36 protein-coding genes and 1 pseudogene (1 of these 37 only partly in view) are annotated in these 48,787 nt (G+C 39.5%); 36 read left to right on the forward strand and 1 reads right to left on the reverse strand.

Annotated elements, in window-relative coordinates; translation table 11 throughout:
• From BMY66_RS06285 to BMY66_RS06390, 22 genes are all read left to right on the forward strand, one after another.
• Positions 1-2,349, forward strand: partial view of an insulinase family protein gene (locus BMY66_RS06285; RefSeq protein WP_330387074.1) — the 3' portion only. The gene continues 561 nt to the left of window position 1, outside the view; the window shows 2,349 of its 2,910 coding nt (coding positions 562-2,910); the start codon falls outside the window, past its left edge; it ends in the stop codon at positions 2,347-2,349.
• A 16-nt stretch (positions 2,350-2,365) separates the two neighbouring features.
• On the forward strand, positions 2,366-3,280 hold the full coding sequence (gene era, locus BMY66_RS06290) for a GTPase Era (protein WP_090394557.1): 915 nt from the start codon (positions 2,366-2,368) through the stop codon (positions 3,278-3,280).
• Complete coding sequence (gene recO, locus BMY66_RS06295) at positions 3,281-4,006, forward strand: DNA repair protein RecO (RefSeq protein WP_074788857.1); 726 nt, start codon at positions 3,281-3,283, stop codon at positions 4,004-4,006. It abuts the gene before it with no gap.
• Positions 4,003-4,782, forward strand: a complete 780-nt coding sequence (locus BMY66_RS06300) for a hypothetical protein (protein WP_044933692.1) — start codon at positions 4,003-4,005, stop codon at positions 4,780-4,782. Before recO ends, BMY66_RS06300 begins: the two co-directional genes overlap by 4 nt.
• Before the next feature lie 20 nt (positions 4,783-4,802).
• A complete protein-coding gene (locus BMY66_RS06305; RefSeq protein WP_090394558.1) occupies positions 4,803-6,200 on the forward strand; it encodes a glycine--tRNA ligase in 1,398 nt (465 codons plus the stop codon).
• A 17-nt stretch (positions 6,201-6,217) separates the two neighbouring features.
• Positions 6,218-6,856 carry a coiled-coil domain-containing protein gene (locus tag BMY66_RS06310; RefSeq protein ID WP_090394559.1) on the forward strand — a complete coding sequence of 213 codons (639 nt, stop codon included), beginning with the start codon at positions 6,218-6,220 and terminating at the stop codon, positions 6,854-6,856.
• Positions 6,857-6,877: 21 nt separating this feature from the next.
• Positions 6,878-8,521 carry a putative manganese-dependent inorganic diphosphatase gene (locus BMY66_RS06315; RefSeq protein WP_090394560.1) on the forward strand — a complete coding sequence of 548 codons (1,644 nt, stop codon included), beginning with the start codon at positions 6,878-6,880 and terminating at the stop codon, positions 8,519-8,521.
• A gap of 32 nt (positions 8,522-8,553) precedes the next feature.
• A complete protein-coding gene (locus BMY66_RS06320; RefSeq protein ID WP_049960213.1) occupies positions 8,554-10,500 on the forward strand; it encodes an EAL domain-containing protein in 1,947 nt (648 codons plus the stop codon).
• A gap of 118 nt (positions 10,501-10,618) precedes the next feature.
• Positions 10,619-12,037, forward strand: a complete 1,419-nt coding sequence (gene rho, locus BMY66_RS06325) for a transcription termination factor Rho (protein WP_033153785.1) — start codon at positions 10,619-10,621, stop codon at positions 12,035-12,037.
• A gap of 27 nt (positions 12,038-12,064) precedes the next feature.
• Positions 12,065-13,216 carry an NAD(P)-dependent malic enzyme gene (locus BMY66_RS06330; RefSeq protein WP_090394561.1) on the forward strand — a complete coding sequence of 384 codons (1,152 nt, stop codon included), beginning with the start codon at positions 12,065-12,067 and terminating at the stop codon, positions 13,214-13,216.
• A 35-nt stretch (positions 13,217-13,251) separates the two neighbouring features.
• Positions 13,252-13,767 (forward strand): DUF4364 family protein, encoded by a 516-nt coding sequence (locus BMY66_RS06335; protein ID WP_033153787.1) that lies wholly within the window; start codon positions 13,252-13,254, stop codon positions 13,765-13,767.
• A gap of 3 nt (positions 13,768-13,770) precedes the next feature.
• Positions 13,771-15,753: an ATP-binding protein gene (locus BMY66_RS06340; protein WP_090394562.1), complete on the forward strand. Its 1,983-nt coding sequence runs from the start codon at positions 13,771-13,773 to the stop codon at positions 15,751-15,753.
• Positions 15,753-16,601 (forward strand): response regulator, encoded by an 849-nt coding sequence (locus BMY66_RS06345; protein ID WP_090394563.1) that lies wholly within the window; start codon positions 15,753-15,755, stop codon positions 16,599-16,601. The genes BMY66_RS06340 and BMY66_RS06345 overlap by 1 nt, the downstream gene beginning before the upstream one ends.
• Before the next feature lie 136 nt (positions 16,602-16,737).
• Positions 16,738-16,944: a 50S ribosomal protein L31 gene (rpmE, locus tag BMY66_RS06350; protein WP_015550865.1), complete on the forward strand. Its 207-nt coding sequence runs from the start codon at positions 16,738-16,740 to the stop codon at positions 16,942-16,944.
• Positions 16,945-17,010: 66 nt separating this feature from the next.
• The gene (locus BMY66_RS06355) at positions 17,011-17,940 is read left to right on the forward strand and encodes a DUF1385 domain-containing protein (RefSeq protein ID WP_044933705.1); all 930 of its coding nucleotides are present in this window, start codon (positions 17,011-17,013) and stop codon (positions 17,938-17,940) included.
• A 2-nt stretch (positions 17,941-17,942) separates the two neighbouring features.
• The gene (prmC, locus tag BMY66_RS06360; protein ID WP_044933707.1) at positions 17,943-18,773 is read left to right on the forward strand and encodes a peptide chain release factor N(5)-glutamine methyltransferase; all 831 of its coding nucleotides are present in this window, start codon (positions 17,943-17,945) and stop codon (positions 18,771-18,773) included.
• Positions 18,774-18,829: 56 nt separating this feature from the next.
• The gene (prfA, locus tag BMY66_RS06365) at positions 18,830-19,903 is read left to right on the forward strand and encodes a peptide chain release factor 1 (RefSeq protein ID WP_044933709.1); all 1,074 of its coding nucleotides are present in this window, start codon (positions 18,830-18,832) and stop codon (positions 19,901-19,903) included.
• Between the two features lie 79 nt (positions 19,904-19,982).
• Complete coding sequence (locus tag BMY66_RS06370; protein WP_090394596.1) at positions 19,983-20,687, forward strand: LytR/AlgR family response regulator transcription factor; 705 nt, start codon at positions 19,983-19,985, stop codon at positions 20,685-20,687.
• A 161-nt stretch (positions 20,688-20,848) separates the two neighbouring features.
• A complete protein-coding gene (locus BMY66_RS06375; RefSeq protein ID WP_177175596.1) occupies positions 20,849-22,045 on the forward strand; it encodes an ATP-binding protein in 1,197 nt (398 codons plus the stop codon).
• Positions 22,046-22,140: 95 nt separating this feature from the next.
• Positions 22,141-24,501 carry a glycoside hydrolase family 3 C-terminal domain-containing protein gene (locus BMY66_RS06380; protein ID WP_090394565.1) on the forward strand — a complete coding sequence of 787 codons (2,361 nt, stop codon included), beginning with the start codon at positions 22,141-22,143 and terminating at the stop codon, positions 24,499-24,501.
• Between the two features lie 12 nt (positions 24,502-24,513).
• Positions 24,514-25,065, forward strand: coding sequence for a GtrA family protein (locus tag BMY66_RS06385; RefSeq protein ID WP_090394566.1), 552 nt, complete (start codon positions 24,514-24,516; stop codon positions 25,063-25,065).
• A gap of 43 nt (positions 25,066-25,108) precedes the next feature.
• A complete protein-coding gene (locus BMY66_RS06390; RefSeq protein WP_090394567.1) occupies positions 25,109-28,054 on the forward strand; it encodes a glycoside hydrolase family 3 protein in 2,946 nt (981 codons plus the stop codon).
• Positions 28,055-28,114: 60 nt separating this feature from the next.
• Here the strand turns inward: BMY66_RS06390 and BMY66_RS06395 are convergent, their stop codons facing one another.
• On the reverse strand, positions 28,115-29,185 hold the full coding sequence (locus tag BMY66_RS06395; protein ID WP_049960215.1) for an HD-GYP domain-containing protein: 1,071 nt from the start codon (positions 29,183-29,185) through the stop codon (positions 28,115-28,117).
• A 242-nt stretch (positions 29,186-29,427) separates the two neighbouring features.
• Here BMY66_RS06395 and BMY66_RS06400 point away from each other — a divergent pair, with 242 nt between their 5' ends.
• From BMY66_RS06400 to BMY66_RS13735, 14 genes and pseudogenes are all read left to right on the forward strand, one after another.
• Complete coding sequence (locus tag BMY66_RS06400; protein ID WP_033153796.1) at positions 29,428-30,444, forward strand: glycosyltransferase family 2 protein; 1,017 nt, start codon at positions 29,428-29,430, stop codon at positions 30,442-30,444.
• A gap of 778 nt (positions 30,445-31,222) precedes the next feature.
• Positions 31,223-32,035 (forward strand): PDDEXK family nuclease, encoded by an 813-nt coding sequence (locus BMY66_RS06410; protein ID WP_143064512.1) that lies wholly within the window; start codon positions 31,223-31,225, stop codon positions 32,033-32,035.
• 244 nt (positions 32,036-32,279) lie between these two features.
• Positions 32,280-35,930, forward strand: a complete 3,651-nt coding sequence (locus BMY66_RS06415) for a SpaA isopeptide-forming pilin-related protein (protein WP_090394570.1) — start codon at positions 32,280-32,282, stop codon at positions 35,928-35,930.
• A gap of 22 nt (positions 35,931-35,952) precedes the next feature.
• Positions 35,953-37,311 (forward strand): SpaA isopeptide-forming pilin-related protein, encoded by a 1,359-nt coding sequence (locus BMY66_RS06420; RefSeq protein WP_090394571.1) that lies wholly within the window; start codon positions 35,953-35,955, stop codon positions 37,309-37,311.
• A 98-nt stretch (positions 37,312-37,409) separates the two neighbouring features.
• Complete coding sequence (locus BMY66_RS06425) at positions 37,410-38,303, forward strand: class C sortase (RefSeq protein WP_044933727.1); 894 nt, start codon at positions 37,410-37,412, stop codon at positions 38,301-38,303.
• Positions 38,284-39,165, forward strand: coding sequence for a class C sortase (locus BMY66_RS06430; protein WP_044933730.1), 882 nt, complete (start codon positions 38,284-38,286; stop codon positions 39,163-39,165). Before BMY66_RS06425 ends, BMY66_RS06430 begins: the two co-directional genes overlap by 20 nt.
• A gap of 17 nt (positions 39,166-39,182) precedes the next feature.
• The gene (locus BMY66_RS06435; protein ID WP_090394572.1) at positions 39,183-40,256 is read left to right on the forward strand and encodes a DUF5979 domain-containing protein; all 1,074 of its coding nucleotides are present in this window, start codon (positions 39,183-39,185) and stop codon (positions 40,254-40,256) included.
• A 13-nt stretch (positions 40,257-40,269) separates the two neighbouring features.
• Positions 40,270-40,848, forward strand: a complete 579-nt coding sequence (locus BMY66_RS06440) for a hypothetical protein (RefSeq protein WP_090394573.1) — start codon at positions 40,270-40,272, stop codon at positions 40,846-40,848.
• On the forward strand, positions 40,848-41,618 hold the full coding sequence (locus tag BMY66_RS06445; RefSeq protein WP_090394574.1) for a hypothetical protein: 771 nt from the start codon (positions 40,848-40,850) through the stop codon (positions 41,616-41,618). Before BMY66_RS06440 ends, BMY66_RS06445 begins: the two co-directional genes overlap by 1 nt.
• 12 nt (positions 41,619-41,630) lie before the next feature.
• Positions 41,631-42,485, forward strand: a complete 855-nt coding sequence (locus BMY66_RS06450; RefSeq protein WP_090394575.1) for a hypothetical protein — start codon at positions 41,631-41,633, stop codon at positions 42,483-42,485.
• Between the two features lies 1 nt (position 42,486).
• On the forward strand, positions 42,487-43,686 hold the full coding sequence (locus BMY66_RS06455) for a hypothetical protein (RefSeq protein ID WP_090394576.1): 1,200 nt from the start codon (positions 42,487-42,489) through the stop codon (positions 43,684-43,686).
• A 124-nt stretch (positions 43,687-43,810) separates the two neighbouring features.
• Complete coding sequence (locus BMY66_RS06460) at positions 43,811-44,164, forward strand: hypothetical protein (protein WP_090394577.1); 354 nt, start codon at positions 43,811-43,813, stop codon at positions 44,162-44,164.
• A gap of 4 nt (positions 44,165-44,168) precedes the next feature.
• The gene (gene srtB / locus BMY66_RS06465; RefSeq protein WP_090394578.1) at positions 44,169-45,413 is read left to right on the forward strand and encodes a class B sortase; all 1,245 of its coding nucleotides are present in this window, start codon (positions 44,169-44,171) and stop codon (positions 45,411-45,413) included.
• Positions 45,414-45,568: 155 nt separating this feature from the next.
• A pseudogene (locus tag BMY66_RS13735) lies at positions 45,569-48,787 on the forward strand (hypothetical protein); the annotation flags it as partial.

Genomic DNA, 48,787 nt, shown 5'->3' on the forward strand with positions numbered 1-48,787 from the left:
ATTGAATCAGGCGGTGACCCAAAGGTTATTCCTAGTCTTACATACGAGGATTTCCTTGCCTTCCACAGCAAGTATTATCATCCAAGCAATTCATACATCTATGTTTATGGTGATGTGGATATCGATGATTTACTTGAGTATTTGGATACAAAATATCTTCGCCACTACGATTACCTGGAGGTAGATTCAGAGATAAACATGCAGCCTGCCTTTGATAAGCCTGTAGAGGTTACAGTAGATTATCCAATCGGGGCAGACCAGGATACAAAGAACAATGCTTATCTTTCTTACAATGTTTGTATAGGCGATGTTCTTGATCCAAACATGTATCGAGCCTTCGATATATTAAATTATGCTCTTGTTTCTGCACCGGGTGCTCCTTTATATAAAGCACTTATTGATGCGAATATTGCAGAGGATGTTGAGTGCTCATTTGAATCGTCTCAGCGTCAGATGTATTTTTCAGTAGTAGCACGTGGAGCAAACGAAGAGGACAGAGACCGCTTTGTAGATATTATCGAGACTACACTTCAAGAGGAAATCAAAAAGGGTATTGATAAAAAGACTCTTTTTGCTGCAATAAATGGCGAACAGTTTAGAGCTAGAGAGCTTGACTTTGGTAGTGCACCAAAGGGACTTATCATTGGACTTCAGCTTCTTGATAGCTGGTTATACGATAAGAATCAGCCGTTCCTTCATCTACATGCTGTCGAAGTATTAGATAAAATTAAAACCAGAGTTAATAACGGGCTTTTTGATTATATTGCCGATGTTTATTTGCTTTCAAACAATCATAAATCTGTCGTTACTCTTAGACCAAAGCAGGGACTTACAGCAGCAGATGACAATGAATTAAAGGAAAAGCTTGCTGCTAAAAAGGCTAGTCTTTCAAAGGAAGAAATTAAGCAGATTGTTGAACATACAGCTCATCTAAAGGAATACCAGGAGACTCCTAGTTCAAAGGAGGATTTGGCAAAGATACCTATGCTTTCCAGATTCGACCTTACAAGAGAAGCGCGTCCTATTGATTTGGCGGTATATGATGAGGATGGAACAACAATTCTTCATCACAAGGTTAGTACAAATGGAATCCATTATTTCAATATGGTTTTCGATATTAGCGATATTACATTATCAGATATTCCATATGTATCATTGCTGGAACGATTCATCGGATTGATGGATACAAAGCATTATACATACGCCGATTACACTAATGAAATGTATCTTCATACTGGTGGCATCACCACCACTACAGCAGTTCATGAAGTGTTTGGTGAGCATGATAAATATCGCATCACCTTTGAGGTTCGTTCGAAATTCATTTATGAAGAAGCGGATGTGGCCAAAGATCTTGCAATGGAAATGATATGCAATACCTTATTCTCGGATGAAAAGAGATTAAAGGAGCTTATCGTAGCAGAGAAATCCCACATGGAATCAATCCTCAATTCAAGAGGCAATCAGGTGGCTGCTACAAGAGCAAGATGCGGTTTCTCAAAGAAGGCCAATATTTCAGATTTAGCAAATGGAGTTCGATTCTACAGATTCCTGGTAGATCTTGAAGAAAACTTCGACGATAGAAAAGATGAAATTATATCTAAACTTAATAAAATGTGCAAAACAATATTTGCAAAGGATAGATTGATAATATCATCTACTGGTAAGACAGAGGTACTGAATCAGGCAAGAAGGCTTGTCAATGATATAAGACCATTACTTTCTCAGGAAAAGCTTTCTTTCGAGGGAGATAATGAGTTTGAGGTTCATCCAGTAAAGGAGGCCCTTAAGGATGCTTCTCAGATTCAATATGTAGCAATGGCTGGCGATTTTGTTAAATCAGGATATAAATATAATGGAAGCTATAAGCTTCTCAATACAATCCTTGGTTATGACTATTTCTGGATTAAGGTTCGTGTTCAGGGTGGTGCATATGGTTGCAATATGAATTCAAGTCGCCAGGGTGATATGGTGTTTGTTTCATATCGTGATCCAAACCTAGCTGAGACTCTTAAGGTATTCGAAGAGACAGGTGATTATCTTAGAAACTTCGATGCTGACGATAGAGATATGACAAAGTACATTATAGGTACTATAAGTGGTATGGATACACCACTTACACCTTCGCAGCGTGGCCTTCGTGGATTGAATTGCTACATATCAGGCATTAGCTACGAGGATTTGCAACGCACTAGAGACGAAGTCTTAGACGCAACAGTAGAGGATATCAGAGCCTTGGCTGAGCCAGTAGACGCTGCTATGTCACAACGCTACATCTGTGTCGTAGGCAATGAATCGGTGGTGGAAGCGAATGCGAAGCTATTTACCGTAGTAGAGAATTTATATTAGTTAAGAGGAATTTAGAATGAGTGATAATTTTAAATCGGGTTTCGTTACTATAGTTGGTCGACCAAATGTTGGTAAGAGCACTTTGATGAACCATATCATAGGGCAGAAGATTGCTATTACAAGTAACAAGCCACAGACAACAAGAAACAGAATCCAAACTGTTTATACAGATGAGGAAGTTGGTCAAATCGTATTCTTGGATACACCAGGTATGCACGAAGCTAAGAATAAGCTTGGCGAATACATGATGTCTGCAGCTAAAAGCACAATCAACGATGTTGATTTGATTCTTTGGCTTGTAGAGCCTGATACAAAGGTTGGCGCCGGAGATAAGAAAATTGCCGAGCTTTTATCCACAGTAGATGCTCCAGTAATGTTAGTTATCAACAAGATTGACATGGCTGATGGTGTAAAAGTGGGAGAGACAATTTCAGCCTTCAAGGATTTATGTGATTTTGTTGAGGTTGTTCCAGTTTCTGCTTTACATGGAGAAGGCTGTGAAGATCTTCTTTCTACTATATTTAAATATTTACCAGAAGGACCTGCCTTCTATGACCCTGAGACTGTTACAAATCAGACTCTCAGAGAAATTACAGCAGAGATTATCCGTGAAAAATCTCTTCATGCTTTAAATGACGAAGTTCCACACGGAATAGGAATTCTTATTGATTCCATGAAGGAACGCCCTGGTAAGCGTCCAATGTGGGATATCGAAGCAACAATTGTCTGCGAGAAAAACTCACACAAGGGAATCATTATTGGTAAGGGCGGTGCCATGATCAAAAAAATCGGTACAAATGCTCGTTACGAAATCGAAAAGCTTCTTGAAGCAAAGGTTAATCTTAAGCTGTTTGTTAAGGTTAAAAAGGATTGGAGAGAAAGCGAGTACGATTTAAAGACTTTCGGTTATAAGAAAGAGGATTTAGGATAAATGGGACTGGTTACCCTGACAGGATTAGTGCTTTCCAGCTCTGATGTTGGTGAATTTGATAAGCGCCTTGTTATCCTTACAAAGGAGGCAGGACGAATCACAGCTTTTGCCAAAGGAGCAAGAAGGCCAAACAATCCACTTGTTGCTGCATGTTCACCATTTTGTTTTGGAGTTTTTGATGCTTTCGAAGGCCGAAATTCCTACCATATCAGCAAAGCCAATATCTCCAATTACTTCAGGGATTTGGTCTTGGATTATGATAAGGTGTGCCTGGGCTCGTACTTTTTGGAGGTAGCTGATTTTCTCTCAGTGGAGGGAATGGATGAACGAAATAGACTGGCTCTTTTGTATCAGAGCTTGAAAGCCTTAGAATCAGGCAAATTTAGCCATCGCCTTCTGAAAAACATCTACGATTTAAAAACCTGGGTAATAGATGGTGAATATCCTAATGTATTTAATTGTACATGTTGCGGGAAAAAGGAAAATTTAACGGCCTTTTCGTTGAAAAGACATGGAATGCTCTGCAAGGAGTGTGCAAATTTAGAAGCAGGTTCAAATATTTCCAGCTCAACACTGTATACAATGCAATTTATAGTTTCCTCAACCATTGAAAAGTTGTATACTTTTGTGTTGAATGAGGAAACTGAAGAAGAATTAACTAGAATTTTAGACGGCTATAGATTAAACTATAGGTCGCATAAATATAAGAGCGAGGAATTTCTATGACTAATAACAGACCCCGCCAGGGTTCTGGCATGCGGAGTCGTAATAGTGCAAAAAGTCCTACAAGACAAGGAGTTGCTGCTAGGGAGCTTCAGGAAGCTCGTAGGAAAAGAAGACAGCGCGAGGTAATGCGCAATCGCATTATTCTAGGTGTTGTTTGCATTTGTATTTTTGCACTTCTCATTACACTTATTGTAAAATTATTAGGTGGGCTGATTGGTTCAGGTAACACAGCCGACACTTCTACCATTACTTTCCAGAAAAATGGACAGGTCGTTTTTGAAGAAGTGATTGATTTTGATTCAGATACATATTCAAAATCGGAGCTTAAAAGCTACACAAATGATTTAATAAGTAGCTTCAACGAAACCTATGGCGAGGAAGCAATCAAGCTTAACAAGCTTTCTGTTAAAGGTGACGAAGCCTACATTAAAACTACATATAAGGATGCTGATTGCTACACAGCTTTCACTTCTTATGAAACTTTTGATGCTTCTTACGAAGATGCAGTTTCCGCTGGCTACGATTTTGGTGAGCTTTTCTCAACCGTAGCTGATAATGTAGTAGGGGAAGCACAGGTGGTGGACACTGACAGCTTATTCGCTGGCATGCAGGTGGCCATTGTCAAAGAAAACGTTACTGTTGTTGTGCCTGGCACAATTACATATATATCAAATGCCAATGTTGATTTGGTAGAAGCTGACACAGTTACAATTTCCCAAGCTGATGGGAATGAGGATGCTTCAGATTTAGTATATGTTATATATACTTTGGAATAATATTAGAAGGGAACATAATCATGGAAAAAACAATGGACAAAATTATTGCTCTTGCTAAAGCAAGAGGCTTTGTATATGCAGGTTCCGAGATTTACGGTGGTCTTGCTAATACATGGGATTACGGTAATCTTGGCGTTGAGCTTAAGAATAACGTAAAAAAAGCTTGGTGGCAGAAATTCGTTCAGGAAAATCCATACAACGTAGGTGTTGATTGTGCGATTCTTATGAATCCACAGACATGGATCGCTTCTGGTCACCTTGGTTCATTCTCAGATCCACTTATGGATTGTAAGGAATGTCACGAAAGATTTAGAGCTGATAAAATCATTGAGGATTTTGCTGCTGAAAAGGGTATCGAGCTTAAGTCATCAGTTGATGGTTGGAGCAAGGAAGAGATGAAGGATTTCATCGATAGCAACAACGTTCCATGTCCTACATGTGGCAAGCACAACTTCACAGACATTCGTGAGTTCAACCTTATGTTCAAGACATTCCAGGGTGTTACTGAGGATGCTAAGAACACAGTTTACCTTCGTCCTGAGACAGCACAGGGTATTTTCGTAAACTTCAAGAATGTTCAGCGTACATCTCGTAAGAAGGTTCCATTTGGTATTGGCCAGATTGGTAAGTCATTCCGTAACGAGATTACACCTGGTAACTTCACATTCCGTACTCGTGAGTTCGAGCAGATGGAGCTTGAGTTCTTCTGCAAGCCTGGTACACAGGATGAGTGGTTCCAGTACTGGAGAAGCTTCTGCCGTGATTGGCTTACAAGCCTCGGCATGAAGGAAGACGAAATGAGACTTCGTGACCACGATCCAGAGGAGCTTTCATTCTACTCAACAGGTACAACAGATATCGAGTACTTATTCCCATTTGGTTGGGGTGAGCTTTGGGGTATCGCTAGCCGTACAGACTACGACCTTACACAGCATCAGAACGTATCTGGTCAGGACCTTACATACTTCGACGATGAGACAAATGAAAAGTACTTACCATACGTAATTGAGCCATCTCTTGGTGCTGATCGTGTTGTTCTTGCATTCCTTTGCGCAGCATACGATGAGGAAGAGGTTGGTAAGGATGGAAAGAGTGATGTTCGTACAGTTCTTCACTTCCACCCAGCTCTTGCACCAGTAAAGATTGGTGTGCTTCCACTTTCAAAGAAGCTCAACGAAGGCGCTGAAAAAGTATTTACAGAGCTTTCAAAGAAATATAACTGCGAATTTGACGACAGAGGAACAATCGGTAAGAGATATCGTCGTATGGACGAAATCGGAACACCATTCTGTATCACATATGACTTTGATTCAGAAGAAGACCATATGGTTACAATTCGTCATCGTGATTCTATGGAGCAGGAAAGAATTGCGATTGCAGATTTGGATGCATATTTTGCAGACAAATTTACATTTTAACATAGGAGGAGAGTGCTATGGAAAACATTAATGTAGAGGGAGCAGCTGAAAAGCCTGTTGCACAGCCAGTTGTTGACAACGGAGAAGATTTACTTTTAGCACAGATTGACGCATTCCGTGAGAAGGCAACACAGTTACAGCAACTCATTGCTCAGAAAGAGCGTAAGGCTGCAGAGTTAGAAGCTTTAGTTAGAGAGAAAGAAGCAATTAATGTTAAGCTACAGGAAGAGCTTTCAAGAAAGCAGCAGGAGGCAGATAGCCTTGTCGCTGATGTAGAAACTCAGGTAGACCGTATGATGCAGGTTGTTAAAAACAACATGGATCAATTAGAGATTGACATTAAGGGCCAAGTGAGTGATAATCAAGAGTCCTACGAGACCCACAATAGAAATCTTCAGGATACACTTAAAAATGTATCAGATGGTTTGGATAATATTCAAAACGAGCTTTCCGAGAAAACGCACTCAGAATCAGTTCATTTATATCGTTTGATTCAGGATTTATTAAAGGAACATGACAATAGCGAGGAGCAGGCTACTAAAGCCATCGAGCATTACAGCTCATTAAAGAAGCTTTCAGTTGTAGTTATTGTTCTACTTGTATTAACAATGGGGGTATCTATTGCATCACTTATTCTCTCGATAGGATTATTTTAAGATAGAATAGATGGAGGGATTATGCCGAATTCAGTTTTTATTATCGGACACAAGAACCCTGATACCGACAGTATTTGTGCCGCTATAGGATATGCATACCTTAAAAATGCACTTGGCACAGGAGTAAATTATATACCAAAGAAAGCGGGCGAGCTCAATAAAGAGACTCGTTACGTATTGGACCGTTTTGGCGTTCAGGAGCCAGAAACAATATCAGACGTTGGAGCTCAGCTCATGGATATTGAGTACAGACAGCTCGAGGGCGTTGATGGTCATATTTCTCTTAAGAAGGCATGGGAAATCATGCTTGAGAGAGACGTTGTTACACTTCCAGTTATTGCAAAGACAGGCAAGCTTGAAGGTGTAATCGTAAACGGAGATATTGCGTACTCATACATGGATGTATACGACAACAGCATCCTTTCAAGAGCACGTACACAGTTCTCAAATATTATTAGTACACTTAGTGGACGTCTTGTTACAGGAAATCCACATGCATATTTTGTAAAAGGTTCTGTAGTTATTGCATCAAACAACAGAGAGGATCTTAAAGAAGATATCAACAGAGACGACCTTGTTATTGTTGGTAATATCACAGCTCGTCAGCTCATCTGTATCGAAGCAGGATGTAGCTGCTTAGTAGTTTGTGGCGCTTCATCAGTAGATCCTGAGGTTGAAAAGGCAGCTATAGATCACCAGGTAGTGCTTATCACTACTGAGTACGACACATTTACAGTTGCTCGTCTTATTCATCAGTCAATGCCTATCCGTCAGTTCATGCAGAAGGAAGACATTATCAGCTTTGAGTTAGACGATTATGTAGATGATGTTAGAGAAGTTATGAAAACAGTTCGTCATCGAGATTTCCCAATCCTCGATGAAAACAGACATTACATTGGAATGGTTTCACGTCGTCTTCTTTTAAATATGCAAAAGAAGAAGGTTATTTTAGTAGACCACAATGAAAAGTCTCAGGCAGTAGATGGTATTGATCAGGCAGAAGTACTTGAAATCATCGACCACCACAGACTTGGTTCACTTGAAACTGTTTCACCAATTCTTTTCAGAAATCAGCCACTTGGCTCTACAGCCACAATTGTATCGCTGATGTTCCAGGAAAGAGGAGTACAAATTCCAAAGGAAATTGCTGGTGTACTTTGCTCAGCAATCCTTTCAGATACTTTGATGTTTAGGTCACCAACATGTACACCAATAGACGAAGAGAGAGCAAGAGAGCTTGCTAAGATTGCTGGTGTTGATGTTACAGAGCTTGCAACTTCTATGTTTGAAGCAGGCAGCGATTTCAAAGACCGTACAGCTGAGCAGATCTTCCATCAGGATTACAAGATCTTCACTAGCGGAGACACAAAGTTTGGAGTTGCCCAGGTAAGTTCAGTATCAAAGGGGCAGCTTAATTCAATTAAGGGTGAAATCAGAAAGTACATGGATTCTGTGCTTAATTCATCAGATTTGAATGCAGTATTTGTAATGCTTACAGACATCCTTAATGAATCAACAGAGCTTCTATTCGTTGGCGGGGAGGCTGACAAAATAATTGCCGATGCATTTAGAATGCCTGTTGCTGCAGATAGCTACATTTTAGATGGTGTAGTTTCTAGAAAGAAACAGCTTATACCACCTATCATGGAATCTCTACAGGAATAAGCAAAATATAAATTAAAGGGCAGAATTTTGTTATGTTAATCAACGGATTTAATATTGCAGCAGAGAGAGTAGACTTACTAATAGCACTTGTAATGCTTTATTTGACAGTGGCCACCAAACCAAGGAGGACCGCTGTCCTTTCCGTTGTTTTTTATGGTCAAATCTTATCAGTGGCTAATATTATTTTGCACATGGCATCCATTTTCCTTTTGAGCTTTGATACAGCCTTAGAAGGATTCTTATTTAGGATGTCTGTGCTGTTTTATTATGTCACCTATCTTGGAATTCTCGTTTTATTGTTTTCCTATATACATTTGCTTAGTTTAAAGCAAAGAGAAAATTTAGATACGTTAAATGTTGTTGTTATTGTCTTCATCGCAATTTACATGGTTGTTGTAGGAGGAGTATTTATCTCTGATAGTTATGTAACTGTTATTGATGGAGCTTACAAATTCACTGAATGGTCTAGTATTAATGTTTGGTTTGCATTGCTTGATGTTGTACTTATTATGCTTTCAGCCTTTCAGAATAGAAATGAAATCCCAAGAGTTCTTATGAACCTTATATTCATATTTGTACCATTTGAAATACTTACACTGGTTATTCAAATGATACAGCCACAGTATGTAATCCTTAGTGTTACATATGTAGTTCCATTTATGCTTTGCTATATTACTTTCCATAGCATTTTGTACGATGAGGTGACAGGCTGCCAAAATAAGCAGGCTTTCGAAGCTCATCTTTTGTCGCTTCAAAAGAAGAGTAAAAATGGAAAGCATATTGGTTTCATCTATATTAAGTTCCCTCGTCTTGAGGTTGTAGATAACTATGAGCTTATGTATGTTGCTAAGCGTAGAATATCTGCACAGATTAGAAATCTGGAACATCACAATCCAGACGCTAGAGTTTACTCTATCAATGAGTTTACATATGGCATCATTTTCCCAAATAATAGCGAGCATATCACAAGAGAGACGATTGAGCTTGTTAAGAAAGATCTTGACGATGCTATGTCGAGTTGGGAATATTCAAACAGCCCAGAATACAGAATGGTTGTTATTAAAAATGATTTAGAAAAGTGTGATTTACAGACGCTTGACGCATATTCTAACTTCTTGTTCGACAAGGCAGCTAAAAAGAAAGTGAGAGTCTATGAGGCGACACTTTCTGATTACAACATCTGCATGGAGCAAAAGGAGATTGAGAGAGTCATTGTTGATATCAGAAACAAGGACGATTTATTGGACCCAAGAGTTGTAGTTTATGTGCAACCTATTTTTGATGTTACAAATAACAACTATAGAAATGCTGAAGCATTAATGCGCCTTGAGGTTCATGGTAGATTGATATCACCAGATATTTTCATTCCTTTGGCTGAAAAGGTTGGATGCATTCATACTCTTACAAGAATTATTCTTAACAAGGTGTGTGCAAAGATATACGAGATTCAGGATTACTACAATTTTGAAGCTGTATCTGTAAATGTATCCCTTTCTGAGTTTATGGATTACTGCTTGCATGATGAATTGATTGATATCATCAAAAATAATGGCATTACATGTGATAAAATTCGTCTTGAAATGACAGAATCTATGACCAGTGACGAAATCGAAGCAATCAGTCACAACATGGAAGAGTTTAATGCCGCAGGCGTACATTTTTATCTTGATGATTTTGGAACAGGTTATTCTAACCTTGAAAGAATTGTCAGCTTACCATTTAGAACAATTAAGTTCGATAAGAGCTTACTATATAAATCAATGGATGACCCTATTTTGCTTAGATTGATTCAAAATATGGTTGATGTGTTTAAGAGCCATGGATTAGTAGTACTTGTAGAAGGTGTTGAGAACAACAAACAGGCTGAACTTTCTATAGGTCTAGGATTCGAATATATCCAGGGATATAAATACGCAGCACCAGTTCCAATCAACAAATTAGAGGAATTCTTTGAGCCTAAGCTAGAGCGCTTGGCCTAAAATAAAGTTATGGACAGATGAAGATTTTGGTTATATAATGCAACTATCATCAAAGTTATTCGTTAGTCGATTCGACTTTTATTTCCATGACGTTTTTTATTTTATTAAGGAGAGTTAGATGAGAGAAAAATATGAAAGTTTATCAGTAACAATTTTGCGCGACTTAGCAAAAGCTAGGGGAATAAAAGGCGCATCAGCAATGAAAAAAGCAGATTTGGTAGAAGCTATGCTTGCACAGGACGAAATTGACAAGCAGAACGAAGCTGCATCTGCAGAAAAGTCTGAGCCAGTAGAAAAGGCTGAAAGACCAAAAAAGGTAGAAAGAACAGAAAGACAGGAGAGACCAGAGAAGGCTGAAAAATCTGAGAAGGCTGACAAGACAGAGGTTCCAGCGGACATCCCTATGGACAATCTTATTCCAGCAAGTGGAATTCTTGAGGTAATGGGCGACGGCTTTGGTTTCATCAGATGTGACAACTACATGCCAGGTACAGACGATGTATATGTTAGTCAGTCACAAATCAAAAAGTTTAACCTTAAGACAGGCGATATTATCATAGGTAAGAAGCGTTTCAACAACCCTACAGATAAGTTCGCTGCTCTTATGATTATAGATTCAATCAACGGTTACGATCCTTCAAGAGCTAGTAAGCGTCCTAATTTCGAGGATTTAACACCTATTTTCCCAAATGAACGTATTCGTCTTGAAAGACAGCGCAGCTCAGTTGCAATGCGTATCGTTGATTTAGTTAGCCCAATTGGTAAGGGACAGCGTGGTATGATCGTTTCCCAGCCAAAGGCAGGTAAGACAACACTTCTTAAAGAAGTTGCTACATCAGTTAATTACTCACATCCAGATATGCATCTTATCATTTTGCTTATCGACGAGCGTCCTGAGGAAGTTACAGACATGAAGGACACTATGAGAAACAGCAAAAACGTTGAAGTTATCTATTCAACATTCGATGAGAGTCCAGAACACCACAAGCGTGTTTCAGAAATGGTTATTGAAAGAGCAAAGAGATTAGTAGAGCATGGCCAGGACGTTATGATTCTTTTGGATTCTATCACACGTCTTGCCCGCGCATACAACCTTACAGTACAGCCATCAGGCCGTACACTTTCAGGTGGTCTTGATCCTGCAGCTCTTCACATGCCAAAGAAGTTCTTTGGTGCAGCCAGAAACATGCGTGAAGGCGGTTCCCTTACAATCCTTGCTACAGCACTTGTAGATACAGGTTCCAAGATGGATGACGTTGTATTCGAGGAATTTAAGGGTACAGGTAACATGGAGCTTATTCTTGATAGAAAGCTTTCAGAAAAGAGAATATTCCCAGCTATTGATATCACAGGTTCTGGTACTCGTAGAGAAGATCTTCTTCTTTCAAGAAAAGAGCTTGATGCAATGGAAATTATGAGAAAAGCAATCAATGGTGCCAGAAAAGAAGACGCCGTTGAAACTATTCTTAATATGTTTGCTCACACAAAGAGCAATGACGAATATATCGATATGATTATTCGTAAGAGAGTTATCTAATTCAATTGATATTCAAGGAGGGAAATCATGGCATCAGTAGACGAAACAGCGGTATTTTTACACAAGCAGTGGAACGGTAAAATCGAGACATGTGCAAAGGCGCCAGTTAAAAGCAGAGAGGATTTATCGATCGCTTACACTCCAGGCGTTGCAGCTCCATGCCGAATCATTGCTGAAGACCCAGAAGCAGCGTATAGCTATACACTTAAAGCAAACACAGTAGCTGTTGTATCTGACGGTTCTGCTGTCCTTGGCCTTGGAAATATTGGACCACTTGCAGCAATGCCAGTTATGGAAGGCAAGTGCGTATTGTTCAAGGAGTTCGGTGGTGTTAATGCATTTCCTATCGTTTTAAATACTCAGGATCCAGACGAAATAGTTGCTGCAGTAAAGGCTATTGCTCCAACATTTGGTGGAATCAATCTTGAGGATATTTCTGCTCCACGTTGCTTCGAAATCGAAGAGCGTCTTAAAAAGGAGCTTGATATTCCAGTATTTCATGATGATCAGCATGGTACAGCAATTGTTGTACTTGCTGGCATTATCAATGCGTTAAAGGTAGTTAACAAGAAAAAAGAAGATTGCAAGGTAGTAGTTAATGGTGCAGGTTCTGCAGGAATAGCCATTACAAAGCTTCTTCTTAGATATGGATTTAAGGATGTCACAATGTGTGATAGGGAAGGAATCATTGGTCCGGACTATCCAAATCTTAATTGGATGCAAAAAGAAATGACCAACGTCACGAACCTTTCACATAAGACTGGTACACTTAAGGATGCCTTAGTTGGTGCGGACATTTTTGTTGGTGTTTCAGCTCCAGGCATCGTATCAAAGGAAATGGTTGCATCTATGGCAAAGAATTCAATTCTTTTTGCTATGGCCAACCCTACACCAGAGATTATGCCTGACGAAGCAAAGGAAGCAGGAGCTAGGGTAATTGGTACAGGACGTTCTGATTTTCCTAATCAGGTTAACAATGTAGTTGCATTCCCTGGTATTTTTAGGGGCGCCCTTGAAGCGAGAGCTACAGCCATCACAGAAGAAATGAAATTGGCAGCAGCAGAAACTATTGCCGGTCTTGTTGACGAAGAGAATCTTTGCGATGATTTCATTTTGCCAGAGGCTTTTGATCCACGTGTTGCAGTAGCAGTAGCAAATGCAATTAAAGCATTGGTTTAAATCAAATAAGTTATAAGTAGTTAGTGAGGAAAATCATGGCAGAACCAAATTTAATATACAAGATTACAATACTAGAATTATTACATCGTAGTGGTTTCCCGCTTAGCAACAGTCAAATCACAGACTTCTTTCTAGAGGGTGATTTGACTGATTATTTCACAGCCCAGCAAGCCATCAGCGACGATGAGGAAGCAGGGCTGATTTTTTCGAAAACTAATCATAACAATACGACCTATTCAATTACAGATGATGGTGTAAAGACCTTGGAGCTATTCAAAGAAAAGATTTCTCCAGCTCTTTCAAAGGATATTAACAAATATCTAAAGGTCAATTCCATTTCCATGAAGGAAGAGAATTCCTACAAGGCAACGTACTTCAAAGCTGATAGGGGTGGCTATGTTGTACAGCTTCGTATTACGGAAAACGATGTTCCGACCATGGATTTAAGCTTTCATGTAGGCTCAAAGGAGCAAGCTGAAACACTATGTAACAATTGGAAGGTACGTAGTGATCAGGTATATGAAGCGGTGATGGATATACTTATGGGGTGAGGTATGAAATCTGTTTACATTAAAATGATTTTAATTGTAACAGTAGTATTATTTATTGTAGTGGGGGCACTACTAGCTTCAGTTGCCGTCATTTCTGACGGCACGCTTAGTAGAAATCAATTCATTAAACTAATCGTTGTTTTTTCCATTTTTTTAATCTTTGCCATTATTGTGGCACTTAGAATTGCACAGAATGTTATAAAAGAAATAAATAGCATGAATGAGTTTATGCAACGTCAGCTAGATGCTATAGATTCTGCAAGTAAGGCAAAAAGCCAGTTCTTAGCAAACATGTCACATGAGGTAAGAACGCCTATTAATGCTATCCTTGGTATGAATGAAATGATTATTAGGGAAAGCACAGATGAACAGATAGTTGAGTATGCAACTAATGTCAAACAGGCAGGAAAGGCACTATTGGCCCAGGTAAACAGTGTATTGGATTACTCAAAGCTGGAAGAGGGCAAGATGGAGATAATCCAGGTTGAGTACGATTTGGCCACAATGATAAATGGGTTTGTTACGGCTGTAACTACTAGAGCTAAATCAAAGGGCCTGAGGATGGATGTAAATGTAGATACCAATCTACCTACTACTTTGTTTGGCGATGATGTCAGATTGGGGCAGGTTATCAATAACTTGCTTACAAATGCTGTAAAATACACTGAAGTAGGTGTAATAACCCTTAATATATGGGAAGAATCCAGATCAGATGGAGCAATTGATATTGGCGTAAGTGTGCAGGATACTGGAATTGGTATTAAGCCTGAGGATATGGAAAAGCTATCTGCTTCATTTACTAGAATAGAGGAGGAGCGCAATAGAAACATAGAGGGTACTGGACTGGGAATACCAATTGTAATAGAAATTCTTAAGCTGATGGGAAGCGACCTGAAAGTGGAAAGTGTGTATGGACAGGGTTCCACTTTCTCGTTTGTTATCAGACAGGGAATCATTAATGATGAGCCGCTGGGAGATTATAGAAAACGTGTTAAGCGCAGCTATATGCGAAGGAATAAGTATACTTATCCATCTATGCCGAAAGCCAACATTATAGTTGTAGATGATTATGAAATGAATCTGGTGGTAGCCAAGAACCTTATGAAGGTCTATGATTTCATTCCTGATTTGGCAGAATCAGGGCCAGAATCTCTTTCAAGAATAGAGGAAAAACACTACGATATCATTTTCATGGATCATATGATGCCTGATATGGATGGCGTAGAAACGCTGGAGATTCTGAAAAAGCGACAAATGATAGATGAGTCCACGGCAGTAATTGCTTTGACGGCAAATGCTATCGCAGGAGCTAAAGACTTTTATATATCAAAGGGATTTAACGATTATTTGACTAAACCAATAGATGCAGAAGCTCTGGAACAGGTGCTGACAAAATACGTACCGGCAGAAAAGATAGTAAAGAAATCAATCAGTGATATAAAAAATAATAAATCCTTAACAACGAATGATGAGGAAAGAAAAGCTTTAATAAAAATATTTGTATCCACGATTCAAGAAACAGCAAAGAATCTGGATCAATTGTTAGAAGCAGAAGATATTAAAAACTACACTATCAAGGTTCATGGACTGAAGAGCACAGCTAGATTGATAGGTGAAATGTCCATTTCAAGTAAAGCGGAAGCTTTGGAAAAGGCGGGAAATGAAAACGACTGGGATTATATAAAATCTCATCACAAGGAATTAATAAGAGAATACCTAAGCCTGGAAAATTCATATAAAGAAGTAAAAGAAACAAAGAAAACGTTGGATCCAGGGGAATTGAAGGATGCTATTTATTCAATTATAGAAATGGCCAGCGTTTGTGATTACACATCTACAGAGATGGTTTTAGATTCATTAGATGAATATGCTATGCCGGAAAATGTAGAATCGGAAATGAAACATGTACGAGAGCTTTTACAGAAGCTTGATTATGAGGGTGTTGTTGAATCAGCTAAAAAAATGCTTAACAATGGGGGTAACTAATGGATTACGGATTTTCAAATGAAAAGCAAAGTAAAGTTGCGCTTATCAGTTCAAAGTCCAGCTTTTCAGTAATGGGAATTCAAAAAAAGCTGCAAGAATCAGGAATTGAGGGAGTGCCAGTTCGTCCAAGTATTTTTCAGATTGAGGAGGCTATTGATGAGAGTGAGCCAATAATCTACTATTTGGATGATGAGATTTATACTCCAAGCGGAGAAGATTTTTTAAATGAAATGAGGAAGCTATGCTTGGAGCAGGAACGTTTGCTTATACTTGTAGGGGAAGAAGCGGAGTATGAAAAGGCTACAGAAATCATCCCTAAATCGGCAATTGTAGGATGGTTTAATAGGCCTGTTGATATGGATGCCTTGCTGGATACATTGGAAAAGGCATTAGGGGGCGAAATCAAACCAGCCAGACAGCGACATATTCTAATAGTAGATGATGACGCTACATATATGCGAATGCTTCATGAGTGGATGAAGGACAGATATCAGATTACTATGCTTGACGCTGGTACAAAGGCTATTCACTGGTTGATGGACAATTCGCAAAACGTAGATTTGATTTTATTGGATTGTGAGATGCCATCAATGGATGGCCCTACAGTTTTTCGAATGTTAAAAGAAGACCCAGGCTCTAGAAATATTCCGGTAATGTTCTTGACTGGCAAGAGCGATAGAGATATGGTTATAAGAGCCGTTGGCTTAGGGCCAGAAGACTACATACTTAAATCAATAGATAAAAAAGAACTTATGGATAAGCTGGAAGATTTCTTTGGTCGCCTGAAGACCATGGAGGATTCAGACCAGGAAGAAGTATCAGATGGTAAAACAGGGGTTGTATTTTAGTATATTCCATGTTATACTTGAGAAGCTGTTAATCGGGATGAAATGCGAGACCCTCGCATTTAAGCAGTATTCGAGATTTTTATCTCACAAATTACAGTTGGAAATTGTAAAAAATTATTATGAGAGGTGAAATTAAATGAGACAGGGTATCCATCCAGATTATTACCAGGCTACAGTTACTTGCAACTGCGGTAACACATTCGTAACAGGTTCTACAAAGGAGAGCATCCACGTAGAAATTTGTTCAAAGTGTCATCCATTCTACACAGGCCAGCAGAAAGCTACACAGGCTCGTGGACGTATTGACAAGTTCAACAAGAAGTATGGTATTGACGCAAAGTAGTCATTTATTTGGACTTTTAAGGGTTGAGATTCGTCTCAGCCCTTTATTTCGTGTAGGGGGCTTAAAATGAAGTATTCAGGCATAGGCGGACAGGCTGTAATGGAAGGCGTCATGATGCGAAACGGCAACAAATATGCCGTAGCAGTTCGTACACCAGACAAATCTATTGCAGTAGATGTTAAAAATACAAAAGACATAAATGACATATGGCACAAGATTCCAATTATCAGAGGAATGGTATCATTTATTGATTCACTTGTGATTGGCCTTAGCACACTTATGTATTCAGCTAGCTTCTTCGAGGACGAAGAGGATGCCGTTGATAAATCAAAGCTTTCAGAGGAAGAGCTCAAAAAGCTTGAGAAAAAGGAAAAAGCTGAAATGGGTGGCACATTGGTGTTGTCATTTGTGCTTGCTCTTGGTATTTTCTTTGCATTGCCTTACTTTATTTCCCTTGGGTTAAACAAATATATTGAGTCGCAGGCGTTGATTGCTCTCATCGAAGGACTTATTCGTATCGGTATTTTTATTGGTTACATCGTGATGATTTCTCATATGGATGATATCAAGCGTACCTTTATGTATCACGGTGCAGAGCACAAATGCATTAATTGTATCGAGGCAGGAAAGCCTCTTACAGTAGAAAATGTTCGCACAGCCACACGTTTTCACAAGAGATGTGGAACTAGCTTCATTTTCATAGTATTCATTATTTCGGTCTTTGTTTTCATGTTTATCTCTTTCGATAACACATGGGTAAAGCTCATTGCAAGACTTTTACTTATTCCAGTTATCGCTGGTATTTCTTATGAGTTCATTAGGCTTGCAGGACGTCATGAAAATGGCTTTGTAAACATTTTCTCAAAGCCAGGGCTATGGCTGCAGCGACTTACAGTAATGGAGCCAGACGACGATATGATTGAGGTTGGAATTGCCTCAGTAGAAGCAGTGTTTGATTGGGAAGGATTCATCGAAGAAAACAGGGAGTGTTTTTAGGTATGACTTTTAAACAGGCTTTAGATAAAGGAATAGTATTACTGGAATCAGAAAATATCGCTGATGCAAAGATAGACGCTTGGTATCTTCTTTCATATGTTAGCGGTCTTTCAAAGGCTCAGTATTTTCTGAAGCAATCAGAAGAAATCGATAATAATATTCTTTATAAATATAAGGATGTCCTTTTAAGGAGAGCAGGCCACGAGCCACTCCAGCACATCACTGGAGAGCAGGACTTTATGGGCATCACATTTTGGGTAAATGAAAATGTTCTCATCCCTCGTCAGGACACTGAGACTCTCGTAGAGGAGGCTCTTAAGGTTATTCCTAGTGGCAGCCATATTTTGGATTTGTGTACTGGCAGCGGATGTGTTATTCTATCTCTTGTTGTCCTGGGCCAGGGGCTTTCAGGAATAGGTGTAGATATCTCGGAGGAAGCACTTGCTGTTGCTCGCGAGAATGGCGCTAGGCTTGTAGGCCGTAAGGCGGATTTTGTTAAAGGCGATATGTTCCAGCCAGTTAGTGGCAAGTTCAACGCCATCGTATCAAATCCACCATATATTCCATCTGCAGTAGTGGATGAGTTGGAGCCGGAGGTAAAGGATCATGAGCCTCGTCTTGCATTAGATGGCACAGAGGATGGCCTTTTCTTCTATAAGAAAATCACTGCTGAGGCAGGGGATTATCTTAACGATGGTGGCTGGCTTTTAGTTGAAATCGGCTACGATCAGGGGCCTGATGTTTCTGCACTATTCAAAGAGGCAGGATTCAAGGACGTTGAAGTAATAAAGGATTTAGCAGGCAACGATAGAGTCGTTAAAGGACATCTATAGCGACGCAGGTGTATTGTGTCTGTTAATAAAGTGGTTAATAACATGGAGGTTTTAGCATGTTTGATAGATTAGAAGATTTAGTATTAAGATACGAGGAAGTAATGAACTTGCTTTCTGAGCCAGATGTGGCTAATGATAATGCCAGATTTAGAGCACTCATGAAGGAGCAGGCTGAGCTTGCACCTATCGTAGAGGCTTACAAGCAGTATTCAGCTCACAAGCAGAACATTCAGGATTCGTTAGAGCTTCTCGAGCTTGAATCAGATGAGGAAATGAAGGAGCTTGCAAAGGAAGAGATGAAGGAATCTCAGGCAGAGGTTGAGCGCCTTGAGCAGGAGCTTAAAATCTTACTTCTTCCTAAGGACCCTAATGATGATAAGAACGTTATCGTGGAAATTCGTGCAGGTGCAGGTGGAGAGGAAGCAGCTCTTTTTGCAGCAGAAATCTACCGTATGTACGTACACTATGTTGAGTCACGTGGATGGAAGGTTGAGCTTCTTGAAGCAGACGAGACAGGTATCGGTGGTATGAAGAATATCGAGTTCATGGTTAAGGGAACTGGTGCATACTCAATCCTTAAGTACGAGTCAGGTGTACATCGTGTACAGCGTGTTCCAGAGACAGAGTCACAGGGCCGTATCCAGACATCTACATGTTCAGTAGCAGTTATGCCAGAGGCAGAAGAAGTAGATATCCAGATTGATGAAAAGGATATCCGTATCGACGTAATGCGTGCTTCAGGTAATGGTGGTCAGTGTGTCAACACAACAGATTCAGCTGTTCGTCTTACTCACTACCCAACAGGTATTGTTATCTACAGCCAGACAGAAAAGTCACAGCTTCAGAATAAGGAAAAGGCTTTCGCACTCCTTCGTGCAAAGCTTTATGATTTAGAGCTTCAGAAGCAGCAGGATGCAGAAGCTGCAGAGCGTCGCTCACAGATTGGTACTGGTGACCGTGCGGAAAAGATTCGTACATACAACTTCCCACAGGGACGTGTAACAGACCACCGTATCAACCTTACACTTTACAAGCTGGATAAGATTATGAACGGTGACATCCAGGAAATCCTTGATGCACTTATCGCAGCAGATCAGGCTGCAAAGCTTGCTAAAATGTCTCAAGACTAATAGATTTTTAAGGTTCTTGCCTATGGCAAGGACCTTTTTTAATCTTGCGCACAATTCAAATTTGTATTATTTTAATAGCATGATTAATGTTTGTATAGTTGAAGACGAGCTGGAGCAGGCTTCAGTTTTAAAAAATTATATAAGTAAATACAGTTCGGCAAAGAATCAGCAGTTTAATATTACATATCTGCCGGATGGAATAGATTTGGTGGATGATTATAAGGGACAGTTTGACATTATCCTTTTGGATATTCAGATGAAGCATCTGGATGGCATGGCAGCAGCAGAGAAAATTCGCCAGGTGGATTCTGATGTTATCATTATTTTTATCACATCCACAGTTCAGTATGCAGTGCAGGGCTATGCAGTGGATGCGCTAGGATATGTATTAAAGCCAGTGCCATATCATCAGTTTGAGCAAATTTTTGATAAGGCAATAGTCAGAGTGCAGGCCAAGCAACAGCATGTTTATATAAAGGTTGCTGTTGATGACAAACAGCTGAAGTTGGATTGCAACAATATTATCTATATTGAAAGTCAGCGTAACAATGTGGTAATACATTGCAAGGATGCTGATTACATTACAGCGGGGCCTCTCAAGCGTTTTGATGAGATGCTTATGGACCATGGCTTCAGCAAGTGCCATAATGCATATTTAATAAATCTATCAGAGGTTGAGGCTGTACAAAAAGAGGAAGTTTTATTAACAAATGATGTAATGCTTCCAATAAGTCGCGCCAGAAAGAAAGAGTTTATGGCTGCGTTGACGGAGGACATTTTATAATGGATTTTAGTGCATTTTTAAATCCTGTTAATATACAGGACACCCCAAGACTTTTTACCGCTATTGCTGAATGGCTAGCGGTTTTTGTTTACTTTAATATATACAAGAAAAAGAGGCATGATAAGGAATTTGCTATATACTGTATTGCTATATTTATTATCTTGGTCGCATTTCAATTTATAGCGGGTTTGTTGCCACTAGGTTTTTGGATTCCTACTATGATTGGTGCAGTAGGACTTATGTACTTTTCACTTTATATTGTTTTGGATATAAAGCCTAGGGATTGTGCGGTTCTTACGACTCATGCATTTGTACTGGCAGAGTTTGCTGCTAGCCTTTACAAGCAGCTTTATGTGTGGAGTGTAAAAATTACTGAGCAGGAAGGTATGGGCGAATCTGTTTTCAATATGCTCCTGGTGTACACTGTAACTTATATTGTTTACTACAGATTCGAGCGTGGCAATGTGCCATCTAATAGAAACCTTAACATCAGCAATAAAGAGATGATTAGTGTTATCGCCACAGGTATTGGCGCTTTCATTATGTCAAACATCAGCTTTGTAAATAGCAGAACACCATTCTCTGCCACAGAGAACATGCTTTATGTTCGTACTTTGGTAGATTTCGGAGGAATGTTGATGCTTATGACAGAGATGGGCCGCAGAAACGAGCTGGCTCTTCGAAAGGAAAGTACAGAGATTAATCAGCTTTTTCAAAAGCAGTACGAGCAGTACAAGCTTGCAATAGATAATTCAGAAGCATTGCGTAAGGAGATGCATGACATGAAGCACTATGTCATGGCTCTTAAAAATGAGGATGACCCGGATCGTCGCTCAGAAGTGCTTGCAGATATGGAACAGGCAATTGCAATCCAGGAATCCTTTATGAACACTGGAAACAAGGTTCTTGATGTGGTGCTTACTACAAAGAGCCTTCAGTGCCAAAAGAAGAACATCACTTTAAATGCAATGGTTGATGGTGATTTGCTGTCAGATATCCACGTAAAGGATATATGTTCTTTATTTGGTAATATATTGGACAATGCCATCGAGGCATCGCAGCAGGTTGCTGATAAGGAAAAGCGTCTTATTACGCTTTCAGTTCGCAAAAGAAACCAATTTATCATCGTAGAGTGTGATAATTACTCTGACAGTGAAAATGTAAAGCTTCGCAACAATCAAAAGCGTAGTTTCTTTGGAAAGAATAACCTACCTAAAACTACAAAGGGAGATAACGTAAAGCATGGCTATGGACTTAAGTCCATCACCCAGGTTGCTGAAAAGTACGGCGGCGCAATGAATTGCAGCTATGAAGATGGCTGGTTTAAGTTGAAAGTGCTGTTAGCTGCAAACAAATAATGCCAGTTATCCGTGATAAATGACAAGTTGTCCTTCGGGATGACTTGTCTTTTTTATTTCGTGGTAGATTATTATCAAGAAAACGGAGGATTAGTATGGACGCTAAAGAAATTATTTCACAGCTTACACTTATGGAGAAGGCAGCTCTTTTGAGCGGAAAAAATGAGTGGGAATCACGTGATATTCCAAGACTTGGAATTCAGTCGGTTTCTTTTTCAGATGGTCCTCACGGCTTACGTCGTCAGGAGGGGGCAGGAGATCATTTGGGGCTTAATGCATCTCTTCCAGCTACATGTTTTCCAACAGCAGCTACAGTAGCAAACAGCTGGGACGAAAGTCTTGGTGAAGAAATTGGAGCAGCTCTTGGTGAGGAGGCAGTAGCACAGAACGTTGATGTACTTCTTGGTCCAGGCTTAAATATGAAACGTTCTCCACTTTGCGGACGAAATTTTGAATACTTTAGTGAGGATCCAATCCTCGCCGGCAAGATGGCAGCTTCTTATGTAAGGGGTATACAGAGCAAGCATGTTTATTCTTGTCCAAAGCATTTCGCAGTTAATTCTCGCGAGTATCGCCGAATGGCAATGAATGCAGTTGTTGATGAGCGTACACTTCGAGAGATTTACCTTACAGCATTTGAAATTGCTATTAAAGAGGGCGGAGCAAAGACAATCATGTCTGCTTACAACGAAGTTAATGGCAAGTATGCAAATGAAAACGAGCATTTGCTTGTAGATATCCTTAGAAATGAATGGGGATTTGATGGAATCGTAGTTACTGACTGGGGTGCAAGTAATGACCACGTTGCTGGTGTTAAGTGTCAGTCAAATGTGGAAATGCCAAACCCAGGACTTGATTCAGCTAGAGAGCTTATCAAGGCAGCCACAGAAGGTGAAGGTCGTATCACAGAGGAAGAAATCGACAGAGCAATTCTTCCTATTATCGAAGCTGCTATCTACTTCAAAGAAAACGACCACACAAAGGGCTTTGACAAAGAGGCTCATCACGCTATCGCTAAAAAGGCAGCTGTTAACTCAGCAGTTCTTCTTAAGAATGACGAGGACATCCTTCCACTTGCAGCAGGCACAAAGGTATGCCTTAGAGGACCATTCGTGGATAAGCCACGTTATCAGGGTTCAGGAAGCTCACAGGTTAACTCAACAAAGGTTGAGACTATCAGAGAGCAGATTGCAAATTACGATTTACAGGTTATTGATGATCCTGAAGCAGCAGATGTTGTTTTATTCTTCTTTGGTCTTGATGAAATCGCTGAGAGCGAGGGGGCAGATAGAATGTCCATCGACGTTCCTGAGTATCAGATTAAAGAGCTTGAGGAACTTACAGTTTACAACAAGCACATCGTAGGTGTTATGAGTGCTGGTTCATCTGTAAAGATGCCATGGCTTTTAAATCTCCAGGGATTGCTTCACGGATACTTAACAGGTCAGGCTGGAGCGTCAGCTCTTCTTGATATTATCACTGGAAAGGAAATTCCTACTGGTAAGCTTTCAGAGTCTTATCCATTCGCATATGCGGACTGCTCAATTGTTAATTATGCAGGTCAGGAAAAGAGAAATCTTCAGTATCGCGAAGGACCTTTCATTGGATATCGTTATTACGATACAGCAGATGTGGCAGTTCAGTTCCCATTCGGATACGGACTTAGCTATACAACATTTGAGTATTCAGCACTTTCTGTTACAGAGGATGGTGTTAAGTTCACTATCACAAATACAGGAAAGCGCGACGGTGCTGAAATTGCTCAGCTCTATGTTGGTAAGAGCCAGTCAGGACTTATCCGTCCTAAGAAAGAGCTTAAGGGCTTCAAGAAGGTATGGATTAAGGCTGGCGAATCAGTGGAAGTAGAGATTCCATTTGATGACAAGACATTCCGTTATTTCTCAACTGTTTCAAACAAGTGGGAAATCGAAGGCGGTGAGTATCAGATTTACGTTGGAAAGAACGTTGCTGACATCGTACTTACAGGAACAATCACAAAGGAAGGCACAATTACAGAGCTTCCTTACGACATCGAAACACTTCCAAGCTACAAGACAGGAAAGGTTCGAAACGTTCATTACGAGGAGTTCGAAAAGCTTTATGCTAAGCCACTTCCTGAGGAAAAGGTTGGACCACTTGATATCAACGATGCTCTTTGCCAGATGAAGGATGCCAAGAGCGGACTTTGCAGATTGGTTTACAAGATTCTCAAGAACAATCTTGATAAGTCTTATGAAAAGGGTGTTCCAGACTTGAACACAATGTTCATTTACAACATGCCTTTTAGAGCAATCAGCAAGATGTCAGGCGGAATGGTTAGCCGTGAAATGGTAGAGTCAATCGTAACCATCGCCAATGGACACTTCTTCAGAGGTCTTGGTGGTGTGATTGGAGGATTCTTCCGCAATAGAAGTGCTAACAAGAAATATGAGGCACGTTTACAGCATAAAGAATAGGAGAGTATAAAAATGAATTTATGGAATAGTTTCGCTGAGAAGCACCCGGCAGCTGCTAAATGGGTGCGAGAAGGCGGCTTGTTTGTAATAGTAAGTAATTTAATTACAGTATTTAAGTATTTATTACTTACATTTTTACCAGCAGCCTTCGCATTCTTAGGCAACAAATCATTTGGATGGCCAGGAATTCCACTTACAATCGCAGGTGAGACTTTTGATTGGAACATCCTTGGTTATGACCAGGCACACGGAGGACTTGCTTACTTTACAGCTTACATGATTGCAATGGTAATTGGTGAGTGCATCAATTTCCCAATTCAGAAGCTTTTCGTTTTCCGTAATCACGATAAGCCTGGCAAGCAGATTGCATGGTATATTGCAGCATTCATTGTAATCACATGCATCGTTAACTCAATTAACTGCATCTGGGTAGCAGTTGCAGGAATGTTTGTACCAGCTTGGCTGTACAACATCGGAACTACAGTACTCAACGGCGGAGTTTCTATGGTGGTGTTCTTCTTTGTAAATAAGATCATCTTCCCAGAAACACCAAAGGCCGAATGAGATATATCTTTTAACGTTAGTTGAAAGGAAGGAGAAGAAGAAAATGTTATCAATCAACATTGCGGACGTTATCGCCGTACTACAGACAATGATCCCACAGCTTATCGTTTTAGGCGTGGCACTCGTTGCAGCAATCATCGTTACAATTTGCGCGATGAAGGCTAAGAAGCCTCTTAAGGGCTTTATCAGAAAAGAAGCTTGGTTAGCTTTCTTATTAGTAGTAGTTGTAGTAGTTAATACAATTCTACTTGGACCAGTTTACTCTATGGTAAACATGGCAATGGGAGGTGGCACAATCTCAGATGAAGCCATCGAAGAGGCAAAGGCTCTCGCAACAGAAATTGCTGAAGAGGGTATTGTTCTTTTAAAGAATGATGATGCAGCACTTCCTCTTGCAGAAGGCACAAAGGTCAACGTATTTGGTTGGTCTTCAACAAACCCAATTTATGGTGGTACAGGATCAGGTGCACTTTCAGATGCATATCCAACAGTTGATTTCCTTACAGGTCTTACTGATGCAGGTATCGAGTACAATCAGGATCTTGTAGATTTCTATACAGGATGGAGAACAGAAAGACCTACAGTAGGTATGATGGGACAGGATTGGACAATTCCTGAGCCAACAGTTTCTGAGTATGGCAGCCTTATTTCAGATGCTAAGGACTTCTCAGATACAGCAATTTTCTTCATCGCTCGTTCAGGTGGTGAGGGAGCAGATCTTCCACAGTCATATGATGGAGAAGAGACATACAGCGATGATGGCTCTAGCTTCTTTGGAGCAACAGGTGTGCGTTACTCAGATCAGAAGGATGATCTTGATGCATCTAAGTCATACCTTGAGCTTTCAAACAGAGAGCAGGCACTTCTTGATGAAGTAACAGCAAACTTTGACAAGGTTATCGTAGTCGTTAACTCAGCAAACGCTATGGAGCTTGGCTTCGTTAACGATTACTCACAGATTAAGTCAGTTCTTTACTGCCCAGGTACAGGTCAGACAGGTTTCGATGGACTTGGTGAGATTCTTGCAGGTCAGATCAACCCATCTGGTAAGACAGCTGACACATTTGTATCAGATTTATTCGCTACACCAACAGCAAACAACTTTGGGGATTTCGATTACACAAACATGGATGAGTACGGATATGAGAATATGTTCGCTGAGGGCGGCATGGCTTATCCTACATTCGTAAATTATGTTGAAGGTATTTACGTTGGTTACAAATATTACGAGACAGCTTACGCTGAGGCAGAAGCTGGCAACATGGAGTTCGATTACGACTCTGCAGTAGTTTATCCATTCGGTTATGGATTATCTTACACAACATTCTCTCAGGAGATGGGACCTATTACAAATGATGGTACAACAGTATCATTTGACGTAACAGTTACAAACACAGGTGATGTTGCTGGTAAGGATGTTGTAGAAGTTTACTACAACCCACCATACACAAACGGCGGCATCGAGAAGGCAGCTGCAAACTTAATCCAGTTTGCAAAGACTTCTACACTTGAGCCAGGTGCATCAGAGACAATCAACATCTCATTTGCACTTGAAGATATGGCTTCATATGACACATACGGCGAGGGCTGCTATGTACTTGAGGCTGGTGATTATGAGATTTCTATCAACTCAGATTCACACAACAAGATTGCTACAGATACAGTAACAGTTGGCTCTACAATCGTTTATGATGAGTCAAACAAGCGTGAGTCAGATCAGGTTGCAGCTACAAACCAGTTTGGCTTCGCAGAAGGTGATGTAACATACCTTTCACGTGCAGATGGTTTCGCTAACTATGACGAAGCAACAGCTGCTCCAACAAGCTATGAAATGTCTGATGAAGCAAAGGCTACTTACTTCAACGAGACAAACTATGATCCTACTGATTACAATAATGATTCAGATGTAATGCCTACAACAGGCGCTGACAATGGTGTTAAGCTTGCAGATCTTCGTGGTCTTGATTACGATGATCCAATGTGGGATACACTTCTCGATGAGCTTACAGTTTCAGACATGAACACACTTATCGAGCTCGGCGGATACGAGACATCAGCAGTTGATTCAATCGGCAAGGTTATGACATACGATTGTGATGGTCCTGCTTCAATCAACAACAACTTTACAGGCCAGGGTTCTATCGGATTCCCAGCAGCAGTTATGATTGCTTGCACATGGAACAAGGACATTGCACTTGCATTTGGTGAGTCAATTGGCCGTATGGCAAACGACATGGATGTTTCTGGTTGGTATGCTCCAGCTACAAACACACACCGTTCAGCATTCGCAGGACGTAACTTCGAGTACTACTCAGAGGATGGCGTACTTGCAGGTTGGATGTGTGCAAACGCTGTAAATGGTGCAAGAGAGTGGGGCGTATACTCATACGTTAAGCACTTTGCAACAAATGACCAGGAAACAAACAGAACAAACTTCCTTTGCACATGGCTCAATGAGCAGTCATTGCGTGAGATTTACTTAAAGTCATTTGAAATTGTATTCAAGAACTCAAACCCAGGTGCAACAATGGTTGCATTCAACAACATCGGTACAGTACCAGCTGAGGCTTGCTCAGAGCTTCTTAACACAGTACTTCGTGGCGAGTGGGGATTCAGAGGTCTTGCAGAGACAGATTACTTCGGTGGATACGGATATCAGGATTCTGACCGTATGATTAGAAATGGTTGCGACCTTATGCTTGCAACATATGCTACACCACAGTCTACAGTTACAGATCAGGAATCTGCTACATCAATAATTGCTATGAGAACAGCTTCTCACAACATTCTTTACACTGTAGTAAACAGCCGTGCATATGATTCAGAAATCAACGCAGGCCTTCCTACATGGGAGAAGATTCTCTTCGCTATCGATGCAGTACTTGTTCTTCTCATTGCTTGCCTTGAGTACTTTGCAGTAAAGAAATACCTTGCAAAGAAGAAAGAGGTAGAAGTAGAAGCAGTTGTAGAAGAGACAACAGAAGAGTAATAATAAAGACATAAAGAAAGGGCAACTCGAAAGAGTTGCCCTTAGTTTTTTTATAAGGTTTTATTTAACAATTACAGTGCTAAGATAATTGCGGTCATTTGATAAATCAACAACCGTTTGAATGCTTGTAATCTTAATGACTGGTCGAAGTGGATATGCCCTATTCTGACGAACAACCACACCTTCCTCACCGTTGCTAAGCTTGATGGTAGAACCATTTGGATAGATGTTTACGATTGTAAGGAATGCTCTGAAGTATTTCAGATTAAACTTATTACTCATTGTAAACATTATTTCAATTGCTTCTGCAGGAGTGTAGGCTCTCTTGTATGGCCTTGCAGTAACAAGCGCATCATACACATCTACGATAGAAATGATTTGAGCCATCTTTCCAATCTGGTCGCCAGAAAGACTTCTAGGATATCCTGAGCCATCAATATTTTCATGATGGTTAAGGATTGCCTGGCGCATCTCCTCTGTAAGGTCAGGAGAGTTGGCAAGCAGGCGATATCCTCTTACTGGATGAGTTTTGATTAATTCAAACTCTGTGGCTGTAAGCTTTCCTGGTTTGTTTAATATATCCTTTGGAATTTCTTCTTTTCCGATATCGTGAAGAAGTCCTACAACGGTAATATCCTTAACAAATGAATCAGATTCTCCTAAAGCCTTTGCTAATATGGCTGCCATTGTACCTACATCCACTGAGTGTCTGTAAGTGTACTCATCGCATACCTTTAGCTTTGAAAGGTTAAGGCTCAAAGATTTAGAGTCATTTATAATGCTGCAAACTTTTTCGCCAATTTGAATGATTCCTTTAGTCAAGCTATCTATATCATCGAGATTAGCATATAGCCTAGCTAAAGACTCCATGGCGTACTCTCTGAAGCTTTCATCAAAACATATGGAATCATCTGGAAGTGGAAAATCATCCTCTAATTCGAATTCATCCGCATCTGAATAATAAATTGTAGCGTGAATTTTCCCGTGATAATCAGACAAAGACTTTAAAATCTTTTGGTCGATGACTGTCATTTTTGGGCAAAGAAGCGCCCCCGAATCTGTATAAATGTCAGTTTCTGTAATACATCCCGCCGGTAGATCACTGACATATCCATATACATCTTTAATCATACATTACTGTCCCTTTAAAACGCAAAAATTTCTTTGTGTTGATAACAATGTTATTATACACCCTTAATAATGTGTTGACAATGAAAACTATAATGTTGTATGAAAAACTTTTTCATCTTAGTGAATTCATGTTTTTGGGGAAACTGGGCAATAATTGATGGTTCAAATAGGATGATGTGCCGTTGAAGAATTCAGTATGATTTGTTAAAATTGTAAAGGTTAAATTAGTTAGGAGAGTATTTATGAAATTACTAAGTTTTGCAGTACCATGTTACAACTCAGCAGCTTATATGGAGCATTGCGTAGAGACACTTTTACATGGTGGTGAAGATGTAGAAATAATAATAGTAGACGATGGTTCTACAAAAGATAACACAGCAGAAATCGCTGACAGACTTGCAGCAGAACACCCTACCATTATCAAAGCTGTTCATCAGGAAAACGGCGGTCATGGTCAGGCTGTCAATACAGGTCTTAAAAATGCCACAGGTTTATTCTTCAAGGTTGTAGACTCAGATGACTGGGTAGACCCAGATGCATACGACAAAATCTTAAAGGTATTACGTAGTTCAGTTGAAAATGGCAAGCAGCTTGATATGCTCATTTCAAACTACGTATACGAAAAGGAAGGTGCTCATCACAAGAAGGTTATGTCATACTCAAATCTTCCTAAGAACAAGTACTTCTCTTGGGATGAGACAGGCCACTTCAAAAAGGGCCAGTACATTTTGATGCATTCAGTTATCTATCGCACAAAGCTTTTACGTGATTGTGGAATGGAGCTTCCAAAACACACATTCTATGTTGATAACCTTTATGTATTCTACCCACTTCCATACGTAAAGACTATGTACTATCTGGACGTAGACTTCTATCGTTACTTTATTGGTCGTGATGATCAGTCAGTCAACGAAAAGGTTATGATTTCTCGTATCGACCAGCAAATCAAAGTCAACAAGCTTATGATGGAAGCATACGACTACAAGAATATTAAGGATAATCATGTTAAGAAATACATGTTCAATTACTTAGAGATGATTACAGTTATCTCTACAGTTCTTCTTATGAAGAGCGGCACAAAGGAACATCAGCAGAAGCGTCATGATCTTTGGAGATACATCAAAGAGCAGGATTACTACTTATATAGAAAGCTTCGCTATGGCTTCATGTGCGCAACTACAAACCTTCCAGGCCACGGCGGCCGCGCAATCTCTATCACAGCATACAAGATTGCTCAGAAGGTAGTAGGTTTCAATTAATCATCAGATTAATTGAAGCTGTTGCTTACACTGGCAACAGTTTAACCCCAGGATTCAATTAGACATCAGGCTCACCCGTTGTGGTGAGCTTTTTTGTTGCTTTTTCACATAGACTTTAGTGGGGGAGCATGCTAATATCTTTCGTATCGAAACACGATTCTTTTGAACCTGGTTCACAGGTTCATGTCCTGGAGTGCAAACAGGGCATTATTTCCATTTTATACTTTCGGGGAAACAATAGGTGGCTTTCTTGCAGTGCGTCTTTTTGGAAAGTTGGCGTTGGCAATAGCAAAGGTGGTGAAATTGGTAGGAAAATAGATATTTGATTGGGCTGGTGATTAGTTTAAAGTGGCCGGATTGGGGCTGGGGATTGGCTGGTCTGGTAAAAGAGGAATGTTGGACTATATATGCTGACTAAGGCTGGGAAATATAGTCGAGATTTATTAGTTGGACTATATCAGGAGAAAAGATAGAGGATATATAGTCGGTGAAGATGGGCTGTGACTATATAGGAGCCTTCTAGCGGGCTATATATAGTCAAAATTGGGCTATCGGACTATAAATTACGAGACGATAGGGAATATATAGTCAATTATTAGTCAAAATGACTATATGGATAGGCAGATTGGAAAATATATAGTCCGAGACGGCGAAAATGACTATAAAAGGACTAGCTTCTATTGTATTTATAGTCAGTGGCACATATTGCTGACTATAAATTGGAAGGTGATGGGGAGTTCTATAGTTAAAGGATAGATGAGAAATGGAAAGGAAACATATGACAAGTTACAAACAGATTTTAAAACTATTGAATGCTCGCAAGGTGGAGCTTGATACGATTATTGAAACAAAGAAGGTTGAATTGAAAAATGCTCCTGAAGGAGAATTACGTACTGCAAAGTGTAGAAATAAGATTCAGTATTTTAAAAGAGAAAAAGGCGGCGATTCAAATGGAAAATACATAAAGTATTCTGATATAGATTTGGCGAGTCGATTAGCACAGAAGGAATATGATAATTACGCTATACAAGCAGCCGAGAAGGAAGTGAAACTGTTAGATAGTATGAAAAGATTGTATGAGGGGAGAGCTATTGAGCATATTGGATTAAAAATGGTTAAAGCTAAAATGGCTTTGGTTGCACCAGTGGAGAAGTCTGACGAGGAATATGTGGCGGAATGGTTGGCGCAGGAGTATGAGACATTTGACTATTATAATGAAGCGCTTACATATGAGAATAGTAAGGGGATAAAGATGAGGTCGAAGTCCGAGGTGTTGATTTCTAATATATTGGATGAGCTGGGGATTCCTTATTTGTACGAGAAGCCACTGAAGCTTTCAAAATACAAGACGGTGAGTCCAGATTTTACTTTGCTTGATATGCGGACTAGGCAGGAGGTTTATCTGGAGCACCTGGGAATGCTGGATAATATGGATTATGTAGAGAAGAATATGAATAAGATACGGGCCTATGAAGAGGCTGGCATTTATATAGGAAGTAGGCTGTTGATTTCGCATGAGGCAAGAAATGCCCAATTTAACGCGAAAAGTGTGAAAGGTATGCTGTCGGAATACTTTGATAAAAGAATTTAAGTAATAGGTTTTAGCAAAAACGCAATATAAGAGAATAACGGCTTTGTCTATATTTACGATACTTTTACTCCAAGTTTTCAGCCTTGTGGTATTTTCTTGCCAAATTTTTGCACTTCCTGCCAACCCACTTTAAAAACGTTACACGGTGTAATAATATATCATTCGGAACACAAGAAAGACACATTTCATATACATTATCGTCACATATACCGTTTCAGTTAACGTTTAAGGGAGTATTTGTTAAATGAAAAAGAACAGATTACTTAACAGAACATTATCTTTTGGTCTTGCGCTTGCGCTATTTCTTTCTTCACCTGCATCAGTGTACGCTGAAGGAATTGATAATGCGTCTACGGAGACCATTCTTGAAAATATATCTGAGGAGGCCGATGCTTCTGATGGAGGGGAGTCATCAGGTAGCGAATCTACAACAGCCTCTGAGGGAACAAATTCTGAGACTGGTTCAGAATCTAAAGATTCTGACCAGGTAAGCTCAGATGCTTCTACATCTGGGAATGATTCCAATTCAGACGAGCAAGTTAATAAAGGTGAGACACCAGAGTCATCTGATAAGACAGCTGACGATGCAGAGGCAGATGCTGATAAGAAAGCTGACGCAGAAGCAGATGCAAACGCTGATAAGGATGCAGAGGATGACGATGAGGAAATCACATATGATTACGAATCTAACAATGATGGTACTCATGTAAAGAAGTGGACTGACAAAGATGGTGAGGCTCACGAAGAAACAGAGGACTGCGAGTTCGGTGAGGACGGCAAGTGCATTCATTGTGGATATGAAGATGAAAAAATAGTAGTTCTTGTTGATGAGAACAATTTGGTTAAAATCACAGGTGACAAATCTGTTTTAAACGGAGCAGTTAAGGTTACTGCAAAAGAAATATCTTACGATTCAGATGAGGCCACATTTGATGAAATGTATAGCACACTTGATGGAGAAACGGATGATGAAACGCAAATTTTAGGTTTAATTGCGTATGACATTAATCTTTACAATGAAAATGAAGAAATTGTAGAACCTGATGGAGAAGTAAAAGTTGAGTTTATAAGCCCAGCTGTAGAAGGACTAAATAATGAAGATTTGACCACAGAAGTTTATCACTACAGTGATGCTTCTGTTGACAAGATGGAAATAGTTTCAGAAAAAGATGATTCTGTTGAAATGACAACTGATCATTTTTCAACTTATATTATTGCAATAACAGGTTCGGATGAAGCTAATAACACTCTCGCAAAAAGTGACTATTTGACAGTTAATAGTTCTAGTAATGCATATCTTACGTATAATGATTATTATACCAATTATTATAGCGCTTTAGTGGTTAATGTTTTTGTTGACGGTACAAAAAAGGCTAGTTACCCTAGCTCAAGCACGGGGGTATATTTTTATCTTTATGGTACAAATTCAACAGAATTATCAATAACAGTTAATAATGGTTATTATTTAGGAGCTGTTAAAGGAAATAATGTTTATAAAGAAGTCTCAGATTCAGGGACATTTTCTTCAGCAGCAAGTAAAACAATATATGGAACAACATATAGTAGTTATATGCTAGATAGCATGGCAGATGCAGCTCTTTACTCGAGTGATAATTCAATAGTAGTTAAAACTGACTTGCAGACTATTGATAATTCTTATAATCCTAAATGCAATTATATAAATATATATCTTTACACTGTAAAAGAAAATATTGTTACAGTGGATCATGCGAAACTAGTTGATTATTATAGTGGATATTTTTATGCAGCGAGCGGTGGTACTGATAGTTATTTTGCCTTTAATAAAGGAGATACTGGAAAAAGTGGAGACTGGGTTCACTATGGAAAGGTCTATCAGGGACTTGCTTCATCCGAGTTATCTAATAATGGTACAACATTTACTACAAACATAGCAGCGGTTGGTAAGCAAAAAATTGATTATTTCCCAGATTATAATTCTACTACACCTAATAGTAACAGTTATTATAATGTGCTTGCTTATGATACACATGTTGAATTTGTAAAAGAGGGAGATTATTACGTTTTAGACAGTACAAAATATGGATATGATTTGGTTGGAATATCAAGTTATTCAGGCACAAAGACTAAAGGTGCGGTTCTGAAGTGTAAAGATACTACGGAAACAAATGGAATGTGGCCATTTAATACTCAATCGGAACATTATTCTATGATGATACCGATAGACTTCACAATTTCAGAAGACGGACAAACTAATGGTAATGATACAGTCTTCGAGTTCATGGGCGATGATGATGTATTCGTGTATATTGATGGAAAACTTGTACTTGATTTGGGAGGCGTACATGATAGAGTAAACGGCTCTATAAATTTCCGCACAGGTGAGGTTTTTATTTCGGGAGAAAATGACGGATATAAAAACAATACCTCGACTAATGGAAAAGTTTATGAGAAAAAGAGTTTAGGCGTAAAAAATCTCTACGATATTTTAGCGGAAGAGGATTGTGCTGAATTTGCACAGGAAAAACACACAATGACGGTTGTGTATTTTGAGCGAGGTGGAAATGTTTCAAACTGTAGAATAAAATACAATTTTTCTACTATAGCTACCAGTACTTCAACAGATGCTTCTTTTGAGAAGGTTGATGAGGATAATGAGGCATTACAAGGAGCAGAATTTACTGTCTATAATAATATAAATTGTGCATCAGCTGATGCAATCATGACAAGAGCTTCAAAAGAAGATGGCGTAGTTACATTTGAGAATCTTGAAATTGGTACTTATTATGTTAAGGAAACTAAGGCTGTTGATGGATTTGACCTTCCGACAAATGCAATTTGGGAACTTAAAGTAGAAAAGATAAAGGGAAAGTTTAAGACAACATTAACGGCGTACAATGATGAAGCTTCTTCCTTGTTATTAAGTACAACGAATGATATAACAACCACTAAGGCTACTATAAAGAATGTCGCAAATAAAAAGACAATTGTTGTCAAGAAGGTTGTAGAGGATAGTACAGGAATTATAGATTCTAACGCATGTTATGTTTTTAAGTTGGAAAAAATAACAGAGAAAAATGCCGATGGTAGTCCGAAGAGTACCACTCCAGCTTTAGTAGATGGCGTTAAATATCCAGGAACTAGTGTTTCTAAGGGGTCGGTTGAAACTCCAATATATGGAAATAGTCAGTTTGCTATATATGGAGATGAGACGGTAACATTTTCTGGCCTCGGAAGCGGAGAGTACTTGTTAACCGAACTTGGAGTGGCTTGGTCAAGTTACAATTTAGATTTAAATGACTATTACACAGAGATATATGAGGATGATTCGTCAACTCCTGTAGTTTTTGACAGTACATCGAATGAACGAACAATTGTTATTAACCTTTCTGGCAATGATGTGATATCAAAAAGTATTACATATAAAAATATCAGAAATGTGTATGAATGGCAGATACGTAAGGTTGACAGTGTAACTAGAAACTCATTATCTGGTGCCAGTTTTGAATTGACTGGATCTAATCATTATTATGGATACAGTGATTCAAACGGAATAGTTAAATGGTACAAGAATATAGAAAAAACTGATGATAACATAGTTGATGTTATACCTGACGGTGAATATATATTGAAAGAAACAGTAGCACCTTCAATGTATAGATTGAGCACAGAGGAATGGAGTATTTCGGTAAATAATACTGAGGGGGTAACTGTTAAAGATAGTTTGGGCAATACTATCACACTAGCTTCATCAGAAATATATTCAATAGCAACATATGAATTTGAAAATGAAGTTGCTTACACACTTCCAGAAACAGGTGGAAGCGGAGTTTATGTTTATACAATCGGCGGCATCCTACTAATGATTGCGGGGGCGCTGTTGTTATATAAAAACAAGAATAATAAAAGCAAATAAAGGAAAAGGAGAGAAAAGAAACATGAAAAAGATCAGAAAAATCGTTGCTCTTGCACTTGCAACAGTAATGATGATGGCAATGAGCATTACAGCTTTTGCCGCAGAAGACAAGCTTGTAGAAGTATCACAGAAATCTACAACATCAACAATCAAAGTTACAAACATCTCAACAAGAGAGACATCAGAGGTTACTATTTATCAGGTAGCACATGTTGATTTTGATGAGAACACAGTGAAAGTAAATGATTGGGCTAAGGATGTATACGGTGAGAAAACAACCGATTTCACTGGATTTACATCTGATGTTCTTGCAAAAGCAGATCAGAAGTATGTAAAGACTGCAACACCAACAGATGGCGTAGTTGAATTCGCTGACGTTGAAGCTGGTGTTTACTATGTTTCAATTGCTGGTACATTATATTCTTACAATCCAATGCTTATCAGAGCATATGGCGTAACTTCAAACGGTGAGTATTCAGGTGTTCCTGTAAAGGATGCAACACTTGTTGCAAAGGGTTCTACATCTAATACAGTAAAGACAACAGAAGAAAAGAATAAGTTTGTGCAGGCTGGAGAGGTTGTTCCTTTCACAATCAAGACAAACATTCCATACGATGCAACAAGCTTCATCGTAAAGGATCAGTCAGAGAACCTTACACTTTCAAAGGCTACAGTAACAATCTTTGGTCTTGCTCCATTCGAGGCTGATTGGGTTCCAGTAGAAGGTAAGCCAGGTCTTTCAACAATCGATTTATCAGAGTATGTTGAAGATTACAAGAATGCGGAAGTAACAATCACATACACAGGTACTGTTGGTAATGCAGTTGATTCTGAAGAGGATGGATATGCTTACAAGAACTCTGCTTATACAAACATTAATGGTACAGATACAGATACAAATCCACCAGAAGTAGTTGGTTGGACAGGTACAATTGAAATCACAAAGACAAAGAGTGATAAAAGCGCACTTGCTGGTGCTACATTCAACATTTTAGATTCAGAAGGTAGCGCAGTTAAGTTTGTAAAGAATTCTAATGGTGAGTATGTATTCTCTACAGCAGATGATGCTTCTGCTGACCTTGTAACAGATGATAATGGTAAGATTGTTGCAACAGGTCTTGATGAAGGCACATATAACGTAAAAGAGACAGCAGCTCCTACAGGATATTCAGTAGATCCAGATAATCATGAAGCAGTAATCACAAATACATCTGCAGATAGCAAGAACTGTGTAGTTCCAATTTCTATCGTTGATCCAGATCTTATCCGTCTTCCATTCACTGGTGGTATGGGTACAACAATCTTTACAGTACTTGGTGTAGCTATCATGGCTATGGCTTCAGCTCTTTACTTTGCAACAAAGAAGAAGGCTACAAAGTAATTAATATTCGCTGAGTTAAAGAAATGAAAATATGATGTGGCCCGGCGGCTGAAAGGCCGCTGGGTACACTATCAAGGAGAGGACAACAGTTAGACACAATGAAAGCATTTTTACTGAAACATTACAAAACTATAGCGACTGCAGCGTTGATGATTGTTGGTTTGTCCTTGTTGGTGTACCCACTGGTTGCAAACACTTGGAACAACCATGTGCAGGCAACTTTGGTAAACAACTACACAGAGGCTGTTGATACAGCTATTTCAGAAGGTTCACTGGATGTTGATGCTGAGCTTGAAAAAGCATACGAGTACAACGAAGAGTTGTTGCCTTCTATTTTGCCAGATTCCTTTGCAGAGGCAGAGGCAAATGGTACAGATGAAACTTACATGAGCTTACTTAACACCAACGGTGATGGAATCATGGGATACATTCAGATTCCTTCAATCAATGTAAAGCTTCCTATTTTCCACACAACATCGGAAGAGGTTTTGCAGATTGGTGTTGGCCACTTGGAAGGTTCATCACTTCCAGTAGGAGGAGAGAATACACATTCAGTTCTTTCTGCACATCGTGGTCTTCCAAGTGCTACACTATTTACAGACTTGGACAAAGTTCAAATTGGAGAAGATTTCTTCATCATTATCATGGGCGAGTATTACGCTTATGAAGTTGATCAGATAGAGGTGGTTGAGCCTGATGATACATCACTCCTTCAGGTGGAGGATGGTCAGGATCTTTGTACATTAATTACATGTACACCATACGGTGTAAACACTCAGCGTCTTATGGTTAGAGGCCACAGAGTGCCATACACACCAGAGCTTTTGGCAGATGCAGACACTCCACTTTTCGGGGCAGTCAGCTTACATACAAATTACCTTCTTTGGGTAATTGTTGGACTTGCTATCGTAGGAGCGTTCATCTTAGTACTTTACATAATGGACAAGAAGAGAAGTAAGAAGGACAAGGCAGTTGAAACAAAGAGTTATTAAGATTTTACTAATTCTATTATTTCTTGTAGGTTTTGGCTTGCTGGCATATCCTACTGTATCAAATGAGTGGAATGTATATGTTCAAAGCACACTCATCAATGATTATGAAGATTCCTTGTCGGAAATGACCGAGGAAGATTACACAAAAGAGTGGGAGGCAGCCAGAGCATTTAATGAACAGATTACAGAAAATGCCATTGGCACGGATGTATTCGGGGCAAATGCGGATGGTGATGCAACAACTCCTACAGATGAGTTTTTAAACTCAGAGTACTATTCAGTGCTCAATGTTAATGGCGATGGAGTTATGGGCTATTTGTCCATCCCAAAGATAAATCTAAAGCTATCAATCATGCATGGCACATTTGATGAGTACATCCAGACAGCTTTAGGACACATGAATGGAACAGCACTTCCAATTGGAGGTGAAGGTACACATTCAGTAATAGTTGGTCACAGAGGTTTGCCAAGTGCAGAGCTTTTTACAAATATTGATCAGCTAGAGGTTGGAGATAAGTTTTACATCCACGTTTTAGATGAGACACTTGCTTATCAGGTGGATATGATTTATCCAATGATTGAAGCAGAGGATATTACCTCACTTCAAAACGCAATGAAGGTGGAAGAGGGCAAAGATTACGTCACACTTTTCACCTGTACACCATATGGTGTAAACACTCACAGACTTTTGGTGCGAGGCACCAGAGTTGAGTACCTGGGAGAGGATGAAGTCCCTACCGGTGCAGCAGCTGTTGCTGAGACAGTGAAGAATTACTACTTGATTATGGGCATTGCCGGATTTATTGCGGCAGTGATTATCATATTAATAATAAGAAGGATATTTAAAAAGAAAACCGCATAAGCTGAAGGGAGAACTCAGTGAAAAGTTTAATTTTTAAGAAAAAGAATTTAATAGCCTTTGCGATGGCAGCAGTAGTAGCTGTGGCAGGATTTGGTGCGTATAGAGCACAGGCAGCTGTTAAGATTGATGAGACTAAGCAGTGTTCAATTACTGTGAGGTTTGAAAATCCGAACAATGCGACTGGCGCAACTGATGCTAATGCAATCACTTCATATACTGGTAATGTGGAGGTTGATTTCTATAAGTTGGCTGAGGTGAAAGTAAACGGAGATATAGGAACTCCAGTATCTGGTGTTGATCTTTCAGCATTAAGCAATTCAAATGTTGATGCAGCCCAAGTCAAGAAAATTGCTGCTAATGCATATGAGAAGGTTAAGGATACAAAACCAGATAAAACAGTCACAATCAATCCTAGCGCGAAAAAGCCAGAGTCGGTTGATGTTAACCGAGGTATTTACCTATACGTAGTAAAGGATTTCCAAAACAATCAGTACGAATATACATTTGAAAAGTATATTGTGATGGTTCCTTACAGCACAACCATTTCACAGGGGACAAAGGTTGACGAAGACGGAAATATCGAAAATATAACACCTAGTGATGAATGGATTTACAATCCAGAAATTGCATTGAAATACAGTGTGGAAGAGATTTATGGAAGCCTTGAAATTACAAAAGAGTTAAAGACTTATAATAAATCACTTGGAACTACACCATTTGTATTCGAAGTTGAAGCATCATATGGTGAAGGGGATAACAAGAAAATAGTTTACAGCAATGTGTTCACAATGAATTTTAGTGAGCCTGGCAAACAGACAGTTGAGGTTCCTAATATTCCTGCAAACTCTACAGTGGTTGTTACTGAGGTATATTCAGGTGCTAGCTATAAAGATGTCACACCAATAAATGAGAAACACTCAGTTAAAATCCAAAAGGATGTTACTGCAAAAACAAAATTCACCAATGATTACGATAATCAGACAGATGTGGGAGCAATCAGTATAGAGAATCACTTCAATGAGAATGGTTATGTGGATTCTAATATTAATCCAAATAGCACAACTACAGAAAATGTAGAAACTGAAAACTAAGGAGGAGAGGCAAATGAAATACAAAAAATATTTACTTGTTGCCGCTGCTCTTGTAGTAATCGGTGCAACAAGCATAAAGCCAGCGATGGCATACTTCACAAATTCACATCAGGCAGTAGGAACTGTTAAAGTTTATTTGGGAGATTTGGAAATCACACCAAATGAGGACGCTAAGGAATGGACAAAAGAAATAACAGTACAAAATACTGGTGATTACGATGTGTTTGTTAGAGTAAAGGCAATCTGTGGTTCACAGTACAGTGCTAACCTCACAAGTGGTGATGGTTGGAGCTACAACGAAAATGATGGTTATTACTACTACAGTGATTTGTTAGCAAAAGATGCAACATCATCAGTACTTAAGCTTACAATTACACCTCCAGAAGGCTTAGAGAACGAAGAATTCAATGTAGTTATCGTTCAGGAAGCTGCAAAAGCAGTGGATGAGAAAGATGCTGATGGCAACAAGACGGGCAAGTTGGTAGCAGCGTGGGATGAAGCAATTATGCAGCAGGATAAGTTCAAAGCTAAGTTCCAGGATGACACTACTACAAAATCATCAGAAAGCACAAGTGAAGGGGGGAATAATTAATGAAAAAGTTATTTAAGAACCCTTTGACAATGCTTGTAGTTGGATTAGTTCTTGTAGCAGGAAGCTCAGTTGGTGCCACAAGAGCAGCATTGAGCTATTCTGATTCGGCAGAAGAGGTTTCATTTGAAACAGAACAATTATTTGTAGATTTAATAGAAAATCAAAATGGCTCTGAAGTTAGTGTAGCCATGAGCAATTCTGATTCAAATCAGAACAGCACCGTTGGCAAGCTTTCATTTACAAATCTAAAGAGCCAGATTACCGATGAGAATCCTCTTCAGATTAATCATGATTACGATGAGGATGTTTTTGTACAGAATACATCAACAGGCGATGCCTATAGCGAGTACGTAAGAGTGCTTGTTAGAAAGAGCTGGATTAAGAATGATGGTTCAAAAGACACCAGATTAGATCCTTCAGTAATCACTCTGAAGACAACAGAAGACTGGTTTATTGATGAAAATGAGAGCACAACAGAAGGTACTGTTTATTATTGTAAGAAGCCAGTTGCGGTTGATGAACAGGTTCAGTTTTTGGATGCCATTTCATTTGAAAGAGAAATCCTTGATGGTGTTACAACTACAAAGGTCAATGAAAAAGGCACAGTTGTAGAGAATGTTTACGGCTATGATGGCAAAACATTCGAGATAGAGATTCGTGTTGATGCAGTTCAGACACATAGCGGCGCAGAAGCAATTCTTGGTGCCTGGGGTGTTGAGGCAACAATCGATTCAGATGGAAATATTACTTCAATCAATAGTTCTAACTAAGGGAGAGTAATGATGAAAAAGAAATATATGAATATTGTCCTTGCTCTCACTTTGGTGGCAGCAGGATTCATAGGATTAAAAACTGAAGCTCTTGCAGATACTTTAGATCCAGTTACATGGACTGTTACATATGATGGAACAGATACTTTCGGTACCACATATGATGCAGAAACAGCTAAAGTTACTGGTGCAATGCCAGGAGACACAATCACTTATGAGGTAACATACAAAAATGCATCTACAGAGGCAGCAAATTTCTATATGGATGCAAATGTTGTAAAAACACTTGAGGAAGGCAGTGACGCAACAGGTGGTGCTTATACCTACAAAATCCTTTCAGACAAATCTACTACACCACTTTTTGATAGCGAGACTGTCGGTGGTGATAACGAAGATGTTCAAGGTCTTATGCAGGTAAACGGAAATGAAGATGCTTACTTTGACCTTGGTACTTTGGCAGTAGGAGATAGCGGAAAAGTCACTGTAATTATCGTGCTTGATGGTAATACACAGTCTAACAGTTATATGTCTGCAATTGGTCAGTTAAGTATCTTGTTTGCAGCAGAGCCTGAGTCAAATGATAACGAAGGTATTGTTATTACAAAGACTGTTACAAAAACAAATACTGTTTTCAATCAGATTGTAAACCACAGTAAGCAGAAGGTTTCAAAGAAGGTAGAAAGAACACTTCCTAACGGAACACAGATTGTTGTTATCGAGGATGAGGACACACCATTATTTGGAGAGAATCCTTTGACAGGCGATAGCATCTTACCACTTGTATTTTGCGGTATCACATTGTTATTAGGATTATTCCTTATTTTCATGTACTTCAGAATGACTAGAAATAATAAGGAGGTGGCCTAAGATGAGAATCTTAAAGAAAGCTTTTAGCGTAATCTTTACACTTGCCTTCTTATTATCAGTGTTTGCTTTTGATTCTACAGTAGTAAATGCAACAGAGACTACTACAGAAGAAACTACTACAGAAGCCACTACTACAGAGGCTACTACAGAAGAAAGTACTACACAAGAAACTACTGCAGTTTCTACATATACCTACAGAATTAAGATTTCACTTGGAAATAACGCAAATGCGTATTTTGATGATACAGCAGTAGCAGAGCTGGAAAAAAATTACACAGTATCACTGTCAAGTTCAGGTAAGAACCTTGTTATCAGTGAGTTAGCTTATGATTCAAATGTCACATTCAACTTTGGTGATCTTATCAAAGTAAAGACTGATAATACTGAGACAGAGACTTCTAAGTACTATGTAAAGGGGCTTAGAGTTGCTGGTAGTGATGATTTAGTAAAAGATACAAATAAGAGCGTAACACTTCATGTGAAAGGTGATGAGTCTTATGTTGTAGCTTACGGCGTTGGTAATATTATTTCATACACTGTTCGCTATGTAGACGAAGATGAAAATGAACTTTTGCCTGATGAAACTCTTTACGCAGCAGAAGGCGAAGTAGTTTATGTACCAGCTCGTCATATCAAAGGATATGTTCCTGATTATTACTTTAGAACAGCTTCTAATGGTCTTAAGAAGGATACAGTTTTCACATTTGAATATCACAAGCGTGTTATTGGTGAAGAAACAGAGGTAATAGAAAAGACCGAAACATCTTCATCAACAGTAGAAGGTGATCCAGAGTACGAGTACGAATACGAGTACATCGATGGCGGTTCTACAGGAACAACAACTGGTGGTGGAAACACAACAGTTACAACTCAGAACAATGGCGGTGGCAACGGTGGTACAGTAAACAACCGTGCTGATGCAGGTGATGGAGCCGGAGCTGGCGATGCAGATGCAGGCGCAGCAGGAAATGATGGCGGCGAAACAATCGAAGATGACAATACACCAGGTGGTATCTTAGATATCGACGATGAAGAAGTTGCTAAGGCCGGTGGCACCCGCGATACATTGATTCGCAATATGATAATTGGAATCATCATCGCAATCATCGCAGTTGCTTCAATTCTTGTTACACTTTACATTGCAAACAAGAAGAGAAAGCAGGAGCTTGTAAAGGTTGAAAAACACGATGATAAAGAATAAATAAGATTTTTAAGAGGAAGCGATTTTGCTTCCTCTTTTTTTATTAATACTTGCCATTTTTATTATTTATTTGCCAATTATTTCAGTACGGGGTGAAAATATGTTACACTGTCTATGAGGAAACATGCGTAAAGTTTTTAGAGGTATTATTAGTTTCTTCAGGGGAGCAAAAGAGAATATGAGGGGAAAGATTAAAAAGAGCATTTTGATATTATGCTTGAGTTTATTCATAGCCCTGCCGGTTTATGCTAGCGAAGATACTGACAACAAAGAACAAACGCAGGAGCAAGTAGTAGACGAATCAAAGCAGCAAGTGGAAATCGAAGAAGATGAAGTTCCGCTTGGATTAGAAAACATGGCTACCTTTGAGCGATACAAACGTGATGTGGTAGTTATGATAGTCTTTGGCTCGTTGGTTGTTGTGACTACCATTGCCGCAACAATCAAAGAAAAAAACGAGAGGGAAAAATTAAACTAGCACAATGAATACTAGAGTATTTAAAGTAACAGGAAATCTTTTAATTGGATTAATAATTCTAGCATGCTTACCAGTAGCGGTACCAAAGTTGCTAGGTATACAAACATATAACGTAATATCAGGATCGATGGAGCCTTCTATATCAGTAGGCTCCATTGTCTATGTGAAGAATGCTGAGTTTGATGAGCTAGCAGAGGGCGATGTAATTGCATTCGAATCTGGCGCTAGCGTGGTGACTCACCGAATCACATCTATTGATTCACAGTCGAAGCTAATCACTACAAAGGGTGATGCAAACGACACCGAAGATTTTGTTCCTGTAGCATATGTGAATGTCATCGGAAGGGTTGTGGCCCATGTGCCATTTTTAGGATACATCGCTTCATGGCTTTCTGAAATAACAGGAAAAGTTATAGCGGTGATGTTGTTAATCATTGGCTTGTTGCTTTCAAATGCAGGTGATAAAAGTCAGGATAAGGAAAAGGTTGAAAACAAAAAGCAAAATGCAAAGGTTAACCCAAAGGTTTTCCTGGCTCTTGGTTTGGTAATTATAGTTGGTTCTATGAGTGGTTTCCTATATATATTTATGGATTATCAAAGCTCAAACAGTTTATATAGCGAACTTAATTCTTCTTATATAAATATAAATGAGCAGGTCAGCGACGATTCATGGGACAGCATGATAGATGTTGATTTTGAATCACTGCAGCAGATTAACCCAGACGTGGTTGCATGGATTTACGTGGAGGGTACAGATATCAGTTATCCTATTTTATATTCAGGAGATGATGAGACATATCTTCGCACCACAATGGAAGGCGAAAGTGCAAAGGCTGGTTCCATTTTCCTGGAGGGATACAATTATCCAGATTTTACAGATAGTCACAGCATTATCTACGGCCACAACATGAGAAACCTCTCAATGTTTGGTACGTTAAAATATTACAAATCAGAGGAAGGATATTTGGATGAGCATCGATATTTCCAGATAATCACCCCTGATTCGAAAATGCGATATGAGATTTTTTCATACTTTGATACGGAGGCTGCATCTTGGGTTTATGCGGTGCCATATTCAGATTGTGAAGAGTTCGATGATTATATTTCAGAGCTGCTTCGTCATTCATACGAAGTAGTGGATACAGAGGAAGTTACCTCAGCAGATAGGGTGGTGACCCTGTCGACATGCTCAACATCGGGCATGAGATTTACAGTACACGGAGTATTAAGAGAGAATATATCGTTATAAATTATCTCGATTTTTGTTATTTGGCAGAAATGTAACTTTTTTGGCAAAAATAGTTACTAAATTCTATTTAAAAAAATATATTGCGTGATAGAATAACATTAAATGATAATTGGACAATAATTTGTAATGGTATATTAAATAGAAGGAGTACAAGGATGTCAAAGAAGAAGGTCGAGAATTTGTTAAAGGGAGTGGCAATCACAGGCGCTACAGTTGGCGGGGCTTCAGTGCTTGGTGATGCTAATTTAGCTTATGCTGCTGAGCTTGGCGAAGAACAGGCTGCTGCTAATGCCGAAGGCGTTATCGTCCTTGAGACAACACAGGTTCAGGCAGAGCAGGTTGTTGAGACTACAGTTCAGTCAGTACAACAGGAAACAGTAGAAGTAGAGGCCGTTGCTGAATCTACAACTCAGATCGAAGAAGTTGATCTTGAAGCATCTGCCGTTACAAATACAGACGCACAGGTTGCAGCTAATCTTGATGAGACTGCACCAGTTGATGAAAATGCATCTAATGTTGCTTCTGAAGTTGCAGTTGTATCCGAATCAGCTAGCACTTCATTATCAACAGAGGAATCTCAGATAGAATCAACATCTGAATCATCTAAAGAATCTCTTTCAACAGAGACTTCTGAAATCGAATCTACATCGGCATCATCAGCAGATTCATTAAAATCAGAAAACGATGAAATTGAAAGTACATCAACATCTAATTCACAGGAGTTAGCTTCAGAGTCAGCTAGCCTTTCTACGGCTATGTCTGAGGCAGAGGCTGCATATGAATCAGCATCTACATCTTTCTCAGAGGCAGGATTAGAGGATGATTATCTTGAGAATCTTATAAAGGAAATCGAGCAGGCACAGGAAGATCTTAAGGCAGCGCAGGAAGTTGCTAAGGCAAATGGCCAGTGGCTCAACCATTCAGGGTCTTCAAACAACTATTATGGATATGGCGATAAGCTTGCAAACCTTCTTATTCAGTATGCATTCTACCAGGAAGGCTATGTAGGTGAAATCGTATATAGCGAGTGGGATTCTAGTAGCTACACAACAAACAGCGTAAAGGTAACATACATCGATGCAGCTGGAGAGACAAAGTATGCATACTTCGATTATGTAACAGTAGATGATAATGGTAACGCACTTGCAGCAGGTGATGGTGCATCATTTAGAGGAACTGAGAATTCAGATCAGCACGACAATCCATATGTTGTTGGTGGAATCATGGTTGTTCAGAAGACAGTTCAGTATTCTGACGGCAATGGTAACGTACTTACATGGGATTATCAGACTCATACATCTGAGGATGGAACTGAGACTACAGAGTGTGTTTACTACATCAATGGTGTAGAAACAGATGCTGAGGTCGTTCTTAACGAGGATGGAACATTCTCTATTACAGGAAGCTCAGCTATTAATTCAGAAACAACAATAGTTAGAGATACATGCTGGGGAACATATAAGTCAGCAGATGGAACAACTTACTACGATCTTGGACAGTATTCATCAGCAGATAACAATTGGAATAATACATTTGGCGGTTTGACTAGAAATACCAGTGATTCATCAGTTGGGGTTGTTTCCACAGATGCTTCAGGTATTAAGAGCGTTTCAACTCTAGTAGATGAAAGTGGTAATACAGTAAATCTTATCACACAGAAAAAGTCATATCAGTTAAATAAATGGGTATGGGCTGAAAAGTCTTATACAGCAATCGAAATCGGAGGCGAGACATACTACTATCACTCATCAAATATAGTAAAGAACGGTGATGGTACATATACTCTTTACGCATATACTGATGAGTCAGGCTCGACATATGAAACACAGGTTATCACGCTTTATTCAGCAGCAAGCACAGCATCTACCACAAACACATTCTCTCCAAAGTTTGTTGCTAAAGAGAATGATGGTAGTGACACATACACCAACAAGTTTGGTGAAGTTAAAGATGGTAACTTTGGAAAGAAAGGTTACGTATATTATTCAGAAGATGATTTCAATACAGGAAAAGATGACTATGCTGAGGAGAGAAGTCAGGTAACATCACTTTCAGAGTCGGCAAGCCAGCTTGCATCAGAGTCTTCATCTTGGGAAGCATCTGTAAGTGCAAGTGCTGAAGCTTCACAGAGTGAGTCTGGAATCAGAAGCGAGTCATTATCAGAGAGCGCATCAACATCAGATAGTGCGTCGCAGTCGCGCAGTCAGTCATTATCAGAGAGTGCAGCAGCATCTGATAGTGCATCATTATCTAGATCAGAGTCACTTAGTGCATCAGCAAGCGAAAGCGCTTCTATAAGTGAGAGCATTAGCACATCACTTAGCGCAAGCTTATCAGAGTATGTAAGCCAGAGCATGTCTGTAAGTGCTAGTGTATCTGCATCAGCAAGTGAGAGTGCTTCAATAAGTGCAAGTACATCAACAAGCTTAAGTGATTCAACATCAGTAAGTGAATCAACAAGTACATCACTTAGCGATAGTGAGTCGGCAAGTGTAAGTGAATCAACAAGCTTAAGTAACTCAGTATCAGAGAGTACAAGTACTTCGCTTAGTGATAGCACATCAACAAGTGTAAGTGAATCAACAAGTACATCACTTAGTGATAGTGAGTCAGCAAGTACAAGTTCATCAACAAGTACAAGTGCATCAACAAGCACAAGCGCATCAACAAGCGCAAGTACATCAGCTAGCGAGAGTGCATCAATAAGTGCAAGCACATCAGCTAGTACAAGCACTTCAGACAGTGCATCTACATCAGCAAGTTTGAGCGAGTCAACAAGTACATCACTCAGTGATAGCACATCAGTAAGCTTGAGTGAATCAACAAGTACATCACTCAGTGATAGCACATCAACAAGTTTGAGTGAGTCAACAAGTACATCACTTAGTGATAGTACATCAGTAAGCTTAAGTGACTCAGTATCAGAGAGTACAAGTACATCACTTAGTGATAGCACATCAGTGAGCTTGAGCGAGTCAACAAGTACATCACTTAGCCAGAGTACATCAGCAAGCACAAGTGCATCAACAAGTGCAAGTACATCAGCAAGCACAAGCGCATCGACAAGTGCAAGTACATCAGCAAGTACAAGTGCTTCAGAGAGTGCATCTACATCAGCAAGTGATAGCGCATCAACAAGTGCAAGTGCATCAGCTAGTACAAGCGCTTCAGAAAGTGCATCTACATCGGCAAGCACAAGTACTTCAACAAGTGCAAGTACATCAGCAAGCACAAGTACTTCAACAAGTGCAAGTACATCAGCAAGCACAAGCGAATCAACAAGCGCAAGCACATCAGCTAGCGAGAGTGCATCAACAAGTGCAAGCACATCAACAAGTACAAGCGCATCAGACAGTGCATCTACATCAGCAAGT

The organism is Pseudobutyrivibrio sp. C4 (assembly GCF_900111635.1).
In the GTDB taxonomy this organism is placed as follows: domain Bacteria; phylum Bacillota; class Clostridia; order Lachnospirales; family Lachnospiraceae; genus Pseudobutyrivibrio; species Pseudobutyrivibrio ruminis.

What these genes read in the sequence shown, in the direction of transcription:
- rpmE (WP_015550865.1), top strand. Translation starts at nt 16,738, where the DNA reads ATGAGACAGGGTATCCATCCAGATTATTACCAGGCTACAGTTACTTGC.
- BMY66_RS06355 (WP_044933705.1), top strand. Translation starts at nt 17,011, where the DNA reads ATGAAGTATTCAGGCATAGGCGGACAGGCTGTAATGGAAGGCGTCATG.
- BMY66_RS06420 (WP_090394571.1), top strand. Translation starts at nt 35,953, where the DNA reads ATGAAAAAGATCAGAAAAATCGTTGCTCTTGCACTTGCAACAGTAATG.
- BMY66_RS06445 (WP_090394574.1), top strand. Translation starts at nt 40,848, where the DNA reads ATGAAAAAGTTATTTAAGAACCCTTTGACAATGCTTGTAGTTGGATTA.
- BMY66_RS06305 (WP_090394558.1), top strand. Translation starts at nt 4,803, where the DNA reads ATGGAAAAAACAATGGACAAAATTATTGCTCTTGCTAAAGCAAGAGGC.
- prmC (WP_044933707.1), top strand. Translation starts at nt 17,943, where the DNA reads ATGACTTTTAAACAGGCTTTAGATAAAGGAATAGTATTACTGGAATCA.
- BMY66_RS06450 (WP_090394575.1), top strand. Translation starts at nt 41,631, where the DNA reads ATGAAAAAGAAATATATGAATATTGTCCTTGCTCTCACTTTGGTGGCA.
- BMY66_RS06460 (WP_090394577.1), top strand. Translation starts at nt 43,811, where the DNA reads ATGCGTAAAGTTTTTAGAGGTATTATTAGTTTCTTCAGGGGAGCAAAA.
- BMY66_RS06315 (WP_090394560.1), top strand. Translation starts at nt 6,878, where the DNA reads ATGCCGAATTCAGTTTTTATTATCGGACACAAGAACCCTGATACCGAC.
- BMY66_RS06425 (WP_044933727.1), top strand. Translation starts at nt 37,410, where the DNA reads ATGAAAGCATTTTTACTGAAACATTACAAAACTATAGCGACTGCAGCG.
- BMY66_RS06310 (WP_090394559.1), top strand. Translation starts at nt 6,218, where the DNA reads ATGGAAAACATTAATGTAGAGGGAGCAGCTGAAAAGCCTGTTGCACAG.
- prfA (WP_044933709.1), top strand. Translation starts at nt 18,830, where the DNA reads ATGTTTGATAGATTAGAAGATTTAGTATTAAGATACGAGGAAGTAATG.
- BMY66_RS06390 (WP_090394567.1), top strand. Translation starts at nt 25,109, where the DNA reads ATGTTATCAATCAACATTGCGGACGTTATCGCCGTACTACAGACAATG.
- BMY66_RS06410 (WP_143064512.1), top strand. Translation starts at nt 31,223, where the DNA reads ATGACAAGTTACAAACAGATTTTAAAACTATTGAATGCTCGCAAGGTG.
- recO (WP_074788857.1), top strand. Translation starts at nt 3,281, where the DNA reads ATGGGACTGGTTACCCTGACAGGATTAGTGCTTTCCAGCTCTGATGTT.
- BMY66_RS06340 (WP_090394562.1), top strand. Translation starts at nt 13,771, where the DNA reads ATGAAATCTGTTTACATTAAAATGATTTTAATTGTAACAGTAGTATTA.
- rho (WP_033153785.1), top strand. Translation starts at nt 10,619, where the DNA reads ATGAGAGAAAAATATGAAAGTTTATCAGTAACAATTTTGCGCGACTTA.
- BMY66_RS06385 (WP_090394566.1), top strand. Translation starts at nt 24,514, where the DNA reads ATGAATTTATGGAATAGTTTCGCTGAGAAGCACCCGGCAGCTGCTAAA.
- BMY66_RS06300 (WP_044933692.1), top strand. Translation starts at nt 4,003, where the DNA reads ATGACTAATAACAGACCCCGCCAGGGTTCTGGCATGCGGAGTCGTAAT.
- BMY66_RS06330 (WP_090394561.1), top strand. Translation starts at nt 12,065, where the DNA reads ATGGCATCAGTAGACGAAACAGCGGTATTTTTACACAAGCAGTGGAAC.
- BMY66_RS06395 (WP_049960215.1), bottom strand. Translation starts at nt 29,185, where the DNA reads ATGATTAAAGATGTATATGGATATGTCAGTGATCTACCGGCGGGATGT.
- BMY66_RS06335 (WP_033153787.1), top strand. Translation starts at nt 13,252, where the DNA reads ATGGCAGAACCAAATTTAATATACAAGATTACAATACTAGAATTATTA.
- BMY66_RS06370 (WP_090394596.1), top strand. Translation starts at nt 19,983, where the DNA reads ATGATTAATGTTTGTATAGTTGAAGACGAGCTGGAGCAGGCTTCAGTT.
- BMY66_RS06320 (WP_049960213.1), top strand. Translation starts at nt 8,554, where the DNA reads ATGTTAATCAACGGATTTAATATTGCAGCAGAGAGAGTAGACTTACTA.
- BMY66_RS06455 (WP_090394576.1), top strand. Translation starts at nt 42,487, where the DNA reads ATGAGAATCTTAAAGAAAGCTTTTAGCGTAATCTTTACACTTGCCTTC.
- BMY66_RS06345 (WP_090394563.1), top strand. Translation starts at nt 15,753, where the DNA reads ATGGATTACGGATTTTCAAATGAAAAGCAAAGTAAAGTTGCGCTTATC.
- srtB (WP_090394578.1), top strand. Translation starts at nt 44,169, where the DNA reads ATGAATACTAGAGTATTTAAAGTAACAGGAAATCTTTTAATTGGATTA.
- BMY66_RS06400 (WP_033153796.1), top strand. Translation starts at nt 29,428, where the DNA reads ATGAAATTACTAAGTTTTGCAGTACCATGTTACAACTCAGCAGCTTAT.
- BMY66_RS06440 (WP_090394573.1), top strand. Translation starts at nt 40,270, where the DNA reads ATGAAATACAAAAAATATTTACTTGTTGCCGCTGCTCTTGTAGTAATC.
- BMY66_RS06415 (WP_090394570.1), top strand. Translation starts at nt 32,280, where the DNA reads ATGAAAAAGAACAGATTACTTAACAGAACATTATCTTTTGGTCTTGCG.
- era (WP_090394557.1), top strand. Translation starts at nt 2,366, where the DNA reads ATGAGTGATAATTTTAAATCGGGTTTCGTTACTATAGTTGGTCGACCA.
- BMY66_RS06380 (WP_090394565.1), top strand. Translation starts at nt 22,141, where the DNA reads ATGGACGCTAAAGAAATTATTTCACAGCTTACACTTATGGAGAAGGCA.